53 protein-coding genes (1 of these 53 running past the window's edge) are annotated in these 54,111 nt (G+C 70.1%); 16 read left to right on the top strand and 37 right to left on the bottom strand.

The features are described 5' to 3' along the window. Window positions 1-664, bottom strand: a 664-nt coding sequence (gene tyrS, locus ABFX55_RS16670) for a tyrosine--tRNA ligase (protein WP_346121961.1), incomplete at its 3' end; no start/stop codon positions are given. A 116-nt stretch (window positions 665-780) separates the two neighbouring features. Here tyrS and ABFX55_RS16665 point away from each other — a divergent pair. From ABFX55_RS16665 to ABFX55_RS16655, 3 genes are read left to right on the top strand one after another with little or no spacing between them, the layout of a single operon-like run. Next, window positions 781-1,296, top strand: coding sequence for a hypothetical protein (locus ABFX55_RS16665; protein WP_346119245.1), 516 nt, complete (start codon window positions 781-783; stop codon window positions 1,294-1,296). Then, a complete protein-coding gene (locus ABFX55_RS16660; protein ID WP_346119247.1) occupies window positions 1,251-1,439 on the top strand; it encodes a hypothetical protein in 189 nt (62 codons plus the stop codon). Before ABFX55_RS16665 ends, ABFX55_RS16660 begins: the two co-directional genes overlap by 46 nt. 10 nt (window positions 1,440-1,449) lie before the next feature. Continuing rightward, a complete protein-coding gene (locus tag ABFX55_RS16655) occupies window positions 1,450-1,854 on the top strand; it encodes a PH domain-containing protein (protein ID WP_346121960.1) in 405 nt (134 codons plus the stop codon). Between the two features lie 11 nt (window positions 1,855-1,865). On the opposite strand, the gene ABFX55_RS16650 is transcribed toward ABFX55_RS16655, so the two are convergent. The 9 genes from ABFX55_RS16650 to argC all read right to left on the bottom strand — a co-directional run bounded on the left by ABFX55_RS16650 (window position 1,866) and on the right by argC (window position 10,886). Further along, window positions 1,866-2,453, bottom strand: a complete 588-nt coding sequence (locus ABFX55_RS16650) for a DNA-3-methyladenine glycosylase (protein WP_346121958.1) — start codon at window positions 2,451-2,453, stop codon at window positions 1,866-1,868. Further along, complete coding sequence (argH, locus tag ABFX55_RS16645) at window positions 2,435-3,889, bottom strand: argininosuccinate lyase (protein WP_346121956.1); 1,455 nt, start codon at window positions 3,887-3,889, stop codon at window positions 2,435-2,437. The genes ABFX55_RS16650 and argH overlap by 19 nt, the downstream gene beginning before the upstream one ends. Further along, on the bottom strand, window positions 3,882-5,081 hold the full coding sequence (locus ABFX55_RS16640) for an argininosuccinate synthase (RefSeq protein ID WP_346121954.1): 1,200 nt from the start codon (window positions 5,079-5,081) through the stop codon (window positions 3,882-3,884). The genes argH and ABFX55_RS16640 overlap by 8 nt, the downstream gene beginning before the upstream one ends. 2 nt (window positions 5,082-5,083) lie before the next feature. Next, a complete protein-coding gene (locus ABFX55_RS16635) occupies window positions 5,084-5,593 on the bottom strand; it encodes an arginine repressor (RefSeq protein ID WP_346122019.1) in 510 nt (169 codons plus the stop codon). After that, on the bottom strand, window positions 5,590-6,534 hold the full coding sequence (gene argF, locus ABFX55_RS16630) for an ornithine carbamoyltransferase (RefSeq protein ID WP_346121952.1): 945 nt from the start codon (window positions 6,532-6,534) through the stop codon (window positions 5,590-5,592). The genes ABFX55_RS16635 and argF overlap by 4 nt, the downstream gene beginning before the upstream one ends. Continuing rightward, complete coding sequence (locus tag ABFX55_RS16625; RefSeq protein WP_346121950.1) at window positions 6,531-7,697, bottom strand: acetylornithine transaminase; 1,167 nt, start codon at window positions 7,695-7,697, stop codon at window positions 6,531-6,533. Before ABFX55_RS16625 ends, argF begins: the two co-directional genes overlap by 4 nt. A 63-nt stretch (window positions 7,698-7,760) precedes the next feature. Next, a complete protein-coding gene (gene argB, locus ABFX55_RS16620; RefSeq protein WP_346121948.1) occupies window positions 7,761-8,639 on the bottom strand; it encodes an acetylglutamate kinase in 879 nt (292 codons plus the stop codon). After that, window positions 8,636-9,790 carry a bifunctional glutamate N-acetyltransferase/amino-acid acetyltransferase ArgJ gene (argJ, locus tag ABFX55_RS16615; protein WP_346121946.1) on the bottom strand — a complete coding sequence of 385 codons (1,155 nt, stop codon included), beginning with the start codon at window positions 9,788-9,790 and terminating at the stop codon, window positions 8,636-8,638. The genes argB and argJ overlap by 4 nt, the downstream gene beginning before the upstream one ends. Before the next feature lie 67 nt (window positions 9,791-9,857). Beyond that, entirely contained in the window at window positions 9,858-10,886 is a 1,029-nt protein-coding gene (argC, locus tag ABFX55_RS16610) for an N-acetyl-gamma-glutamyl-phosphate reductase (RefSeq protein ID WP_346122017.1), read from the bottom strand. A 213-nt stretch (window positions 10,887-11,099) separates the two neighbouring features. Here argC and ABFX55_RS16605 point away from each other — a divergent pair, with 213 nt between their 5' ends. The 4 genes from ABFX55_RS16605 (at window position 11,100) to ABFX55_RS16590 (ending at window position 15,292) form a co-directional block, all read left to right on the top strand. Continuing rightward, window positions 11,100-12,752 carry a class I adenylate-forming enzyme family protein gene (locus ABFX55_RS16605; RefSeq protein ID WP_346121944.1) on the top strand — a complete coding sequence of 551 codons (1,653 nt, stop codon included), beginning with the start codon at window positions 11,100-11,102 and terminating at the stop codon, window positions 12,750-12,752. 270 nt (window positions 12,753-13,022) lie between these two features. Continuing rightward, the gene (locus tag ABFX55_RS16600) at window positions 13,023-13,424 is read left to right on the top strand and encodes a hypothetical protein (RefSeq protein WP_346121942.1); all 402 of its coding nucleotides are present in this window, start codon (window positions 13,023-13,025) and stop codon (window positions 13,422-13,424) included. Window positions 13,425-13,464: 40 nt separating this feature from the next. Beyond that, window positions 13,465-13,815, top strand: coding sequence for a nuclear transport factor 2 family protein (locus ABFX55_RS16595; protein ID WP_346121941.1), 351 nt, complete (start codon window positions 13,465-13,467; stop codon window positions 13,813-13,815). Between the two features lie 181 nt (window positions 13,816-13,996). After that, on the top strand, window positions 13,997-15,292 hold the full coding sequence (locus ABFX55_RS16590; RefSeq protein ID WP_346121940.1) for an MFS transporter: 1,296 nt from the start codon (window positions 13,997-13,999) through the stop codon (window positions 15,290-15,292). Window positions 15,293-15,294: 2 nt separating this feature from the next. Here the strand turns inward: ABFX55_RS16590 and ABFX55_RS16585 are convergent, their stop codons facing one another. Both ABFX55_RS16585 and ABFX55_RS16580 read right to left on the bottom strand, forming a co-directional pair. Further along, on the bottom strand, window positions 15,295-16,041 hold the full coding sequence (locus ABFX55_RS16585; protein WP_346121938.1) for a metallophosphoesterase family protein: 747 nt from the start codon (window positions 16,039-16,041) through the stop codon (window positions 15,295-15,297). A gap of 61 nt (window positions 16,042-16,102) precedes the next feature. Beyond that, on the bottom strand, window positions 16,103-16,336 hold the full coding sequence (locus tag ABFX55_RS16580) for a hypothetical protein (RefSeq protein WP_346121936.1): 234 nt from the start codon (window positions 16,334-16,336) through the stop codon (window positions 16,103-16,105). A gap of 75 nt (window positions 16,337-16,411) precedes the next feature. Here ABFX55_RS16580 and ABFX55_RS16575 point away from each other — a divergent pair, with 75 nt between their 5' ends. Next, on the top strand, window positions 16,412-17,017 hold the full coding sequence (locus ABFX55_RS16575) for a Uma2 family endonuclease (RefSeq protein WP_346121934.1): 606 nt from the start codon (window positions 16,412-16,414) through the stop codon (window positions 17,015-17,017). Window positions 17,018-17,069: 52 nt separating this feature from the next. On the opposite strand, the gene ABFX55_RS16570 is transcribed toward ABFX55_RS16575, so the two are convergent. The 7 genes from ABFX55_RS16570 to infC all read right to left on the bottom strand — a co-directional run bounded on the left by ABFX55_RS16570 (window position 17,070) and on the right by infC (window position 24,624). After that, window positions 17,070-19,625 (bottom strand): phenylalanine--tRNA ligase subunit beta, encoded by a 2,556-nt coding sequence (locus ABFX55_RS16570; protein WP_346121932.1) that lies wholly within the window; start codon window positions 19,623-19,625, stop codon window positions 17,070-17,072. Beyond that, entirely contained in the window at window positions 19,625-20,665 is a 1,041-nt protein-coding gene (pheS, locus tag ABFX55_RS16565; RefSeq protein WP_346122015.1) for a phenylalanine--tRNA ligase subunit alpha, read from the bottom strand. Before pheS ends, ABFX55_RS16570 begins: the two co-directional genes overlap by 1 nt. Before the next feature lie 187 nt (window positions 20,666-20,852). Beyond that, on the bottom strand, window positions 20,853-21,935 hold the full coding sequence (locus ABFX55_RS16560) for a sensor histidine kinase (RefSeq protein ID WP_346121930.1): 1,083 nt from the start codon (window positions 21,933-21,935) through the stop codon (window positions 20,853-20,855). A gap of 291 nt (window positions 21,936-22,226) precedes the next feature. Next, complete coding sequence (locus ABFX55_RS16555; RefSeq protein WP_346121928.1) at window positions 22,227-23,030, bottom strand: TrmH family RNA methyltransferase; 804 nt, start codon at window positions 23,028-23,030, stop codon at window positions 22,227-22,229. A 193-nt stretch (window positions 23,031-23,223) separates the two neighbouring features. Continuing rightward, on the bottom strand, window positions 23,224-23,607 hold the full coding sequence (gene rplT / locus ABFX55_RS16550) for a 50S ribosomal protein L20 (protein ID WP_183662138.1): 384 nt from the start codon (window positions 23,605-23,607) through the stop codon (window positions 23,224-23,226). Window positions 23,608-23,631: 24 nt separating this feature from the next. Next, the gene (rpmI, locus tag ABFX55_RS16545; RefSeq protein ID WP_346121927.1) at window positions 23,632-23,826 is read right to left on the bottom strand and encodes a 50S ribosomal protein L35; all 195 of its coding nucleotides are present in this window, start codon (window positions 23,824-23,826) and stop codon (window positions 23,632-23,634) included. A 120-nt stretch (window positions 23,827-23,946) separates the two neighbouring features. After that, window positions 23,947-24,624 (bottom strand): translation initiation factor IF-3, encoded by a 678-nt coding sequence (infC, locus tag ABFX55_RS16540; protein WP_246453727.1) that lies wholly within the window; start codon window positions 24,622-24,624, stop codon window positions 23,947-23,949. Between the two features lie 128 nt (window positions 24,625-24,752). Here infC and ABFX55_RS16535 point away from each other — a divergent pair, with 128 nt between their 5' ends. Beyond that, the gene (locus tag ABFX55_RS16535) at window positions 24,753-25,136 is read left to right on the top strand and encodes a PIN domain-containing protein (RefSeq protein ID WP_346121925.1); all 384 of its coding nucleotides are present in this window, start codon (window positions 24,753-24,755) and stop codon (window positions 25,134-25,136) included. Here the strand turns inward: ABFX55_RS16535 and ABFX55_RS16530 are convergent. The 10 genes from ABFX55_RS16530 to ABFX55_RS16485 all read right to left on the bottom strand — a co-directional run bounded on the left by ABFX55_RS16530 (window position 25,111) and on the right by ABFX55_RS16485 (window position 35,380). Then, window positions 25,111-25,941 (bottom strand): shikimate dehydrogenase, encoded by an 831-nt coding sequence (locus ABFX55_RS16530; protein WP_346121923.1) that lies wholly within the window; start codon window positions 25,939-25,941, stop codon window positions 25,111-25,113. The genes ABFX55_RS16535 and ABFX55_RS16530 overlap by 26 nt on opposite strands. 714 nt (window positions 25,942-26,655) lie before the next feature. Beyond that, window positions 26,656-27,807, bottom strand: a complete 1,152-nt coding sequence (gene mltG / locus ABFX55_RS16525; RefSeq protein WP_346121921.1) for an endolytic transglycosylase MltG — start codon at window positions 27,805-27,807, stop codon at window positions 26,656-26,658. Between the two features lie 214 nt (window positions 27,808-28,021). Next, complete coding sequence (mltG, locus tag ABFX55_RS16520) at window positions 28,022-29,383, bottom strand: endolytic transglycosylase MltG (protein WP_346121919.1); 1,362 nt, start codon at window positions 29,381-29,383, stop codon at window positions 28,022-28,024. Then, window positions 29,380-29,862 (bottom strand): Holliday junction resolvase RuvX, encoded by a 483-nt coding sequence (gene ruvX / locus ABFX55_RS16515; protein WP_346121917.1) that lies wholly within the window; start codon window positions 29,860-29,862, stop codon window positions 29,380-29,382. Before ruvX ends, mltG (ABFX55_RS16520) begins: the two co-directional genes overlap by 4 nt. A 1-nt stretch (window position 29,863) precedes the next feature. Next, window positions 29,864-32,536: an alanine--tRNA ligase gene (gene alaS / locus ABFX55_RS16510; protein ID WP_346121915.1), complete on the bottom strand. Its 2,673-nt coding sequence runs from the start codon at window positions 32,534-32,536 to the stop codon at window positions 29,864-29,866. 20 nt (window positions 32,537-32,556) lie between these two features. Further along, entirely contained in the window at window positions 32,557-32,787 is a 231-nt protein-coding gene (locus tag ABFX55_RS16505) for a hypothetical protein (RefSeq protein ID WP_183662145.1), read from the bottom strand. Beyond that, complete coding sequence (locus ABFX55_RS16500) at window positions 32,784-33,158, bottom strand: DUF948 domain-containing protein (protein ID WP_183662147.1); 375 nt, start codon at window positions 33,156-33,158, stop codon at window positions 32,784-32,786. The genes ABFX55_RS16505 and ABFX55_RS16500 overlap by 4 nt, the downstream gene beginning before the upstream one ends. A 72-nt stretch (window positions 33,159-33,230) precedes the next feature. Beyond that, window positions 33,231-33,611: a VOC family protein gene (locus tag ABFX55_RS16495; RefSeq protein WP_346122013.1), complete on the bottom strand. Its 381-nt coding sequence runs from the start codon at window positions 33,609-33,611 to the stop codon at window positions 33,231-33,233. Beyond that, complete coding sequence (locus tag ABFX55_RS16490) at window positions 33,611-34,915, bottom strand: replication-associated recombination protein A (RefSeq protein ID WP_446686029.1); 1,305 nt, start codon at window positions 34,913-34,915, stop codon at window positions 33,611-33,613. The genes ABFX55_RS16495 and ABFX55_RS16490 overlap by 1 nt, the downstream gene beginning before the upstream one ends. Before the next feature lie 9 nt (window positions 34,916-34,924). Then, window positions 34,925-35,380, bottom strand: a complete 456-nt coding sequence (locus ABFX55_RS16485) for a DUF2231 domain-containing protein (protein WP_346121913.1) — start codon at window positions 35,378-35,380, stop codon at window positions 34,925-34,927. Window positions 35,381-35,571: 191 nt separating this feature from the next. Here ABFX55_RS16485 and ABFX55_RS16480 point away from each other — a divergent pair, with 191 nt between their 5' ends. Genes ABFX55_RS16480 through ABFX55_RS16470 form a run of 3 tightly spaced genes read left to right on the top strand, consistent with a single transcriptional unit; the run spans window position 35,572 to window position 38,920 of the window. After that, window positions 35,572-36,468, top strand: coding sequence for a peptidylprolyl isomerase (locus ABFX55_RS16480; protein ID WP_346121911.1), 897 nt, complete (start codon window positions 35,572-35,574; stop codon window positions 36,466-36,468). A 54-nt stretch (window positions 36,469-36,522) separates the two neighbouring features. After that, entirely contained in the window at window positions 36,523-37,716 is a 1,194-nt protein-coding gene (locus tag ABFX55_RS16475; protein ID WP_346121909.1) for a cytochrome P450 family protein, read from the top strand. Between the two features lie 10 nt (window positions 37,717-37,726). Then, window positions 37,727-38,920 carry a cytochrome P450 family protein gene (locus ABFX55_RS16470; protein ID WP_346121907.1) on the top strand — a complete coding sequence of 398 codons (1,194 nt, stop codon included), beginning with the start codon at window positions 37,727-37,729 and terminating at the stop codon, window positions 38,918-38,920. Between the two features lie 148 nt (window positions 38,921-39,068). On the opposite strand, the gene aspS is transcribed toward ABFX55_RS16470, so the two are convergent. Genes aspS through ABFX55_RS16455 form a run of 3 tightly spaced genes read right to left on the bottom strand, consistent with a single transcriptional unit; the run spans window position 39,069 to window position 42,741 of the window. Continuing rightward, the gene (gene aspS, locus ABFX55_RS16465) at window positions 39,069-40,805 is read right to left on the bottom strand and encodes an aspartate--tRNA ligase (RefSeq protein WP_346121905.1); all 1,737 of its coding nucleotides are present in this window, start codon (window positions 40,803-40,805) and stop codon (window positions 39,069-39,071) included. Next, a complete protein-coding gene (hisS, locus tag ABFX55_RS16460) occupies window positions 40,802-42,061 on the bottom strand; it encodes a histidine--tRNA ligase (RefSeq protein WP_346121903.1) in 1,260 nt (419 codons plus the stop codon). The genes aspS and hisS overlap by 4 nt, the downstream gene beginning before the upstream one ends. Further along, window positions 42,061-42,741, bottom strand: a complete 681-nt coding sequence (locus tag ABFX55_RS16455) for an MBL fold metallo-hydrolase (RefSeq protein ID WP_183662157.1) — start codon at window positions 42,739-42,741, stop codon at window positions 42,061-42,063. Before ABFX55_RS16455 ends, hisS begins: the two co-directional genes overlap by 1 nt. Before the next feature lie 139 nt (window positions 42,742-42,880). On the opposite strand from ABFX55_RS16455, the gene ABFX55_RS16450 reads away from it, so the two are divergent. The 4 genes from ABFX55_RS16450 to ABFX55_RS16435 all read left to right on the top strand — a co-directional run bounded on the left by ABFX55_RS16450 (window position 42,881) and on the right by ABFX55_RS16435 (window position 47,367). After that, entirely contained in the window at window positions 42,881-43,729 is an 849-nt protein-coding gene (locus ABFX55_RS16450; RefSeq protein WP_346121901.1) for a peptidylprolyl isomerase, read from the top strand. A 38-nt stretch (window positions 43,730-43,767) separates the two neighbouring features. Continuing rightward, the gene (locus tag ABFX55_RS16445; protein WP_346121899.1) at window positions 43,768-45,018 is read left to right on the top strand and encodes a DUF349 domain-containing protein; all 1,251 of its coding nucleotides are present in this window, start codon (window positions 43,768-43,770) and stop codon (window positions 45,016-45,018) included. 448 nt (window positions 45,019-45,466) lie between these two features. Next, a complete protein-coding gene (locus ABFX55_RS16440; RefSeq protein ID WP_346121897.1) occupies window positions 45,467-46,294 on the top strand; it encodes a TOMM precursor leader peptide-binding protein in 828 nt (275 codons plus the stop codon). Next, a complete protein-coding gene (locus ABFX55_RS16435; protein WP_346121895.1) occupies window positions 46,291-47,367 on the top strand; it encodes a PqqD family protein in 1,077 nt (358 codons plus the stop codon). The genes ABFX55_RS16440 and ABFX55_RS16435 overlap by 4 nt, the downstream gene beginning before the upstream one ends. A 49-nt stretch (window positions 47,368-47,416) precedes the next feature. Here the strand turns inward: ABFX55_RS16435 and ABFX55_RS16430 are convergent, their stop codons facing one another. The 5 genes from ABFX55_RS16430 to yajC form a co-directional block, all read right to left on the bottom strand. Further along, a complete protein-coding gene (locus tag ABFX55_RS16430) occupies window positions 47,417-49,615 on the bottom strand; it encodes a RelA/SpoT family protein (protein WP_183662165.1) in 2,199 nt (732 codons plus the stop codon). A 178-nt stretch (window positions 49,616-49,793) separates the two neighbouring features. Beyond that, complete coding sequence (locus ABFX55_RS16425) at window positions 49,794-50,315, bottom strand: adenine phosphoribosyltransferase (RefSeq protein WP_183662167.1); 522 nt, start codon at window positions 50,313-50,315, stop codon at window positions 49,794-49,796. Between the two features lie 870 nt (window positions 50,316-51,185). After that, window positions 51,186-52,190, bottom strand: coding sequence for a protein translocase subunit SecF (gene secF, locus ABFX55_RS16420; protein ID WP_346121893.1), 1,005 nt, complete (start codon window positions 52,188-52,190; stop codon window positions 51,186-51,188). Window position 52,191: 1 nt separating this feature from the next. Continuing rightward, on the bottom strand, window positions 52,192-54,003 hold the full coding sequence (secD, locus tag ABFX55_RS16415; RefSeq protein WP_346121891.1) for a protein translocase subunit SecD: 1,812 nt from the start codon (window positions 54,001-54,003) through the stop codon (window positions 52,192-52,194). A 42-nt stretch (window positions 54,004-54,045) separates the two neighbouring features. After that, window positions 54,046-54,111, bottom strand: the end of a protein-coding gene (gene yajC / locus ABFX55_RS16410; RefSeq protein WP_346121889.1) for a preprotein translocase subunit YajC. 300 nt of this gene lie beyond the right edge of the window; the window shows 66 of its 366 coding nt (coding positions 301-366); the start codon falls outside the window, past its right edge; it ends in the stop codon at window positions 54,046-54,048.

The raw sequence follows: 54,111 nt of genomic DNA, 5'->3' as shown, positions 1-54,111 counted from the left end.
GAGCGTGAGCGCGTGGACGTGGCCGCCCCTCGACGCGGCGGACCAGGTCGACGCCCGCGGTGATGTTGCCCCACTGGTCGCTGCCGCCGATCTGCAGCGAGCAGCCGTGCCTGCGGTACAGCTCGAGGTAGTCGTTGGCCTGCAGGATCTGGTAGCTGAACTCGGTGTAGCTGAGCCCCTCGCCCGCGAGCCTGGCCGCGACGGACTCGCGGGCCAGCATGCGGTTGACGGGGAAGTGCTTGCCGATGTCGCGCAGGAAGTCGATCGCGGACAGCTCGGCGGTCCAGTCGAGGTTGCTGACCATGAGCGCGGCGTTGGGCTGCGCCTCGAAGTCGAGGAATCGTCCGACCTGGCCGCGCAGCCGCTCCACCCATCCGGCGACGACGTCACCCGCGTTGAGTGAACGCTCGGTGTTGCGCCCGCTGGGGTCGCCGATCAGCCCGGTGGCGCCCCCGACCAGCCCGATCGGCCGGTGACCCGCCAGCTGGATGCGGCGTAGCGTCAGCAGCGGCACGAAGTGTCCGACGTGCAGCGAGGGAGCGGTGGGGTCGAAGCCGGCATAGACCGAGATCGGTCCCTTGGCCATGGACGCGCGAAGGGCGTCGAGGTCGGTGGACTGCGCGATCAGACCTCGCCATGCGAGGTCGTCGATGATGTCGGTCACGATTCCGGCTTTCCGAACGAGTGGACATGGACTGGCTACAGAGTGCCCGATCTCGGCACCTGTCGCCACTTGAAAACCCTCCTGCGTGATCATGGCAGACGTTAGGATCCCCTGCCGTGGCCGATTCCTCCGGATCCAACCGTGGCACGATCATCGCGGCCGTCATCGGCGCGGTCGCGACTCTCGCGGCTGCCGGGATCGGCATCCTGGCGACCCAGAGAGCCGCGGGAGACGCCGCGGCCAAGGCGGGCCCCACGGCGACCGTCACGATGACCGTCACCGCGACCGCCACCGTCACCGCCAACAGCGCCGTGACCGCGAACAGCACCGCCCCCGCCGACGACACCGCCACCCCGCCGGGCGAGACGGGCCGGACCACGGGCATGGGTGAACGCTGGCGAGGGGTCTACGCGCTCAAGGACGACGTCTCACTCGAGTTCGACCACGAGAGCGGTGCCAGGACCTCGACCGACGACACGGAGGGCGACGTCCACGGCTGGTTCGCGGCGGAGTCCGCCAAGATCTACGCGCACGACGGCGTCAAGGTGGCCGCCTGGGAGGAGGAGCGCGCACCCACGGCGGAGGAGTGCGCGGCGCGCACCGCGAGCGCCGGAGCCGCCGACCAGGACTAGCGGCGGGCCCCAAGAAGACGGCCGAGGGCGTCTGCGTCCTCAGCTCCGAGGGCAACCTGGCCTGGCTGGAGCTGAAGACGGTCAAGAGCGAGCTCGGCTGGCCGAAGTCGGTGTCGGGGAGCGCGGTCGTCTGGGGGCGGTAGCCTCGCAGCCATGTGGAGGGTTCGCCGCGAGCTGGTCGCAATCAAGATCCTGGCCGCCGTGGCCTGTGCCGCCCTCGGCGGCTACTGGTACCTCTCCGGCGACGTGCGCGGCGTGATCCTGGCCGTCCCCGCCACCCTGCTGGTCGGCGCCATGGCGCTCAGAGACCTCCTGGTCCCCGTGCGGCTGGCCACCGACGAGTCCGGCATCACCGTCGCGCACGGCTACGCGGGCTCCCGCCACGTCCCCTGGGACCAGATCGAGGACATCAAGGTCGACGTGCGAACCCGCTACGGCAGGCGCAGCGAGATGCTGGAGATTGACACCGGCGACAACCTGCACCTGTTCAGCCGTTCCGACCTCGGGGTCTCGCCCACCGAGGTCGCCGCGGAGCTGCGACGGCTCAGGGCGGCGTAGCCGGGAGCCGTTCAGCCACGCCGCCTGGGCACGTGCGGCCGGTACGGCGAGACCGTCGGATCCCCCTCGATCCAGAACCGCCAGGGGGTGTCGGCCCCTGTGGAGATCCCGGTCCTCGGTCCCGCGAGCACCGAGGCGGGCGGGGACCCGTCGAGCACCTTGCCGATCATGTCCAGGCCGTTGTCCTCGCGCCCCCAGCCGAGCGCCACGGCCAGCCTGGCGGGGCCTCTGGCCAGGTCGCGGTCGCGGGCCCCGTTGCGCCGTGCCCTGGCCACGTCGAGGCCCGACACGATCTCGCCCGCGCGCAGCAGGATGGCCGAGCCGTGCCCCTCGGGCAGGCAGACGAGGTTGGCGCAGTAGTGCATGCCGTAGGTGAAGTAGACGTACAGATGCCCCGGCGGGCCGAACATCACCGAGTTGCGCGGGGTCTGTCCTCGGTAGGTGTGAGAGGCGGGGTCCTCCCCCGGCAGGCCGTACGCCTCGACCTCGGTCAGCCTGACGCCGACCTCGCCGTGCACGAGGACGCGCCCGAGCAGTTCGGGCGCGACCTCGTGAGCTGGCCTGTCGAAGAAGTCCCTGCTCAGGAGCCCGAGGCCCATGCCGCCTGGGCGTCGACAGCCTCGCGAAGCGCCGCGATCTGGTCGCGGACCCTGTCGGGCGCGGTGCCGCCGTGCGCCTTGCGCGCGGCCAGCGCGCCCGGCACGTTGAGCACGTCGCGCACGTCGGGGGTCAGGTGCGGGGAGACCTTCGCCAGGTCCTCGTCGCTGACCTCGCCCAGGTCGACGTCGTTGACCTGGCAGTAGACGACCAGGTGGCCGACGGCCTCGTGCGCGTCGCGGAAGGCCACGCCCTTGCGCACGAGCAGCTCGGCCAGGTCGGTGGCCAGCGCGAAGCCGTCGGAGGCGGTCGCCGACATGCGCGCGGTGTTGACGCGCATCGTGGAGACCAGCCCCGCGACCGCGGGGAGCACCAGCAGCAGGGTGTCGACGGTGTCGAAGACCGGCTCCTTGTCCTCCTGCAGGTCGCGGTTGTAGGTCAGGGGCAGGCCCTTCAGCACGGTCAGCATCGACATGAGGTTGCCGATGAGCCGGCCCGACTTGCCGCGCGCCAGCTCGGCGACGTCGGGGTTCTTCTTCTGCGGCATGATCGACGAGCCCGTGGAGTAGGCGTCGTCCATCTCGATCCAGCGGAACTCCTGCGAGGCCCACAGGACGATCTCCTCGCCCAGCCTCGACAGGTGGACGCCGATCATCGCCGCGTCGAAGAGGAACTCGGCGGCGAAGTCGCGGTCGGCGACGGCGTCCATCGAGTTCGGCGCCGCCGCGGAGAAGCCGAGCTCCTCGGCGACCACGACGGGGTCGAGCGGCAGCGACGAGCCGGCCAGCGCGCCGGAGCCGAGCGGCGAGATCGCGGCCCGCTTGTCCCAGTCGATCAGCCTGTCGATGTCGCGGGCGAAGGCGTGCACGTGCGCGAGCAGTTGGTGGCCGAACGAGACCGGCTGCGCGTGCTGCAGGTGCGTCATGCCGGGCGCGGCCGTGTCGGCGTGCGTGGCGGCCTGCGCCATGAGCGCCGTCTCCAGCTCCACCAGCCTGGAGATGATCGTGCGCACGTGGTCGCGCAGGTACAGGCGCAGGTCGGTGGCGATCTGGTCGTTGCGGCTGCGCCCCGCGCGCAGTTTGCCGCCAAGCGAGCCGAGCCGCTCGAGCAGCCCGCGCTCCAGCGCGGTGTGCACGTCCTCGTCGGCGACCGTCGGCCTGAACTCGCCCGTCTTGCAGGCGGTCTCCAGGTCGTCGAGCGCGCCGATCATGCGCTCGAGCTCCTCGTCCGTCAGCAGCCCCGCCCTGTTGAGCACGCGGGCGTGCGCCCGCGAAGCCATCAGGTCGTACGGCACCAGCCGCCAGTCGAAGTGCACGCTCACCGACAGCCGAGCCAGCGCGTCGGCGGGGCCCGACTCGAAACGCCCGCCCCACAGCCTCATCGGCTTGCCACCATCACTCACCGTAGTCTCCTCCTCGTCACCCGCGATCCTAGCCATGCCTGGCGTCACGGGCTGCCGCGATCTTGGAGGGGAGGCTCCACAGCTGGACGAAGCCCTTGGCCAGGGACTGGTCGAAGGTGTCGCCCGTGTCGTAGGTGGCCAGCGAGAAGTCGTACAGCGACTCCTCCGAGCGCCTGCCGGTGACGACGGCGCGGCCGCCGTGCAGGGTCATCCTGATGTCGCCGGAGACGTACTTCTGGGCGTCGGCGATGAAGGTGTCGAGGGCGTCCTTCAGCGGCGAGAACCACAGGCCGTCGTAGACCAGCTCGCTCCAGCGCTGGTCGACGCCGCGCTTGAACCTGGCCAGGTCTCGCTCCACGGTGACGTTCTCGAGCTCCATGTGCGCGGTGATCAGCGCGATCGCGCCCGGCGCCTCGTAGACCTCGCGCGACTTGATGCCGACGAGCCTGTCCTCGACCATGTCGATCCTGCCGACGCCCTGGGCGCCGGCGCGCCTGTTCAGCTCGTCGATGATCTGGAACGGGGTCAGCGCCCTGCCGTCGAGGGCGACGGGCACGCCCTCCTTGAAGGTGATGACGACCTCGTCGGCGTCGCGCGGCTGGGCCGGGTCGGAAGTGTAGGCGAAGATGTCCTCGGTCGGGCCGTTCCAGATGTCCTCGAGGAAGCCGGTCTCGATGGCCCTGCCCCACAGGTTCTGGTCGATCGAGTACGGGTTCTTCTTGGTGGTCTCGATCGGCAGGCCCTTGTCCTCGGCGAAGGCGATGGCCTTGTCGCGGGTCCAGGCGTAGTCGCGGGCGGGGGCGACGACCTTGAGCTCGGGCGCGAGCGCGGCGAGGCCCGCCTCGAAGCGCACCTGGTCGTTGCCCTTGCCGGTGCAGCCGTGCGAGACCGTGGTGCCGCCGAACTGCTTGGCCGCGGCGACCAGGTGCTTGACGATCAGCGGGCGCGACAGCGACGACAGCAGCGGGTAGCGGTCCATGTAGAGCGCGTTGGCCTGCAGGGCGGGCACGCAGAAGTCGGCGGCGAACTCCTCCTTGGCGTCCACGACGACCGACTCGACCGCGCCGCAGTCGATGGCGCGCTTCTGGATGACGTCCATGTCCTCGCCACCCTGGCCGAGGTCGACGGCGACGGCGATGACCTCGGCGTCCATCTGCTCGGCGAGGAAGGGGATGGCGACAGAGGTGTCGAGGCCCCCGGAGAACGCTAGTACAACTCTCTCGGACATGATCATGATCCTTTACGATTTGCGATGTTCAGCAGGCTGTCCACGACCGAGGGGCCACCCTGGGGGTCGCGACTGATGACGAGAATGGTGTCGTCCCCCGCCACGGTGCCGAGGATGGACTCCCAGTCGGCGTGGTCGATGGCGGAGGCGAGGAACTGCGCGGCGCCCGGCGGCGTCCTGACGATCACCAGGTTGGCCGAGGCCTCGGCCGAGACCAGGAGCTCCTCTGCGATCCTGTGGAGCCTGGCCGCGGGCGACTCCCCCGTGCCCAAGCGGGCCAGCGGGATGCGTCCGCCGCCCTCGCCGGGCAGCGCGTAGACCAGCGAGCCGTCCTCGGCCCGCAGCTTGAGCGCCCCGAGTTCGTCCAGATCGCGCGAGAGCGTGGCCTGGGTGACCTCGACGCCGCTCTCGGCCAGGAGCTTGGCCAGCTCGGGCTGGGAGCGCACGGCCTGCCGCTGGAGCAGGTCGGTGATCTTCGCCTGCCTGGCGACCTTGGTCATCGGGATGCTCATCGTGACCACAGCCACTGCAGCAGCGCCTTCTGGGCGTGACGGCGGTTCTCCGACTGGTCCCACACGAGGCTGTCCGGCCCGTCGAGCACCTCGGCGGTGATCTCGTAGCCGCGGTAGGCGGGCAGGCAGTGCAGCACGATCGCCTCGCGGTCGGCGCGGGCCATGAGCGCGGCGTTCACCTGGTACGGCATGAGCGCGGCCACGCGCTCCTCCTTGCCCTCCTGGCCCATCGACACCCACGTGTCGGTGGCGATCACGTGCGCGCCTTCGGCGGCGGCCGCAGCCTCCTCCAGCACGCTCACGCTGCCGCCCGTGCCCTTCGCGACCTCCGCGGCCCTGGCGAGGATGCCGGGGTCGGGCCGGTAGCCGGCGGGCGCGGCGACGCGGACGTGCATGCCGGCGGTCGCGCCACCGAGCAGGTAGGAGTGGGCCATGTTGTTGGCGCCGTCGCCCAGGTAGGTGAGCGTGAGCCCGGCGGTCCTGCCGAAGCTCTCCCTGACGGTCTGCAGGTCGGCGAGGATCTGGCAGGGGTGGTACTCGTCGGTCAGCGCGTTGATGACGGGGACGCCCGCGACGGAGGCCATGGCCTCGATGCGCTCCTGTCCTCCGGTCCTCCACACGATGGCGTCGACGTGGCGTTCCAGCACTCTGGCGGTGTCCTCGATCGGCTCGCCCCTGCCCATCTGGGAGGTGCCGCCGTCGATGATCAGCGGGACGCCGCCCAGCTCGGCGATGCCGACGGCGAAGGAGACGCGGGTCCTGGTGGACGGCTTGTCGAAGAGCACAGCGATGGTCTTGTTCCCCTCGAAGGGGCGGTAGCCGTACGGGTCCTTCTTCATGGCGTCGGCCAGGTCGAGCACCTCGGCCTGCTCGGCGGGCGAGAGGTCGTCGTCCTTGAGGAAGTGTCTGATGTGCGCCGAGTCCGCGCGGTGCCTGGTCACTTGGCCGCCTCCGTCAGGATCGAGGGGAGGGCGTCGACGAGGGCCTGGATCTCCTCGGCGGTCACCACGAGTGGGGGCGCGAGCCGTACGGCGTCGGGCTGCAGGGCGTTGACCAGGAAGCCGGCGTCCTGCGCGGCCTGCTGCACCTTGCCGGAGACCGGCTCCTCGAGCACGAGGGCCAGCCACAGGCCGCGGCCGCGCACGCCCTTGAGCAGCGGGTGCTTCACCGCCTCCAGCCCTGCGCGCAGCAGGTCGCCCTTGACGGCGGCCTCGGCGGGGTCCACGTTGGCCAGGACGGCGAGCGCGGCGGCGCACGAGACCGGGTTGCCGCCGAAGGTCGAGCCGTGGTCGCCCTTGTCGAAGAGCGTGGCCGCGGGGCCGAAGCCGACGCAGGCGCCGATCGGCAGGCCGCCGCCCAGGCCCTTGGCCAGGGTCAGGACGTCGGGGACGACGCCCTCGGCCTGGTGGGCGAACCAGTGGCCGGTCCTGCCGATGGCCGACTGGATCTCGTCGGCGACCAGCAGCGCGCCAGCGGCGGTGCAGATCTCGCGGGCGGCGCCGAAGTAGCCCTCGGGCGGCGGCACGACGCCCGCCTCGCCCTGTGTGGGCTCGAGGAAGACCGCGATGCAGTCCTCGGTGACGGCCTGCTTGAGCGCGTCGGCGTCGCCGTAGGGGACGAAGCGAACCTCGACGGGGAAGGGGCCGAACTGCTCGCGGATCGCCTTCTTGCCGGTGAGGGAGAGCGCGCCCATCGTGCGGCCGTGGAAGCCGTTCTCCGCGGCGACGAAGTAGGAGCGGCCCGTGGCCTTGCCGTACTTGAGCGCCAGCTTGTAGGCGCACTCGTTGGCCTCGGTGCCGGAGTTGGCGAAGAAGACCTTCGCCGGCTGCTTCAACAGCTCGAGCAGCTTCTCCGCCAGCAGCACCTCGGGCTCGTGCAGGTAGAGGTTGCTGGTGTGGGCGAGGGTGGCGACCTGCCGGGAGACGGCCTCGACCAGCGCGGGGTGGCCGTGTCCGAGGGAGTCGACGGCGATGCCGCCGACGAAGTCGAGGTACTGCCTGCCCTCCACGTCCCACACCGTGCTGCCCTTGCCTCTGGCCAGAGCCAGCGGCGGTACGCCGTAGTTCGGCATGAAGGCGTGTTCGAACCTCTTGTAAAGGTTCATGCGTCCGACTCCGTCGGCCGCATGAACCTGAGGTTGCTGTGTTTCCTGATGAGCTCGCTGCGCTCACTCATTGGGCATCACCATGGTTCCGATTCCGTGGTCGGTGAAGATCTCGAGCAGCAGGGAGTGGGGCACGCGTCCGTCCAGGACGTGGGCCTGGGGCACGCCGCCCTGCACGGCGGTCAGGCAGGCCTCCATCTTGGGCACCATGCCGCTGGACAGCGTGGGCAGCATCTCGGCCAGCTCCGCCGCCTTGAGCTGGTCGATCACGTCGGTGTCGGCGGGCCAGCTGGCGTACAGGCCCTCGACGTCGGTGAGCACGATCAGCTTCTGCGCCCGCAGCGCGACGGCCAGCGCGGCCGCGGCGGTGTCGGCGTTGACGTTGTAGACCTGGCCGTCCACGCCGCGGGCGACGCTGGAGACGACCGGGATGCGACCGTCGTCGAGCAGGGCCTGCACGGCGCCGGGCTCGACCTTGACGATCTCGCCCACCTGGCCGATGTCGACGGGCTCGCCGTCCACGATCGCGGGCTTGCGCTCGGCGGTGAACAGGTGCGCGTCCTCGCCCGACATGCCGACCGCGAACGGGCCGTGGTGGTTGATCAGGCCGACGACGTCGCGGTTGACCTGGCCGACCAGCACCATGCGCACGACCTGCATCGCCTCGGGGGTGGTGACCCGCAGGCCGGCGGTGAAGGTGGACTCGATGCCGAGCCTGTCGAGGTGCGCGCTGATCTGCGGCCCTCCGCCGTGCACCACGACCGGCCGCAGACCCGCGTAACGCAGGAAGACGATGTCCTCGGCGAAGCCCTCCTTGAGCGACTCCTCCGTCATGGCGTTGCCGCCGTACTTGATGACGACGGTCGCGCCGCTGAACCTGGCCAGCCAGGGCAGGGCCTCGATCAGCGTGCTCGCCTTGGCGAGCGCTCCGTTGGCCCTCATGAGGAGTACGCCGAGTTCTCGTGCACGTACGCCGCGGTCAGGTCCGTGGTGTGGATGGTGGCCGAGTGAGGTCCCGCCGACAGGTCGACGGTGATCGTCACGTCGCGCGGGCGCATGTCCACCTTGCTGCGGTCGTCGCCGACGGCGCCGCCCCTGCAGATCCAGATGCCGTTGATGGCGACGTTGATCCGGTCGGGCTCGAAGACCGCGTCGGTGGTGCCGACCGCCGCCAGGACGCGGCCCCAGTTGGGGTCCTCGCCGTGGATGGCGCACTTGAGCAGGTTGGACCTGGAGACCGTGCGGCCCACCTTGACGGCGTCGTCCTCGCTGGCCGCTCCGACGACCTCGATGGCGATCGCCTTGGAGGCGCCTTCGGCGTCGACGAGCAGCTGCCTGGCCAGGTCGGCGCAGACCTCGGTGATCTTCTTCTCGAACTCGGCGAGGTCGGGCGTGACGCCTGAGGCTCCGCTGGCCAGCAGCAGCACGGTGTCGTTCGTCGACATGCAGCCGTCGGCGTCGAGCCTGTCGAAGGTCTTGGCCGTGGCCCTGCGCAGCACCGCGTCGAGCTGCTCGGAGGTGACCTCGGCGTCGGTGGTGATGACGCAGAGCATGGTGGCCAGCGCAGGGGCGAGCATGCCCGCGCCCTTGGCCATCCCGCCGACCATGTATCCGCCCTCGCCGCGCCTGAAGGAGATCTTCGAGACGGTGTCGGTGGTGCGGATGGCGTCGGCCGCGGCCAGGCCGCCGTCGCGGGAGAGCTGCGTGGCCGCGCTGTCGACGCCCGCCAGCAGCGCCTCCATCGGCAGCCGCTCGCCGATCAGGCCGGTGGAGCAGACGGCGATCTCGCCGGCGGAGTCGGTCAGGACCTCGGCGACCTTCTCGGCCGTGGCGTGGGTGTCCTGGAAGCCTTCGGGACCCGTGCAGGCGTTGGCGCCGCCCGAGTTGAGGACGACCGCTCGGACTCGGCCTCCCGCCAGGACCTGCTGCGACCAGAGGACGGGGGCGGCCTTCACGCGGTTGGCGGTGAAGACGCCCGCGGCGGCGCGGCGCGGTCCTTCGTTGACGACGAGGGCGAGGTCGCGGTTTCCGCCGGCCTTGATGCCTGCGGCGATGCCCGCGGCCTTGAAGCCGAGGGGGGCGGTCACACTCATGCGTCCTCCTTCGCCGGCCGCATGCGTGTGCACAGGCCGTGTTCGCTGGTTCTCTGGCCGCGCTCGATCACGGGGCGACTCCGTTCAGGGGAAGGCCGAGCCCTTCGGGCAGGCCGAGTGCGAGGTTGACGCTCTGGATCGCGCCCCCCGCGGTGCCCTTGGTGAGGTTGTCGACGGCGATGACGGCGACCACGCGGCCGGCGCGCTCGTCGAGCGTCACCTGCAGGGCCGCGGTGTTGGCGCCGTAGGTCATCGCGGTGGCGGGCCACATGCCCTCGGGCAGCAGCGTGACGAAAGGCTCGTCCTTCAGCGCGCTCTCGTAGGCGTCGCGCAGGGCTGCGGCGGTCAGGCCGGGGGTGGCGGGGGCCGTACAGGTGGCCAGGATGCCGCGGCTCATCGGCGCCAGCATGGGGGTGAAGGCGACGGTGACGGGGACGCCCGCGACGGCGGAGAGGTTCTGCTCCATCTCAGGCGTGTGCCGGTGGACGCCGCCCACGCCGTAGGCGCTGACCGAGCCCATGACCTCGCTGCCGAGCAGGTTCGGCTTGAGCGCCTTGCCCGCGCCGCTGGTGCCCGTCGCCGCCACGACCACCACGTCGGGCTCGGCGAGCCCCTCCGCGAAGGCGGGGAAGAGCGCGAGGGTGACGGCCGTCGGGTAGCAGCCGGGTACGGCGATGCGCCGCGCGGCCTTGAGGACGTCGCGCTGACCCGGCAGCTCGGGCAGGCCGTACGGCCAGGTGCCCGCGTGGGCTCCGCCGTAGAACTCGGCCCAGGCGGCAGGGTCGGCGAGCCGGTGGTCGGCGCCGCAGTCGACGATCACGGTGTCGCTCTCGTCCAGCTGGGCGGCGATCGCGGCGGACTGACCGTGCGGGAGGGCGAGGAAGACCACGTCGTGCCCTGCGAGCACCTCGGGGGTGGTCTCCTGGATGATCCGGGCTGCCAGCTGGGGCAGGTGCGGCTGGTGCGCGCCGAGCGGGCTGCCCGCGCTCGAAGCGGCGGTCAGCGCGCCTATCTCCAGTTCGGGGTGCATGAGCAGCAGACGGGCGAGCTCACCTCCGGCGTAGCCGCTGGCCCCGGCGATCGCCACACGCTGCATAGTCATTCATCCTTACTCATGAATTTGCTTAGAGAGATTATGCATCCGGGTCGATGAGCATGCAAGCCAGGCGGGCCGTGACGCCCGCATTCTGAGATCGGACAAACCGCCCATTCGCCTGCATGAACACTCAGTCGCGAGATCTAGCGCGACGTACCTACCGGTCGGTACTGTGAAATATCCGGTTAACAGAGCACGCGGGAGTTCTTGCCCATGAGCATCACGCACGCCCAGGTCCAGGCCCAGCTCACCGCAGAGGGCCAGCTGTTCGAAACCGAGGAGCTGGAGTCGGGGATCCGTACCTGGAAGCACGCGCCGGGGCACTTCCGCACCCTGCTGGAGAACAGCCGGTGGCAGGGGGAGAAGGACTTCCTCATCTACGAGGACGAGCGGATCTCCTACGAGCGGCACTACCGCCTGGCGGCGACGCTGGCCAACCGTCTGGTCGAGGAGTACGGCGTGGTCAAGGGCGACCGCGTGGCCATCGCGATGCGCAACTACCCCGAATGGGTCGTCTCCTTCTCCGCCGTCCTGGCGGCCGGGGCGATCGCCGTACCGCTGAACGCCTGGTGGACCGCGCAGGAGCTGGCCTACGGAGTCTCCGACTCCGGCGCCAAGGTGCTGATCGCCGACGGCGAGCGGGCCGAGCGCCTGGCGGGCACGGGCGTGCCGCTGATCGTGACAAGGGGGACGCCCCAGGAGGGCGCGCGCGCCTTCGAGGAGGTACTGGGCGAGGTCAGGGCGGACGTCACCCTCCCCGCCGTGGAACTGTCTCCTGAGGACCCCGCGACGATCTTCTACACCTCGGGCACCACGGGCCTGCCGAAGGGCGCGCTCGGCAGCCATCGCAACCTCGGCCAGGCGCCGATGACCGTCGCCTACTCCCTCATCCGCGCGGTCGTCATGGCCGGCAAGGACCCTTCGGGCACGACGGGCGAGCGGCGGGTCACGCTGCTGACGGTGCCGCTCTTCCATGTCACGGGCTGCTTCGCGGTGATGACAGGCACCATGTTCACCGGCGGCGCGCTGGCGCTGATGTACAAGTGGGACCCGCTGCTCGCGCTCCAGCTCATCGAGCGCGAGAAGATCACCGGGATGACGGGGGTGCCCACCAACGCCTGGCAGCTGCTCTCCCACCCCGACGTGGACAAGTACGACCTGTCCTCCCTGACCGGCATCTCCTACGGCGGCGCCCCCGCTCCCCCCAAGCTGATGGAACGCATCACCAACGAGCTGCCCGGCCGCGCGCCAAGCAACGGCTACGGCATGACGGAGACCACCGCCCTCGCCATCAACAACTCCGGAGCCGACTACGCCCGCAAGCCCGACAGCATCGGCCTGCCGTCCGCCGTCGTCGACGTGCGCATCTCCGACCCCTCGGGCGCGCCGCTGCCCGCCGGCGAGGTCGGCGAGCTCTGCCTGCGCGGGCCCAACGTCATCCTGGGCTACTGGAACAAGCCGTCGGCCACCGCCGAGACGTTCGTCGACGGGTGGCTGCACACCGGCGACCTGGCCAGGGTGGACGAGGAGGGCTTCGTCTACATCGTCGACAGGGCGAAGGACATGGTGATCCGCGGCGGCGAGAACGTGTACTGCGCCGAGGTGGAGGCGGCGCTGTTCGAGCACCCGTCCGTGGACGACGCCGCGGTGATCGGGGTCCCGCACGACGAGCTGGGCGAGGAGGTCGGCGCGGTCATCCGCCTGTCGGCGCCCGCCACCCCCGAGGAGCTGACGGCCTTCCTCAAGGAGCGCATCGCCGGGTTCAAGGTGCCCGCGCACTTCTGGTTCAGGGACGCGGAGCTGCCCCGCAACCCCGGCGGCAAGATCCTCAAGACCCGGCTCCGCCAGGAGGTCCTGGCTCTTTGACCGCCTGCGCCTGGCGGTAGGCGGCGGTCCACTCCGCGCGGGTGAAGACCGCCGCCAGGTGGTGCGGCGACAGGACCCCGACGGGGTCCGCCCGCCCTCCGCCGGCCCCTGGCGCGACGTGAAGGCGCGCGGCCGCATCATTTTCCGCCGCCTTCCGCCCAGGTCAGCGGTGTACGGCCGCGCGCGCTTACCTCCGGCGTAATCGCGCGCTTGATGTCGCGGATGACACGGTTGCTCCATCGGAACGAAACACCCTCCGAAGGAGCCGAGATGACCTTCCTCACCGTTACCGCCGACCGGACCAAGTTCCTGCGCCTCGCCCTGGTCGCCGACGCCGTCGTCACCGGCGGCAACGGGCTGATCTACCTGCTCGCCGCGGGCCCCGTGGGCGACCTGCTCGGCCCCGACACCGGACTGCTGCGCGGCATCGGCGTCTTCCTCCTCGTGTACGGCGCGGCCGTCGGCTTCCTGGGCACCAGGGCCGACATCAGCAGAGGCGCCACCAAGGCCGTCATCGCCCTGAACATCATCTGGACCCTCGGCAGCGTCGCCGCCGTCGCGACCGGCCTGCTGGAGTTCACCACGGTCGGCGCGGTGTGGGCGATCGCCCAGGCCCTGGTCGTGGCCGCCTTCGCCGAGCTGCAGATCATGGGCCTCCGCAGGACCCGCTGACCCTCTCAACCCCCGATATCCCTGGAAAGGACGAAACATCATGACGCTGATCGAGCGCTACGTGGCCGCCTGGAACGAGACCGACGCCGACGCCCGAGCCAAGGCCGTCGCCGAGCTGTGGACCGAGGACGCGACCTACACCGACCCGCTGGCCGACGTGGCGGGACACGAGGGGATCGCCGCGGTGATCGCCGGAGCGCAGGGCATGTTCCCCGGCCTGGTCTTCAGCGCCGGCGAGGTCTACGACGCCCACCGGGACCTCGCCCGCTTCACCTGGCACCTGGGGCCCGAGGGCGGCGAGCCGGTAGTGATCGGGTTCGACGTGGTGAAGCTCGCCGAGGACGGCCGGATCCGCCAGGTGTTCGGCTTCCTGGACAAAGTGCCCAGCTGACGCACAGTCCGCATATGCCCCCGCCGATGCCCTTGGCGGGGGCATCGCCATGTCACGACCCGAACGCGACGCCGGCAGGGCGGACGCCGGGCGTGAGCGAGGCCCCGTCGTGCCGGTGCGCACGCTCTCGTCCCGAAAACCGTTTGCCCCCGCCGAACTCGGCGCTCGACAATCTGAACCCGTGCCCGATTCACTCCGCCGCCTGCTCGCCCACCTCAAGATGGACCTGGGCCCGCTGCGCGACTCACGCGACTACCGGCTCCTGATGGCCTCAGGCGTCATCACGATGTTCGGCACCTTCATCACGATGGTGGCCGTGCCGTACCAGATGAAGCAGCTGACCGGCTCCTACGTCGCGGTGGGTCTGGTGAGCCTGGCGGAGTTCGTGCCGATGGTGATCTGCGGGCTGTGGGGCGGCGCCATCGCCGACGCGCTCGACCGGCGCAAGGTCATCCTGCTCAGCGAGGTCGGGCTGCTGGTCACCTCGGCGATGCTCACGTTCAACGCCATGCTGCCAGAGCCGCAGATCTGGGTGCTCTACGTGGTCGGCGCGCTGTCCACCGGCCTTGCCAGCCTGCAGCGCCCGAGCATGGAGGCGCTGATCCCGCAGGTCGTCAGGCACGACCAGCTCGGCGCGGCGGCCGTGCTCGCCAGCCTGCGCTGGAACATCGGCGCCATCACCGCCCCCGCGCTCGGCGGCCTGCTGGTGACCACGTTCAGCGTGGCCACAGCCTACGCGGTCGACACCGTCAGCTTCGTGCTCTCGCTGGTGCTGCTGTGGCGCATCAGGGCCGTGCCGCCGAAGGAGGACGCCGCCCCCGCCTCGATCAGGTCGATGGTCGAGGGCCTGCGCTACGCCGCGAGCAGGCGCGACCTGATGGGCACCTACCTGGTGGACATCGCCGCGATGGTCTTCGCCATGTCCACGGCGCTCTACCCGTTCCTCGCCGACCAGTTCGGCACGCCGCAGGCCGTGGGCCTGCTGTACTCGGCGGGCGCGGTCGGCTCGCTGATCGCCTCCCTCACAGGGGCGTGGACGGCGCGCGTGCAACGGCAGGGCATCGGGGTGATCGTCGCCGCGGCGCTGTGGGGCATCTCGGTCGCGCTGGCCGCGGTGATGCCCAGCATCTGGGCGATCTTCCTCTGCCTGGCGCTGGCGGGCGCGGCCGACATGGTCAGCGGCATCTTCAGGATGACCATGTGGAACCAGACCATCCCCGAGGAACTGCGCGGCCGGCTGGCCGGCATCGAACTGCTGTCGTACGCCAGCGGCCCGATGCTCGGCAACGCGCGGGCAGGGCTCATGGGCGACCTCGGCGGCACCCGGTTCTCGCTGGGCGTGGGCGGTCTGCTGTGCGTCGGGTCGGTGGGGCTGCTGGCGTGGCTGCTGCCGTCCTTCCGCGCCTACGACGCCAGGACCAGCGAGCACGCCCTGGCCGAGAAGGCCCGCAGGCAGGCCGCGCACACCGAGGGCTGACCTCAGCGCGCCCTTCCCTCGGCCCCGCCGAAGGCCCGCAGCGCCTCGACGTCGGAGTGGGTGCCCGTCACATACTCGGACACCCACTCCTCCACCTCGGCGAACCCGCTCTCCTCGACGATGCGCTCGGCCGCGGCGTGGGCGTCGAACGGGGTGCGGCGCAACGTCACCGCGCCGCTGCCCGCCTCCAGCAGCGCCCAGTGGGCGCCCGCCGTGCCGTACGGCATGCCGACCGAACCCGGGTTGACCACCAGCCTGCGGTCCACGAGCCTGACGAACGGCATGTGCGTGTTGCCCAGCACCACCGTGTCGGCCTCGATCCCCTCGAGCACCTCAGCCCACCGCTCGATCGCGCTGTCGACGAGGATCATCTCGTCGTCGCGCCTCGGCGTGGCGTGCGTGAACAGGGTGCGGCCCAGCGCCCCGAGGTCGAGGGCGCACGACATCGGCAGCCCCGCCAGCAGCTCGACCTGGTCACCGCGCAGCTGCTCCCCCGCCCACTGCGAGATCCGGTAGGCGCTGTCCCTGCCCTGAGCCACCTCCACCAGCTCACGATCGGCGTTGCCGTTGACCCACAGCGCCCGCTCCCCCAGCGACACCAGCAGGTCGAGCGTCTCGACCGGCTGGGGGCCGGCCGCCATGTCGCCGGTGAGGACGACGAGGTCGGCGCAGGCCACCTCAGGCTCGGCGAGCACGGCTTCCAGCGCGGGAAGCACCCCGTGGATGTCAGAGAGAACGGCGACGCGCATGCCCTTCACGCTGCCCGATCGGCAGGGCCGCGCTCAAGGTCGTTTCACCTGTGGCGCAATCTCACCCGCTCTCGCGCCAGCCCTCCCGCTCTTCCACCAGTGCGTCGATCTTGGCCAGGTGCCCCTCCGCCAGCCCCTCGACCACGACGAGCCACTGCGCGTCCTCGGCGTCGTCCTCGCCCGCGAGCGTCTCCCTGACGACGACGGGCATGCCGAGCAAGGGGAACCATTCCGCCAGCGTCTCGGCCACCTCTTCGGCGTCGTCCCGCTCGGCGAACACCAGCAACTGCCTCATGGACGAAAAGCCTAGGGCGCGCGCCCGCATCCCCGTTCACCGGGCGGGAAGGACGTAGATTGCTACCGTAGACGCATGACGGCCGAAGCGGTGATTCAGGAGATGACGACTCCCTCGCTCCCCGACTGGGTCTTCCCGCCGCCGGAGGGCTTCGTCGCGGAGGACCTCGATCACATTCCGGATCTGCCTGCGCACACTGAGCTCATTGACGGAAGCTTGGTGTTCGTGAGCCCGCAGCGCGACTTCCATTCGTCGATCATGTACGTCCTGCAGAAGGGATTGCTGCAGTGCGTTCCTCCCGGGCATCGCGTCCGCAGAGAAATGAGCATCAGGCTGGGGCCCAGGCAGCGCCCTGAGCCGGACATGATGGTCCTGGGGCCGGATGTCACGGTGAGCAGGGACACGACTCACTTCTCTCCCGAGGACGTCCTCCTGGTGGTGGAGGTCGTGTCGCCCGATTCCGAAGAACGGGACCGCAAGCGCAAGCCGCAGCTCTACGCCGAGGCCTGCATCCCGCACTTCTGGCGGATCGAGAGCACCGATGACAGCACCGTCGTCTACGTCTACGAGCTCGACCCCGCCACCCGCGGCTACGCGCTGTCGGGCATCCACCACGACCGGCTGAAGCTCACCGTGCCGTTCGACGTCGACCTCGACCTCAGCGAGATCGACCAACTCTGACCCACGAGAAAGGGCCCGGGCGCACGACGCGCGCCCGGGCCCTTTCGCTCGGTCAGGCTCCGCGCAGCTGGGCGCCCACGCGGTCGGCGGCCATCGCCACGGCCGCGTCACGGGCGGCGGTCGTCTCCTCCACCGTCAGCGTGCGGTCGGCAGCGCGGAAGCGCAGCGTGTAGGCCAGGGACTTGTTGCCCTCGCCCACCTGCGCCCCCGTGTAGACGTCGAACAGCCGCACCGACTCCAGCAGCTCGCCCGCGCCGTCACGCAGCGCCGCGGCCACGTCGGCCACAGGTGTCCAGTCGGGCACGATGAGCGCGACGTCCTGGGTGGCGATCGGGTAGGAGGAGACGGCAGGCGCCTCGACGGGGCCGGGCATGGCCTTCTCCAGGCGGGTGAGCTCCAGCTCCATCGCGCAGGTGCGCGGCGGCAGGCCGTAGGCCTCGATCACCCTCGGGTGCAGCTCCCCGCCGTGGCCGACGAGCACGTCGCCCACGTAGAAGGCGGCGCACCTGCCGGGGTGCCACGGCTCGTGCTGGTCGGCGACGACCGTCAGCTCGACGTTGGCCTCGCCCGCCACCAGCCTGGCCGCCTGGACGGCGTCGGCCCACGTGGCCTGACGGCCCCTGCCCCACCAGCCGGAGCGCTCGAACTCACCGGCAAGCACGACGGCGACCCGCTGCGGCTGCCTGGGCAGCGCCGACTCGATCGAGCCGAGCTCGTCGTCGCTCGGCCTGCCGTCGACGCCGAGCACCGGCGCCTTGGCGGGCGCGCCCTCGACCGGCCGGTAGACCAGGCCCGTCTCGAACAGCGCCGCGTCGCCGAAGCCACGACCCACGTTGCGCACCAGGATCTTGAGCAGGCCCGGCAGCAGCGTGGTCCGCATGAGCGGCTCGTCTTCCGACAGCGGATTGGCCAGCCGCACGGCCCTGCGGCGGTCGTCGCCCTCGGGCAGCTGCAGGTGGTCGAGGTCGCGCTCGCCGACGAACGGGTAGGCGAGCACCTCGACGTAGCCGGCGGCGGCCAGCGAGCGGCCGACCCGCCTGTGCAGCCGCTGCGCCTCCGTCAGGCCGGCGCCTGCGGGGGCCTTGGGCAGGATCGAGGGCAGGTTCTCGTAGCCCTCGAGCCTGATGACCTCTTCGGCCAGGTCGTTGGGGTCGGTGATGTCGGGACGCCACGAAGGCGGCGTCACCGTGATCATGTCGTCGCCCGTCACGGCCAGCAGCCCGTCGGTGTCGCCGCCCGACACGACGCCGGTGGCGTCGACGCCGCCGCGCTGCGGCGCGGGGCTCGAGCCCGGCTCCACGACGCAGCCGACCTGCTCCAGTCGGGTGACGACCGTCTCATGAGAGTAGGGCACACCGGCCACCGCGCCGGGGTGGGAGGTCGGGATCGCGATGCGGACGGGCGAGACCTCGGTCTCGGCGTGGGTGACGCCCGGCACCTCGCTGGCCCCGCCGAGCGAGGTCAGCAGCTGCACCGCCCGCCACGAGGCCACCAGCGGCAGCTCACGGTCGACGCCGCGCTCGAACCGCTTGGACGCCTCCGACACCAGGTTGTGCCTGCGCGACATGCGGGCCGTGCCGGTGGCGGAGAAGTGCGCCGCCTCGATCACGATGTCGGTGGAGTCGCCGGAGATCTCGGTGTGCAGGCCGCCCATCGTGCCCGCCATCGAGATCGCGCCCGAACCGTCGGTGATGAGGATGTCGTCGGTGCTGAGCTTGCGCACGACGTGGTCGAGCGTCTCCAGCGTCTCGCCCTGGTGCGCCCGCCGTACGACGATCTCGCCGGTCAGCTTCGCCCTGTCGAAGGCGTGCAGGGGCTGGCCGAGCTCCAGCATCACGTAGTTGGTGACGTCGACGGCCAGCGAGACCGGGCGCATGCCCGCCCTGGACAGCCTGGTGCGCATCCACAGCGGGCTGGGCGCCGAGGGGTCGAAGCCGCGCACCTCGCGCAGCACGAACCTGTCGCACGCGGTCGGGTCGCCGATCGAGGCCGGGTAGGCGGGCTCGGTGGCGGCCGGCAGCTCGACGGCGGCGGGGTCGCGGAAGGCGACGCCGAAGGCGGTGGCCGCCTCGCGCGCCACACCCCTGATCGACAGGGCGTAGCCGATGTCGGGGGTGATCTCCAGCTCGATCACGTCGTCGCGCAGGCCGAGCAGCTCGACCACGTCGGCGCCGATCGGGGTGTCGGCGGGCAGGACCATGATGCCGTTGTGGTCGTCGCCGAGGCCGAGCTCGCGCTCGGAGCAGATCATGCCCTCGGACAGGCGGCCGTAGGTCTTGCGCGCGCCGACCTCGAAGCCGCCGGGCAGCACGCCGCCCGGCAGCACGACGGGCACGCGGTCGCCCGCGACGAAGTTGCTCGCGCCACAGACGATCTGGCGGGGCTCGGCCTCGCCGACCTCGACCATGCAGTGGCGGATCGGCTTCTTGAAACCGGTCAGCTCCTCGACCGAGAGCACCTCGCCGACGACGACGTTCTTCACGTCGTGGCCGTGGGAGGTGATGCTCTCGAGCTTGAGGCCTGCGGCGGTGAGCTTGTCCGCCACCTCGTGCGCGGTGACGGCGGGGAGGTCGACGTGCTCCCGCAGCCAGGAAAGCGGGACCTTCATCAGATCTCCATTCCGAACGGGAGGGTGAAGCGGACGTCGCCCTCGACCATGTCACGCATGTCTTCGGCGTTGTGGCGGAACATCAGCGTCCGCTCGATGCCCATGCCGAAGGCGAAGCCGGAGTACTTGCGCGGGTCGACGCCGCAGGCGACGAGCACGCGCGGGTTGACCATGCCGCAGCCGCCCCACTCGATCCAGCCCTCGGACTTGCAGGTGCGGCACGGCGGGTTGCCCGGCACGGCCGACTGGCCCCTGCACACGAAGCACTTCAGGTCCATCTCGGCCGAAGGCTCGGTGAAGGGGAAGTAGTTGGGCCTGAACCTGGTCGTGATGCCCTCGCCGAACATGATCTCGGCGAACCTGTCGAGCGTGCCCTTGAGGTGGGCCATCGTCAGGCCCTCGTCGATCGCCAGCCCCTCGACCTGGTGGAAGACCGGGGTGTGGGTGGCGTCGAGCTCGTCGGTGCGGAACACCTTGCCTGGCGAGACCACGTAGACGGGGACGCCTCTCTGCAGCAGCGCCCTGATCTGCACGGGCGAGGTCTGGGTGCGCAGCACCTTGCCGGAGTCGGTGGTCTCCACGAAGAAGGTGTCGTGGTCGGAGCGGGCGGGGTGGTCGGCTGCGATGTTGAGCGCGTCGAAGTTGAACCACTCGCCTTCGAGCTCGGGACCCTCCGCGACCTCGTAGCCCATCGCGACGAAGGTGTCGGCGATGCGCTCCTGCATGGTGGTCAGCGGGTGGCGGGCGCCCCTGGGGACGCGGTCCCACGGCAGCGTGACGTCGACGGTCTCCTCGACCAGGACGCGGGCGTCGCGCTCGGCCTCCAGCTCGGCCTGGCGCATGGCGAGCGCCTCGTTGATCGCCTTGCGGGCGCCGCCGATGCGCTTGCCCGCCTCGGCGCGGGCCGCGGGCGGCAGGGCGCCGATCTCGCGGTTGGCCAGCGCGATCGGCGAGCGGTCTCCGGCGTGCGCGAGGCGGACCTGCTTGAGTGCGTCGAGATCGCCTGCCGCCTTGATCGCGGCGACGGCGTCGGCCTCCATGCGCGCCAGCTCGTCGGCGTGCAGTGGGGTGACCTCGACGGGGTCGTAGTCAGACAAGAGAGAGCTCCGTATCCAGGGCTTGAGCGGACCCGAGTCTAGTCGGATCGCCAGGACGGGTCGTGCGGCGACGGCCGGTCTGTGGAAAAGCGGCGGTCTGCCGTACCTGCTGGGGAAAGCCCGCAGATCCCTACGCGAAGTCGGGGGTGCCTGCGGGCATGGTAAATCGGAACTCCGCCCCGCCCTCGGGCGCCCGCTGCACGGTGATCGTGCCGCCATGGGCCTCGACCAGGCCCTTGACGATGAACAGGCCGAGACCCGTGCCGCCGCGCCTGCGGCTGTTGCCGCGCCAGAACTGCCTGAAGACGCGCGGGGCCAGCTCGGGCGTGATGCCCTCTCCCTGGTCTCGCACGGACACGGCAACTCCCCAGCCGACGGATTCGATCTCGATCGTGACGGTGCCCCTTCCGTGGCGCACCGCGTTCTCCACCAGGTTACCGAGAATCTGGTCGATCTTGTCCGAGTCGAGCCACATTTCTGGCAGCCCGTCGGCGACGTTCAGCCTGAAGCGGTCTTCGGGCTCGCCCGCCGCGACCCTGCCCGCGATGATCCTGCGCGCGCGGGCGGCCACGTCGACCACCTGCCGATGGACCTCCAGCCGCCCCGACTCGATGCGCGAGACGTCGAGCAGCTCGGTGATCAGCCTGGTCACCCTGTCGGCATCGTTGTTGACCGTCTCGAGCATCACGAGCTTCTGCTCTTCGGTGAAGCGGGTCCACTTGGCCAGCAGGGTGGCGGTGAAGCCCTTCACGCTGGTCAGCGGCGAGCGCAGCTCATGGGCGACCGTGGAGACCAGGTCGGCCCTGCTGCGCTCCAGCCTGGCCCTCGCCCCTCCGTCGCGCAGTGTGATCGTCACCCGCTCGACGTCGCCGCCCCGCTCGGGCGTGCGCACCAGCCTGGCGGTGACATGCAGTTCCTGCCCGCCCGGCAGGTGCAGCGGCCGCTCGGGCACCCTCGTCCTGGTGCGGAGGCCGCCGTGGGGGTCGAGGCACTTCCACCACTCGCGCCCGTCGTGGTCGCGAAAAGGGAAGATTTCGTTGACGTCACCGCCGACGGCCCGCTCGCGGGTGACGCCCGTGAGCCTCGTCGCGGCCCGGTTGACGGCCAGGATCGTGCCGAATCCATCGGTCACGATGAGCCCGTCGGGAAGCTCGTCGATCGGCACCGTGCACGAGGGATCGGCTCCACGCCAACCGGTGTCTTCGCCGTGCACGAACCTCGCCTCCTTGACCTACAAGGCCGACAATAGCGGGTTTCGCGCACCCGAGGGGACCCGCGGCGCCCGCCCGTGGGCGGCTCGATCGGGCGTGCGTCGCCCGCCCCTTCTCGTACGGCCCGCCCACCGGCGCCCACCCGATGCGCGGGCGAAGGCCCGTCCAGGGAGACGGCACGCGAGCTCACCGGCGCGCCACCGCCACGAGCGCGCCCCGAAGAACGCGCGCCGCCCCTGACCGGTCACGTGGACGGCCGGCCCGCCATGGGCCAGGCCGATGCCGCGGGACGGTCAGCCCGCGCGCTGGGCCCTGGCCGAGGCGTACAGGCACACGGCCGCGGCGGTGGCCAGGTTGAGGCTCTCGGCCTGGCCGTAGATGGGGACCCGCACCACGTCGTCGGCCAGCGCCAGCACCTCCTCGGGAAGCCCCCACGCCTCGTTGCCGAACACCCAGGCCGTCGGCCCCGACAGCTCGACGTCGTCGAGCGTGTGCTTGCCCGACCCGTCGGCCGCCAGCACGCGCAGCCCGCTGTCCTTCAGCCGCTGGACGGCCTGGGCCACCGGCGAGCCGATCACCACCGGCAGGTGGAACAGGCTGCCCGCGCTCGCCCTGACGCACTTGCCGTTGTAGGGGTCGACGGAGGCGTCGGTGAAGACCACAGAGTCGGCGCCCGCCGCGTCGGCGGTGCGCATGACGGTGCCGGCGTTGCCCGGGTCGCGCACGTGCGCGAGCACCGCCACCAGCCGGGCGCGCTCGGTCACGGCCTCCTCCAGCGGCGTGTGGACCAGGCCGCAGACGGCCACCAGCCCCTGCGGGGTGACCGTCTGGGACAGCTCGGCCATCACCTCGCCGCTGGCGCGGTGGACGGGCAGGCCCTTCAACGTGGCCTCGGTGATGAGGTCGCCGTGGCGCAGCTCGGCCTCGGCGGTGGTGAACAGCTCCACCACGACGCCGTCGAGCTTCAGCGCCTCACGGACGGCCTGCGGGCCCTCGGCGAGGAACTTGCGGTCCTGCTCCCTGAAGGCGCGCTTGGTGAGCCGCCGCGCCGCTTTCACCCGCGGCGCCTTCACATTGGTCAGCTCGGATCCGGCCATGCCCTCTGTCCCCCACTCCTCGAACGCTCATGCCCCGCACAAGCCATTGTCCAGCCCGCAGACCCCGTCCCTGGCCGTCGGCGACCACACGCCGGCTGGGACGGGGTGAGGTGACGGAGGGGATGATCGGGTGCGCACAAAGCAAACGGGCCCACCGACATGTCGGTGGGCCCTGAAAACCGTGTGGGAACGGTCAGCCCGCAGCCGGGGCGTTCACGTTCGCCGGCAGAGCCTTCTTGGCGGCCTCGACCAGCGTCGCGAAGGTCTGGCTGTCGTTGACCGCGAGGTCAGCGAGGATCTTGCGGTCGACCTCGATGTTGGCCAGACGCAGACCCTGGATCAGGCGGTTGTAGGTCATGCCGTTCTGACGAGCCGCAGCGTTGATCCGCTGGATCCACAGGCGACGGAAAGCGCCCTTGCGGTCCTTGCGGTCACGGTAGGCGTAGGTCATCGAGTGGAGCATCTGCTCCTTGGCCTTGCGGTACAGCCTCGACCGCTGGCCACGGTAACCCTTCGCCCGCTCGAGGACGACCCTGCGCTTCTTCTTGGCGTTGAGCGCCCGCTTCACGCGTGCCATGTTGTATCTCCCCGGGGACTTGCGCTACTTAGCGAGCAGCTTCTTGATCTTCTTGGTGTCGGCGTCGGACATCACCACGTCCGGCGCGAGCCGGCGGGTGCGGGTGGACGGCTTGTGCTCAAGCAGGTGCTTGCGGTTCGCCCGGCGACGAACGATCTTGCCGGTGCCGGTGACCCGGAACCGCTTCTTCGCACCGCTGTGCGACTTCATCTTCGGCATCAGCCGTCTCTCCTCAATTCGTCCGTGCCGACATCCCGGGCCGGTGCGGGCCGGCCCGGTTGCGGCTTGTTCCTCTGGCGCGCTGGCTGGGTTGCCTGTAAGGCTAACCCCAACTGCGGGTCACTCTTCCGGTTCGGAGAGCTCCTCGTCGCCGCGCTGTGCCTTTGCCGCGGCCTTTTCGGCCTTGGCCTCGGCCTTCTTCTTGTGCGGACCGATCACCATGATCATGTTACGACCGTCCTGCTTCGGCTGGGACTCGACGAAGCCGAGCTCCGTCACGTCCTCTGCCAGCCGCTGGAGGAGCCGGAAACCCAGCTCGGGACGCGACTGCTCACGTCCGCGGAACATGATCGTGACTTTGACCTTGTCCCCGGCCTTGAGGAACCGCACCACGTGACCCTTCTTGGTCTCGTAGTCGTGCGGGTCGATCTTCGGTCGGAGCTTGATCTCCTTGATGATCGTGTGCGCCTGATTCTTGCGCGCCTCGCGCGCCTTCATCGCGGACTCGTACTTGAACTTGCCGTAGTCCATGAGCTTGCACACGGGCGGACGAGCCGTGGCCGCGACCTCGACCAGGTCGAGGTCGGCCTCCTGAGCGAGCTTCAGTGCATCGTGAATCGACACGATGCCGACCTGCTCACCGTTCGGGCCGACGAGGCGAACCTCGGGCACACGGATGCGCTCGTTGATGCGGGGCTCAGTGCTGATGGGGCCTCCTAGGTATGCGATCCCTACGCGCTCGATCGTGCCGGGCATCGGCGCGCGTCTAAACGCGAAAATGCCCCGCACGTCGCGCATGCGGGGCCACTGAGCTTGGCGGCTCGAATGGCCGTAAGCTCCCCGGAGTAGTCCGGCGTGATCCTTAACCCGGCCACCTCGCGGTGACACAGGTGGGAGGGGGACCTCCGCTTGCGCGTCCAGCAGGCATGCCGGACCGATCAGAGAGCTACATTACCACAACCACGCGCGTGCGCCGAATCATCCCGCCTCTCCATTCTCCCCCAGCGCCGGCATCGAGAGAGCTACCATCTAGACAGATTAGATCGCGGCGACGCGATCCCGCGCAGGCCGCGGCCTTCGAGTCCTGGCTTTCGCGGCTGCAGAACGAGTTCGGGTTGCGGATCGCCCCCGTCACCGCCGAAGTGGCCGAGGAGTGGGGAAGGTTCAACGCCGTGCGGACCGTGCCGGTGATCGACGGTCTCGTCGGTGCCACGGCGCGCGCCCACGGCTGGACGCTCGCCACTCGCAACACCAAGGACTTCGCCGGGCTGGACCTTGAGGTCGTCAACCCGTTCGAGTGGCCCGTCTGAGGATCTCGGCCTCGCCCGCCGCGCGCATCGCCTCGACCGGCACGTCCGGGCGACCTGTCATCAGCTCCACCTGCCTGACGGCCTGGTGCAGCAGCATCGCGAAGCCGCCGACCACCTTCCCGCCTCCCGCCTCCACCGAGGCCGCCAGGCGGGTCGGCCAGGGGGCGTAGACGACGTCGAACAGCGCGGGCACGCGCGCGAGCTGACCGGCGAAGGAGTCGGCCGCGCCGCCCGGCAGCGTGGAGACCACCAGATCAACGTCCAGCAGCGCCTCGAGCTTGTCGAACGACGCCACCGCGAGGGCCACCCCCAGCCGTTCGGCCACCTCGATCGTCTCCCCCGCCCTCGCGGGGTCGCGCGCCACCAGCGTCGCGGTCCGCAGGCCCAGGTTGCGCAGGGCCGCCAGCGCCGAGGCGGCGGTCGCGCCCGCGCCAAGCACCAGCGCCGAGCCAGGCGCGGGGACCCCGGCCTCGCCCAGCGCTCGCTCGATTCCGTAGACGTCGGTGTTGTCGCCGTGCCTCACGCCGTCGGTGAACACCACCGTGTTGGCCCCGCCCACCTCGACGGCCAGGTCGGAGACCGAGTCGAGCAGCGGGAGCACGGCTCGTTTGAGCGGCATCGTCAGCGAGAGCCCCGCCCAGTCGGCCGAGTCGAGCAGGGCAGGCAGCCTCGCCTCGTCGCACTCGTGCGCCTCGTAGGTCCAGCCGGTCAGGCCCATGGCCTGGTAGGCCGCCCTGTGCAAGTAGGGCGAGAGCGAGTGCGCGATCGGCGACCCCAGCACCGCCGCCCGTCCCGTCGTCCGCACGCCCGCTCCTCCCCCACGCCGACCAATCCCCAGGACTCTACCGCCCCCACCCGATCCCGCCCGAACAACCGTCGCCGGCCGCTTCTGTGTCACAACCCCAGCCCCTGTACGGCAGGCCCCCTGACGCCACCGTGGTCACGGGGCCGGGCTCCCTCCAGGGATACGCCTCACCGAGCGCACGTGGCCGGCCGCCGTCACGGACACCCGAAGGCCGCCTCACCCGCGGCCCCTGCGGGCGAGGTGAAGGCGAACCAGGAAGGAGGTCGGGGCGAAGGGCGCGATCGGCGGACGAGGCGTGGAGGCCGAGGGTGACACGCGGCCGCCCTCACGGGCTGGGCGGCCGCTCCGCGTGGACCTCTTCACGGGCGACGTGACGGTGGGTCACCGTCGCGCCCGAGGAGCGTCGGCCGGGCAGACGGTCAGCGGTGACCACCGGGGAGCATGACGGGGCCTTGCCGTACAGCCGAGGAGGACGCCCGCGCGCGAACCGGCGGCTTCGTGAGGGAACGCCCGCGCGCGAACCGGCGGCTTCGTGAGGGAACGCCCGCGCGCGAACCGGCGGCTTCGTGAGGGAACGCCCCCGGGCGAACCGGCGGCTTCGTGAGGAACGCTCGCGCGCGGGCCTGCGGCTGTGTGAGGGAACGCTCTTGGGCGGGCCCGGGGCTGCCGCGACGAAAGGCTCGCGGGCGAGACTCGGCTCGCCCGCGGGGGCGGCTACTTGTTGCGCTCGTACTCGGCCTTGAGCTTCCAGAACTCGTCTTCACGCGCCGTGAACTTCGTGACCTTGTTCTTGGGGTCCGTCGTCACGAAGTACAGATAGCCGCTTTCGCTCGGGTTGAGAGCGGCCTCGATCGCGTGCTCCCCAGGGTTGCCGATCGGCCCTGGCGGCAGGCCCTGGTACATGTACGTGTTGTACTTCGACGTGCTCTTCAGGTCGGCGTTGCTCGCCTCGATGGCGTACTTCTTGAGCCCGTACATGACGGTGCTGTCCATCCGCAGATTCATCGGCGGCTTGAGAGCGAGCCGGTTGTAGATCACTTCCGCGATCTTGGGCATGTCCTCGCGGGTGCCCGCCTCGGCCTGCACGATGCTCGCGATCGTCATGATTTCCGCGGGCGTGTGGCCGAGCTGCTTGGCCGCCTCTTCCAGGTTCGTCTTGCCCGCAGCCTGGGTGTAGCGGTCGACCATCTGCGTGAGGATCTGGGTCGCCGAGGCGTTCGGCTCGAACTGGTAGGTCGCGGGGAAGGCGTAGCCCTCGAGCCCTCTGGCGTAGCGAGGAAGGCCGATGGCCTCCTTGTCCTTGGCCGCCTCGAAGAACTCCTCCGCCGGCTTCTTGGTCTGCTTGGCCAGGATGGCGATGACCGAGCTGAGCCGCTCGCCCTCCTTGATCAGGACGGTGTTCTGCAGCTTCTTGCCCGACACCAGCAGATCGACGGCCGTGGCGGCCGACATGCCCTTCTTGAGGGTGTACTGGCCTGGCTGCAGCGCCGAGCTCTTGCCCGCGCTGGCGATCGCGTTGGTGAACGCGCGCTCGCTGGCCACGACGCCCTGGGCCTGCAGCGTCTTGGCGACGTCGGAGGCGCTCTGGCCGTCCTTGACCTCGATCACCACTTGACCGGTGCCGGGGCCCTTGAAGTCGTCGGGCACCAGGGCGTCGCTGAGCCACAGGTAGCCGTAGTAGCCGCCACCGCCGATGATGCCGACCAGGACGATCATCGCGAGCAGGGGGGCGAGGAATCCACCTCGGTTGCGGCGCCTGCGCCGGCGGCGCCCGCGGGGCGACTTGGCGGAATCACGAGAGCGGCCCCGGGTCCGACCTTCGTCGTCCTCGGCGCCGAGCAGGAAGTCCATGTCGAGATCGTTCATAGGTGCGCTGGCCAATCTCCCGGTAGGAACGGCCTGGCGTCAAGGGGTTGTGCCAAACCGGTGGGGGTTACCGAGCCGAACGGGGGGATCCGCCAGCCTTGGGGCGATGACCAGCGGAGATCACGGTGCGTAGCCATGCTAGGGGATACGGGAAGCGCGAGCGCCCCCGGCCTGGGCCGGGGTCTCGGCGGGACGGGGGGTGTCCCTATGAGCATCAATGCGTCCCGAGGTAATCGTTCAACTCTTCCCGGTATCTCACGAACTCACTCTCTTTGTCGGTGAATTTCGTGATTCTATGCTCCGGGTCCGTCGTAACAAACCAGTACCAGTCACCTTCCGCCGGGTGCAACGCCGCCATCAGCGCCTTCTCTCCCGGATTGGCGATGGGTCCTGGAGGCAGGCCCTTGTGCCGATAGGTGTTGTACGGCGAGCGGACCCTGGTGTCCTTCAGCGACACCTTCAGCGTCCTCCTGCCCAGTGCGTACGTCACGGTGGCGTCGAGCTGGAGCGGGGTTCCGCCCTTGAGCCTGTTGTAGATCACCCTAGCGATCTTCGGATAGTCGGTGTCCCTTCCGCCCTCCGCCTGCACGAGGCTCGCCACCGTGACGGCCTCCAGCGGCGTGAGGTGGACCTCGGCGGCGCGCGCCTCGAGCCCGATCGCCTGGGCCGCCTCCTTGAACCTGCTCACCATCCGCCTGAGCAGGTCGGCCCCCGTCGTGCCAGGGTCGACCTCGTACGTCGCCGGGTAGAGGAAGCCCTCGAGCCCTCGGGCGTAACCCGGCAGGCCGAGTGCGGAGGGCTTGGCGGCCTGGAGGTCCCTGAGCGGGATCCCCGCCTGCCTGGCCAGGTGCGGGAGCGCCTCGGCCACCCGCATGCCCTCCGGGAGCGTGACCCGCCTGACCACCCGCGAGTGGGGGGACAGAAGCAGGTCGAGCGCCGCGCCCGCGGCCATCCCCTTGCGCAGCCGGTAGTGGCCGGGGTGCAGGCCGCCCGCCTTGGAACGTTCCTGCGCGACGTTCACGAACGACCTCGCGCTCGCGACGACGCCCGCGTCGGCCAGGACCGCGCCGACGTCTCCCGCGCTGGCGCCCGGCATGATGCGCACCGTCACCGCGCCCGCTCCCGCGCCTTCGAAGTCGTCGGGGCTGAGGTACGGCTTGAGCAGCACGAATCCGGCCACGCCGAGGGCGAGCATGCCGGCTGCTGCGCCACCGGCCAGCAACCCGGCCTTGCGCAACGACCTGCCTCTACGCCCGCCTTCGTCCTCGGACGACACCTGGCTCTGGCCGGCCACCGCCTCGCTCTCTCCGGGCGCCTCCTGCTCCTCCTCGACGGCCGGCCTGTCGAAGGGGATGACATCGGCCGAACCATCCGCCTCGCCGTCGTCCTGGGAGGCCGCCTCGTTCGCGGTCGAGGGGTCGTGCGAAGAGCCCTCGTGCTCGGGTGAAGAGGCGGGCGGGGCCTCCGGGTTCTCCGGGCCTTCGTCCGGCGGGAAGGCGGCATGCGGTGCGGAGCCGCCGTCAGGTGGGGTGGCGGCGGCTTCACGGGGATCGTTGTCGGGGGGCGGGCCGCTCACAGGGCGGACCCGTCGTCCGCCGCGGAGGGCGGATCGACAGGTCTGCCGGGTGGCCTGCTGGTGGCGCGTTCGGAGTCGAGCGCGTCCTGCAGCAGCACTACGGCCGCCGCCTGGTCCACGACCGAGCGCTGCTTCTTGGCCTTCACCCCGCTGGCCCGCAGCCCCTGCTGCGCCGCCACCGTGGTCAGCCGCTCGTCGAACAACCGCACAGGCACCCCGCCCAGCCGTACGGCCAGCAGGGAAGCGAAGGAGCGGGCCAGCGCGGCCGCCTGTCCCTCACGTCCCGACAGCGAGGTGGGCAGCCCGACGATCACCTCGATCGCCTCGTGCTCGGCCACCAGGACGGCGATGCGGTCGAGGTCGCCTGGCCCGCGTCTGACGGTCTCCACCGGCGTGGCCAGCATCCCCGAAGGGTCGCTGCGGGCCACGCCGATGCGGACCGACCCGACGTCGACGCCGAGTCTCGCGCCGAACCTCATGTCAGGCGAGCTGCCCCGCGATGGTCTCAGCGACCATGCGCAACGCCTCGTCGATCGCCTCAGGACGGGTGCCTCCGCCCTGCGCGACATCGTCCTTGCCGCCACCGCCACCCCCAAGAGCCTTGGCGGCGACGCCGACCAGTCGTCCGGCCTTGAGCCCTCGCTCGCGTCCCGCCTCGTTGACCGCGGCAACCACCACAGGGCGGTCGGAGGGGACGCCGGCGAGCACGACGACCGCCGGACGGTCGCCAGGGAACCTGCCGCGCACGTCAAGCGCGAGCTTACGCAGATCGTCCGGACCTGTTCCATCAGGCGCGCGGTGGGTGACGACGGAGACTCCGTGCAGGTCATGGGCCTGCGCGGCCAGCTCGCCCGCGATCTGGAGCACCTGGGCCGAGCGCAGCTTCTCGAGGTCCTTCTCCGCGGTGCGGAGCCTGGTGACGATGCCCTCGATGCGCTCGGGCAGTTCCTCGCGGCGCACCTTGAGCTGCTCGGTCACCTGGGCGACCAGCAGCGACTCGCGGGCCAGGAAGCGGAAGGCGTCGATGCCGACCAGCGCCTCGACGCGGCGCACGCCCGCGCCGACCGACTGCTCGCCGAGCACCTTGACCAGGCCGAGCTGGCCCGAGGAGTGGACGTGGGTGCCGCCGCACAGCTCGCGGGAGTAGTCGCCGATCTCCACGACGCGGACCTCGTCGCCGTACTTCTCGCCGAACATGGCCAGCGCCCCCATCGCCCTGGCCTCGGCCTGGGAGGTGTAGAAGGCGTTGACCTTGAGGTCGTTGATGAGGACCGCGTTGACCTCGTCCTCGACGTCGCGCAGCACGCTGGGCGGCACGGCGCCCGCGGCGGTGAAGTCGAAGCGGAAGCGGCCGGGAGAGTTCTCCGAGCCCGCCTGGGCGGCCGTCTCGCCGAGCGCGTTCTTGAAGCCGCGGTGCACGAGGTGCGTGGCGCTGTGGCTGCGTGAGATCGCCTTGCGGCGCTCGACGTCGACCTCGGCCTGCACCTCGTCGCCGACGCGGATCTCGCCGACGCGGACCTTGCCCCTGTGGACGACCAGGCCCTTGATGGGCGACTGGACGTCGAGGACGTCGACCTCCGCGCCCGAGGTGCGCAGCACGCCATGGTCGGCGAGCTGGCCGCCGCCCTCGGCGTAGAAGGGCGTGCGGCCCAGCACGATCTCGACCGTGGTGCCCGCGCCCGCCACCGGCACCGAGGCGCCGTCGACGAGAATGCCGACCACGCTGGACTCGGCGCTGGTCTGGTCGTAGCCGAGGAACTCGACCTTGCCCGCGTTCTCGAGCAGCTGGCCGAAGACGGAGATGTCGGCGTTGCCGGTCTTCTTGGCCGCGGCGTCCGCCTTGGCCATCTCGCGCTGCTCCTTCATCAGGCGCCTGAAGCCCTCTTCGTCGACCTTGAGCCCCTGCTCGGAGGCCATCTCCAGGGTGAGGTCGATCGGGAAGCCGTAGGTGTCGTGCAGCTTGAACGCCTGGTCGCCGGAGAGCGTGGTGCCCGACTTGCGCTTGGTCTCCTCGACGGCGACGTCGAAGATCGCCGTGCCGGTGCGCAGCGTGCCGAGGAAGGAGGCCTCCTCGGCGTCGATGACGGCGTGGATCTGCGGCGCGTCGACCTTGAGCTCGGGGTAGGTCTCGCCCATCGCGTTGATGGTGACCTCGGTGAGCTCGTGCATGTAGCGCTCGTCGCCCGAGCCGAGCAGGCGCAGGTTGCGGATGGAGCGGCGCAGGATGCGGCGCAGGACGTAGCCGCGGCCCTCGTTGCCGGGCATGACGCCGTCGGCGACCAGCATGGTGCCGGTGCGGACGTGGTCGGCGATGACGCGCAGGCTGACGTCGGCGCGCGGGTCGCGGCCGTAGCGGGTCTTGGTGAGCTCGGCGGCGCTGTCGAGGATCTTGTAGGTGGTGTCGATCTCGTAGAGGTTGTCGACGCCCTGCAGGATCGTCGCCATGCGCTCGAGGCCCATGCCGGTGTCGATGTTCTTGGCCGGCAGCTCGCCCGCGACGTCGAAGTCGACCTTGCTGCGTACCGCGCTGAGCTGGTACTGCATGAAGACGTTGTTCCAGACCTCGAGGTAGCGGTCCTCGTCGGCCACCGGGCCGCCGTCCCTGCCGTACTCGGGGCCGCGGTCGTAGTAGATCTCCGAGCAGGGGCCGCCGGGACCCGGCACGCCCATGTGCCAGTAGTTGTCCTCGAGGCCGCGGCGCTGGATGCGCTCCATCGGCACGCCGACCTTGTTGTGCCAGATGTCGATCGCCTCGTCGTCGTCGAGGTAGACCGTCACCCACAGCTTCTCCTCGGGGAAGGCGAAGCCGCCGTCGGACTCCGACCTCGTCAGGAGCTCCCAGGCGAAGGGGATCGCCTGCTCCTTGAAGTAGTCGCCGAAGGAGAAGTTGCCGAGCATCTGGAAGAAGGTGGCGTGACGGGTGGTCTTGCCCACCTCCTCGATGTCGGGGGTGCGCACGCACTTCTGGACACTGGCCAGCCGGGCCGCCGGAGGCTTGCGCTGCCCCAGGAAGTACGGCTTGAAGGGCACCATGCCCGCGGGCACCAGGAGCAGCGTCGGATCCTCAGCGATCAGGCTGGCCGAGGGCACGACCTTGTGCCCACGCTCCTCGAAGAAGCGCAGGAAGCGGCGGGCGATCTCTGCCGACTCCATAACAGCGGCCATCCTTTGCTTTAGTGGGTGTTGTCAGGGTTGTCGAGCCCGAAGCGGGAGCGCAACTCCATTTCGCGGTCGGCGGCCTCGCCGAGCGCGTCCGAGGTAAAGTCTCTCACCTGCAGCAGCATGCCGTTCGCGCTGTCGGCCGCCCTGCGGGCGACATGGTCGGGCTTGAGCGCCTGCAGCTTGCGCATCACCCAGACGGCGCCGAACGCGCCGAGCGCCATGTAGAACAGCCGCCTGATCATCGCCGCCGCCCGCCGCGCGGGTGCCTGCGGGCCTCGATGGCCCTGCGTACGCCGTGGCTCAGGGCGGAGACCCTGATCAGCGGCCCGGTGAAGATGGTCTGGGTGACCGCGCTCAGCTTGGCGGCGTGGCCACTGACCTGCTTGACGTCTCTGGTGATGGCCTCGACGGTGACGAGCTGCCTGTTGGCCTCGTTGACCGTCATGCTCATGTCCTCCAGCAGCGGCACGACCCTGTCGTTCAGGTCGGAGACCAGCTTGGTGGTCTCTCTGAGCAGCCGGGCGAGCTTGACGAGCACCATGGCGAGAAAGCAGACGAGGATCGCCCAGCCCATGGCGACGATCAGCCCGGCCAGTTCTCCTGCGGTCAGCATCAGCGGATCCGTCCCCGTTGGCGTTCTGGAATGGAGAAGACCCTATCGCGTCCTGGCGCGGCCTTCCCCGCACTAGGCCCGGACGCCGCCGACCAGTTCGACCTCGAAGCCCTGCTCGTTCTCGAGGTAGGCGGCGTAGTGGGCGGGACCGCCCGCGTGGGGATGGCGGTCGGCGAACATCAGCCGCCAGCCGTGCGCCCCCGCCTCCTCGACCATCGCGTCGACGTCGTCGGCGTGGAAGGCCAGATGGTTGAGGCCGGGACGCATGCGGTCGTACGGCACGCGCAGCGCCGCGGGCGACTCCTCGATCACGATGTAGGTCTGCCCGCACCGCCACGAGCGGCCGTGCTCCCACTCCTGGAACGGCGTGTAGCCCAGCCTGCCGAACAGCCAGGTGAAGCTGGGCAGCGCCTTCTCCAGCGACTCCACCCACAGCTCGACGTGGTGCAGCATCACGCCAGGCCCCGCAGGAAGTCGCGGATCCTGGACCACCGCTCGAACAGGCCCGCCTCGGCTCCGTGCCTGGTGGGCTCGTAGTAGCGGCGCTCGCGCGTCTCCTCAGGCGCGTAGTCCTGGCGGACCAGGCCGTGCTCGAAGTCGTGGGGGTACTTGTAGCCCTTGCCGTGGCCGAGCTTGGCGGCGCCTGGATAGTGGGCGTCGCGCAGATGGCCTGGCACCTGGCCGATGAGGCCGCGCCGCACGTCGTCGGAGGCCGCGCCGATGGCCTTCACCACCGCGTTGGACTTGGGCGCCAGCGCGCAGTGGATGACAGCGTGGGCCAGGTTGATGCCCGCCTCCGGCAGCCCGATGAGCTGCACGGCCTGCGCGGCGGCCACCGCGGTCTGCAGGCAGGTGTTGTCGGCCATGCCGACGTCCTCGGAGGCGAAGATGACGAGCCTGCGGGCGATGAACCTCGGGTCCTCCCCCGCCTCGATCATGCGGGCGAGGTAGTGGAGCGCGGCGTCGGCGTCGGAGCCCCTCATCGACTTGATGAAGGCGCTGATGACGTCGTAGTGCTGGTCGCCCTGCCTGTCGTAGCGCACGGCCGCCTTGTCGACGGCCTTCTCGACGACCTCGACGGTGATGTCGTCGGCCAGCAGGGCCGCGGCCTCGAGGTAGGTGAGGGAGCGGCGCGCGTCGCCGCCCGCCAACCGTACGAGGTGTTCGAGGGCCTCGGGCGCGAGCGTGTTGCGGCCTGCCAGGCCGCGCTCGTCGGTGACGGCCCGCTGCAGGACCGCGCGGATGTCGTCGTCGGACAGCGACTCCAGCGTCAGCAGGAGCGAGCGTGAGAGCAGCGGCGAGATGACGGAGAAGAAGGGGTTCTCGGTGGTGGCGCCGATGAAGGTGACCCACCTGTTCTCGACGGCGGGCAGCAGGGCGTCCTGCTGGGCCTTGTTGAAGCGGTGCACCTCGTCGACGAACAGGACGGTCTGCCTGCCTGTCATGCCGAGCTCGCGGCGGGCGGTGTCGATGGCCGCCCGCACGTCCTTCACACCCGCCGACACCGCGGAGATCTCGACGAAGCGGCGTTTGGTGACGCCTGCCACGACGTAGGCGAGCGTCGTCTTGCCGGTGCCGGGGGGACCCCACAGGAACAGCGACATCGGCGCCTCGCTCTCGACGAGCCTGCGCAGCGGCGTGCCCTGGCCGAGGAGGTGACGCTGACCGAACACCTCGTCGAGGGTGCGCGGGCGCATCCGCACCGCCAGGGGCTGTGGGGTGGCCTCCTCAGCGGCAGAATCGAACAGACTCTCCACAAATGGAGCCTACAGGCCCCACACCGCCCTGGCGCCCGAATCCCCTGCTCGGAACACGTAGTAGCCCGCCACCACGGCCAGCGCCACGCTCACCGCCGACAGCGCCCACGCGGGCACCCGCAGCTTGGCCCGCCACAGGTAGACCATCGACAGGGAGGCGGCGCCGAGCCCGATCGTGCTGAGGAGCAGCGGCGTGGCGAAGCTCTCGTGACTGGCGATGCTCTCGCCGAGCTGCCCCTCCACCTCCGCGAAACGCGCCTGCTTCAGCGCCGCGCCGCTCTGCCGCGCGGCGAAGACCGCCGCGGGCGCGGCAAGCGAGAGCAGCACCACCGCCCACGCCAGGTACGGCTGGAAGCGGGGCACGAGGGCGTAGGCGATGGAGGCGGCGACAAGCAGCGGCGTGAGCACCACGGCGAAGTGGATGATCAGCGGATGCGCGGGCAGGCCCATGATTTCGTCGAACACGTCAGTAACTCCGTTCTCGTATCGACAACGGATCTCATCACGCCGGGGTTCGCCGAGACGCGTTTCTCATTTACTTCTCAGGACCTCCACCTCAGAGGCCCCTTGCGCCACTTACGTCCAGCACATTCCCAACCCCGGTAGCATGCGCGGAGCAGTTTGGTCATGTGTCGGCAAACGTGGAGGAAATACCGGTGAGCGGCGAAGACCGCCAGAGCCAGTTGGCTCGGGAGCACAAGGAGCGGCAGGCGCAGCGTGCGGCCGAGCAGGCCGCGAAGGCCAAGCGGAACACCTTCATCGGCGCGGGCGTGGCGGTGGCGCTCGTGGCGGGTGGCATCATCGCGGCCACCACGATGCTCGGCAAGAGCGACGCGACCCCCGTCGCGGCGGACACGCCCTCCGCCTCGCCCTCGGCGAGCACCTCCGTGCCCGCGGTTCCCTCGGCCGCGCCCTCGGTCTCGGCGGGCCCGGTCTCCTGCACCTACAAGAAGGAGACCGACCCGACCGTTCCCTTCAAGTACGTCGGGCTGCCGGGCAAGAAGCCGAACAAGAAGCTCAAGCAGATGACCATCGTGACCAACCGCGGCAACATCGTCATCGACCTGATGACCGAACAGGCGCCGTGCGCGGTCAACGCCATGAACTTCCTCGCCAAGAAGAACTTCTTCGACAACACCAAGTGCCAGCGCCTAGTCACGCCCGACGTGTCCGGCGTGCACCTGCTGCAGTGCGGTGACCCGCTGGCCAAGGCCGACGGCCTCAACCCGACCGACGGCCAGGGGACGGCCGGCTTCACCTACGGCGACGAGAACGTCGGCATCCCGCTCAGCAAGGGCGTGGTGTTCATCTCCCAGCCGTCGGGCGCGGTCGGGCAGAACAGCAGCCAGTTCGCCATCTCGCTGTCCGACGACAACACCCAGGTGCCCGCCGAGTACAGCGTGCTCGGCGTCATCAGCGAGGGCATGGACATGATGCTGGGCCTCGCCGCGGGCGAGAAGGACCTGATCGTCAACCCCAACGACGTCACGGGCGACGGCGGCACGACCGTGCCGAAGCAGCCCGTCGTCATCAAGGACGTCCAGCTGTCGTAGTGATTCAGCTCACACCCCCGCCTGCGCCACTCGCCGCGGGGGCACGCTGGAGCTGTGAGCGACAAGCTGCCGTTTGAGTTCTTCCTCTCCCCGGAGTTCGGCGCCGACCCCTACGCGGTCTACGCCGGGCTCCGGGCCGAAGGACCCGTCCACGCCATCGACTTCCCCCCTGGAGCGTCCGCGTTCGTGGTCGTCGACTACGAGCACGCCAGGCCCGCGCTGAACGATCCGCGCCTGTCCAAGAACCTCGCCAGCGGACCCGAGTGGTTCCGCGACGCCATCTCGCAGCAGAACCCGGTGCTCGGCGACAACATGCTGATGTCGGATCCTCCCGACCACACCCGGCTGCGGCGGGTGGTCTCGAAGGCGTTCACGCCGCGCAGGATCGAGCTGCTGCGCCCGCGCGTCCAGGCGATCACCGACGAGCTGATCGACGCCTTCGAGGGCGACACCGTCGAGCTGATCGACGCGTTCGCCTTCCCGCTGCCGATCATCGTGATCTGCGAGCTGCTGGGCGTGCCCGACCGTGACAGGGCCGATTTCCGCAGGTGGTCGGGGGCGCTGGTCACGCCGGCCGTCAACGAGGAGCTGGCGAGGAGCCGCGACGAGGCCAGCGACGCGCTGCGCGCCTACTTCACCCGTCTGATCGCCGAACGGCGCGCCGCTCCCACCGACGACCTGGTGAGCGTGCTGGTGACCAGCGACGAGCTGAGCGAGCGGGAGGTGCTCTCCACCCTGGCGCTGCTGCTGATCGCCGGCCACGAGACCACCGTCAACCTCATCGGCAACGGCATGCTGGCCCTGCTGCGCAACCCCGACCAGCTCGACCTGCTGCGCGCCAAGCCCGAGCTGCTGCCCAACGCGATCGAGGAGTTCCTGCGCTACGACGCGCCCGTCGAGCGGGCGACCTTCCGCATCGCGCTCGAGGACATGGAGATCGCCGGCACCCCCATCCCGAAGGGCAGCTTCGTGCACGTCTCCATCGGCGCGGCGGGCCGTGATCCGAAGGCCTTCGACCGGGCCGAGAGCCTCGACGTCGGCCGCGAGGACAACAGGCACGTCGGCTTCGGCCACGGCCTCCACTTCTGCCTCGGCGCGCCGCTCGCGCGCATGGAGGGACAGATCGCGTTCGGCTCGCTGCTCGCCCGGCTCGGCGACATCAGGCTGGCCTGCCCCGAGGAGCAGCTCAGGTGGCGCTTCAGCGGCTCCATCCTGAGATCGCTCGCTGCCCTTCCGATAACGATCTAGGGTGGCTGCCGTGCCGGAGAAACTACCGTTCGAGTTCCTTTTCACCCCCGAGTTCAGCAGGGACCCCTACGCCGTCTACGCCTCGCTTCGCGGACAGGGTCCGATCTTCCCGATCGACTTCCCTCCCGGCTTCGACGCGTACCTGATCATCGATCACGAGCACGGCAGGGCGGCGCTGAACGACCCCCGCCTGTCGAAGGACATGCAACGTTTCGGCGACTACTTCAAGGCGGTCGCCACCGAGGACGACATCCTCTTCGACTCCAACATGCTCTCGGTCGACCCGCCCGACCACACGCGGCTGCGGCGGATCGTCTCCAAGGCCTTCACCCCGCGCAGGGTCGAGGAGCTGCGCCCTCGGGTGCAGGCGATCACCGACGAGCTGATCGACGGCTTCGAGGGCGGCGCCGCCGAGCTGATCGACGAGTTCGCCTTCCCCCTGCCGATCATCGTGATCTGCGAGCTGCTGGGCATTCCCTCGCAGGACCGCGACCAGTTCCGTGAGTGGTCGTCACTGCTGGTCAACCCCACCTTCGTGCCGGAGGAGGTCGAGCGGCGCAGGGCGGCGGCGCGCGCCACGACGGCCTACTTCCGTCGCATGTGCGAGGAGCGCAGGCAGGAGCCGCGCGACGACCTGATCAGCGCGCTGGTGGCGATGGAGGAGCTGACGGAGAAGGAGCTCATCTCCACGCTCAGCCTGCTGCTGATCGCCGGTCACGAGACGACCGTCAACCTGATCGGCAACGGGGTGCTGGCGCTCCTGCGCAACCCCGACCAGCTCGACCTGCTGCGCGCCAAGCCCGAGCTGCTGCCCAACGCGGTCGAGGAGTTCCTGCGCTACGACGGCCCCGTCGAGCGCTCCACCCCGCGCTTCGCCTCGGAGGACCTGGAGATCGCCGGCACCCGCATCCCGCGTGGGGCCATGGTGCACGTCTCGATCGGCGCGGTGGGGCGCGACCCCGAGGTCTTCGCCGAGCCGGACAGGCTCGACATCACCCGCACCGACAACAGGCACGTCGCCTTCGGGCACGGCATCCACTTCTGCCTGGGCGCGCCTCTGGCCCGGCTGGAGGGGCAGATCGCCATCGGCACCCTCCTGGAGCGGCTGCCGCAGCTGGCGCTGGGGTGCGCGGAGGAGGAGCTGAGCCGACGGCTGACCGGCTCGGTGGTGCGCGGCCTGTCCCAGCTGCCGGTCCGTTTCTGAACCCAACCCGCACCGGGCTGCTGGTGTGCCAGGGGGGCTCGGAGACTTCGGGCGAGCCCCCTCAGGCGTTCCCCAGGGCCCACCCTACGACTGCGGTGAGGCCCCTTGGGGACGTGGCCGCAGTCGTAGGGTGGGCGTCTCGGGTGGTCTACGCCTCGGCCTTGGGCTTGGCGTCGACCCCCGCCTCCTTGCGCTGGTCGACCGTGATGGGCGTGGGAGCGCCCGTCAGCGGGTCGAAGCCGGAGGCGGTCTTCGGGAAGGCGATCACGTCGCGGATGGACTCACCGCCGGCCAGCAGCATGCAGATCCTGTCCCAGCCGTAGGCGATGCCTCCGTGCGGGGGCGGGCCGTACTTGAACGCCTCGAGCAGGAAGCCGAACTTCGACTCGGCCTCCTCCTTGGAGATGCCGAGCACGTCGAAGACGCGCTGCTGCATCTCGGCGCGGTGGATACGGATCGAGCCTCCGCCGATCTCCATGCCGTTGCAGACCATGTCGTAGGCGTAGGCCAGCGCCTCGCCCGGGTGGTCCTGGAAGTTGTCGGCCCACTCGGGCTTGGGCCCGGTGAAGGGGTGGTGGACGGCAGTCCAGCCGCCCTCGCCGTCCTCCTCGAACATGGGGGCGTCGACGACCCACAGGAACGACCACTGCGACTCGTCGATGAGGCCGCAGCGGCGGCCGATCTCCAGGCGGGCCGCACCGAGCAGGTCGCGCGAGGCGTTGCGGGCGCCTGCGGCGAAGAAGATGGCGTCGCCCGGCTTGGCCTCGACGAAACCGGCCAGGCCCTCGCTCTCCTGGGCGGAGAGGTTCTTGGCGACGGGACCGCCGAGCGTGCCGTCCTGCTGAACCAGGACGTAGGCCAGGCCGCGGGCGCCGCGGGACTTGGCCCAGTCCTGCCAGCCGTCGAGCTCCTTGCGGGTCTGCGAGGCGCCGCCCGGCATGACGACCGCGCCGACGTAGTCGGCCTGGAAGACGCGGAAGGTGGTGTCCTTGAAGAACTCGGTGACGTCGACGAGCTCCTGGCCGAAGCGCAGGTCGGGCTTGTCGGAGCCGTAGCGGGCCATCGCGTCGGCGTAGGTCATGCGCGGCAGCGGCGTGGGGATCTCGTAGCCGAGGATCTCCTTCCAGATCCTGCCGATCAGCGCCTCGCCGATGCCGATCACGTCCTCCTGGTCGACGAAGGACATCTCGACGTCGATCTGGGTGAACTCGGGCTGGCGGTCGGCGCGCAGGTCCTCGTCGCGGTAGCACTTGGCCAGCTGGTAGTAGCGCTCGAGACCGCCGACCTGGAGCAGCTGCTTGAACAGCTGGGGCGACTGCGGGAGGGCGTACCAGTTGCCGGGCTGCAGCCGTACGGGCACCAGGAAGTCGCGCGCGCCCTCGGGGGTGGAGCGGGTGAGCGTCGGCGTCTCGACGTAGACGAAGCCGTGCTCGTTCATCACCTCGTTGGCCAGGTAGGTGGCCTTGGAGCGGATGCGCATGGCGTTGGCCACCGACGCGCGGCGGATGTCGAGGTAGCGGTAGCGCAGCCGCGCCTCCTCCGACACCTCGGTGTTGCCCTCGATCGGGAACGGCAGCGGGGCCGCCTCGCTCAGCACCTCGACCGTGGTGGCGACGACCTCGATCTCGCCGGTGGGCAGCTCGGGGTTGGCGTTGCCCTCGGGGCGGATCCTGACCTCGCCGACCACCTTCACGCAGTACTCGCCGCGCAGGCCGTGCGCGTCGTCCTCCTCGCGGAAGACCACCTGCGCCGAGCCCGAGGCGTCGCGCAGGTCGATGAAGACGACCCCGCCGTGGTCACGGCGGCGGGCCACCCAGCCCGCGAGCGTCACCTGCTGCCCGGCGTGCTCCTTTCGGAGCTCACCGGCCTTGTGCGTGCGAATCACTGCAGCTTTCCCTTCAAAACGTCGGAGACCTGGGCCAGCGGCACCTCGGTCTGCTCTGCGGTGGTCAGGTCCTTCACTTGTACGGCCTGCGCGGCGAGGTCGCGCTCGCCCAGGATCAGCGCGAACCTGGCGCCCGAGCGGTCGGCGCCCTTCATCGCGCCCTTGAGCCCCTTGCCGCCGAAGGCCATGTCGACGGAGAGCCCCGCTGTGCGCAGCTCCTCGACGAGCAGGAACATCCGGCGGCGCGCCTCCTCGCCCAGCGGGACACCGTACACCTGGACGCGGGCGGCCGGAGCCTCGTCGAGCAGACCCTCGGCCTCCATGGCCAGGTAGGTGCGGTCGACGCCGAGGGCCCATCCGACGCTGGGCAGCGCGGGGCCGCCGAGCATCTCGCTGAGCCCGTCGTAGCGGCCCCCTCCGCCGACGGCCGACTGCGAGCCGAGCCCGCCGTGGACGAACTCGAAGGTGGTACGGGTGTAGTAGTCGAGCCCGCGCACCAGCTTCGGCTCGTCGGTGAACGGCACGCCGAGGGCGGTCAGCAGGGTGCGGACCTCCTCGTGGTAGGCCTTGCAGGCCGCGCAGAGGTGGTCGGCGACCAGGGGCGCGCCCTCGAGCTGCTCCTGCACCTCGGGGCGCTTGTCGTCGAGCACGCGAAGCGGGTTGATCTCGATGCGCGCGCGGGTGGCCTCGTCGAGGTCGAGGCCGCGCAGGAAGTCCTGCAGCGCGGCCCGGTAGACGGGGCGGCACACCTGGTCGCCGAGGGAGTTGAGCAGCAGCTTGACACCCTTCAGCCCGAGGCTCGCGAAGCCGCGCCATGCCAGCACGACCAGCTCGGCGTCGAGCGCGGGGTCCTCGGCTCCGAGCGCCTCGGCGCCGACCTGCCAGAAGTGGCGGTAGCGGCCCTTCTGCGCGCGCTCGTAGCGGTACTGGCTGCCGGAGTACCAGAGCTTCACCGGCAGCTGGCCGTTGTGCAGGTTGTGCTGCAGGACGGCCCGCACGACCGAGGCGGTGCCCTCAGGACGCAGGGTCAGCGAGCGTCCGCCCTTGTCGTCGAAGGTGTACATCTCCTTCGACACGACGTCGGTCGACTCGCCGACTCCGCGCTTGAACAGCTCGGTGTCCTCGAAGGTGGGCGTCTCGACGTAGCCGTAGCCCGCCTGCCGTACGGGGGCGGCAAGAGCCTCGCGGACCGCGAGGACGCGCTCGGAGGCGGGCGGCAACAGGTCGTAGGTGCCCTTGGGCGATTGGAAAGTCATCAGATCCCTCGTGTGGGACCGGCGTGCGGCGCGGCTTCTTTGAGATAAGGGTTGGTGGCGCGCTCGCGGCCGATCGTGGTCTGCGGTCCGTGGCCCGGCAGGACGACCGTCGAGTCCGGCAACGGCAGGCACGTGGCCGCCAGGCTGCGCAGGATCGTCGGGTAGTCGCCGCCCGGCAGGTCAGAGCGGCCGATGGAGCCGGCGAACAGCAGGTCGCCCGAGAACATGATCTCCTCTGGAGGCAGCCTGAAACTCACCGACCCCCTGGTATGGCCGGGGGTGTGGTCGACCACGAACTCCATGCCCGCCAGGTCGACGACCGCGCCGTCGGACAGCTCGCGCACGTCGTCGGGCTCGCTCAGCGTGATGCCGCCGAAAAGCTGGCTCGAGGTGGGCGACCATCCGGCGGAGGGATCGCTCAGCAGGTGGCGGTCCTCGGGATGGATCCACGCGGGAACCTCGCGCGCGCCGCACACGGGAGCCACCGACCAGACGTGGTCGAGGTGGCCGTGGGTGAGAAGGACCGCCACGGGCTTCAGCCTGTGCTCGCGCAGCAGGTCGTCGATGCCCTCGACCGCGTCCTGGCCGGGGTCGACGATCACGCACTCCTCGCCGGCGGCGGGCGCCACGAGGTAGCAGTTGGTCTGGAACGCCCCTGCGGGGAAGCCTGCGATGAGCATTGCCTCGGCTGAGTCTCGTCAAGAAAGCGGATGAGAATGTAACCGAAGCGTACCGGTGCTGGCCGCTGGGCTGCGAACCATTACCGGTTGGCCGATACGATTCGCCCACCTCAGTTGATTCGATAGGGGAGGCAAAGCGGTGTCCACGGGCAAGGACCGCCAGCGGCAGCTGGCACGTGAGCACTTCGAGCGGCAGATGCAGCGTCGCGCCGAGCGTGAGGCGAAGGCGAAGCGCACCGCCGTCATCGGATCGTCCGTGGGCGTTCTCGTGGTCGTGGGCGGTGTCATCGCCGCGACCACTCTGCTGGGCGGCAATGACGGCTCCTCGGCCTCCGAGTCGCCGTCGGCCGCTCCCTCCACCTCCGCCGCGGCGGGGCCCAAGCCGTTCGACCCCGCGACGGGCGAGTGCGGCTACCTGCCCGACACCAGCGGCGCGGTCAAGGACGTCGGGCTCCCGCCGGCCAAGGCCGAGGCCAAGGACGCGGTCATGACGTTCAAGACCAGCCAGGGCGACATCGTCGTCGAGCTCAACGGGGCCAAGGCCCCCTGCACGGTCAACTCGCTCAAGCATCTGGCGGCCAAGAAGTACTACAACGGCAGCAAGTGCCACCGCCTGGGCAGCGCGCAGTTCCCCATGCTGCAGTGCGGCGACCCGACCGCCAAGGCGAACGGCAAGTCCCAGTCCGACGGCCAGGGCGGCCCCGGCTACCGGCTCGCCGAGGAGAACCTCGAGGGCGCGGCCTACAAGCGCGGCGTCATGGCGATGGCCAAGACGAGCGAGCCCGGCACCACCGGCAGCCAGTTCTTCCTGGTGTACGGCGACATCGGGCTGACCCCCGATTACACGCCTGTCGGTACCATCACGAAGGGTCTCGACATTCTCGACAAGGTCAACAAGGCGGGTGTTATCGCTCCTGGTCCTGACGGCACCGGCGCACCCAAGGAGACGGTCGAAATCAAAGACGTGACAATCTCTGCCAAGAGCTGACGTAATACAACTGGGGGCAGTAGTCCCCGAAGGGTCTGATGAGAGTGCGGGAGGACACGGTGAGCACCGACCCGTGGGGCCGGGTAGACGACGACGGCACCGTCTACGTGCGTACGGCCGAGGGAGAGCGGGCCGTCGGGTCCTGGCAGGCCGGTGAGCCCGAAGAGGCGCTGGCCTACTTCCACCGCAAGTTCGACGAGCTGGCGGGCCAGGTCCAGCTGCTCGAGCAGCGCGTCAAGGGCACCGACCTGGCGCCCGCCCAGGCCGAGGCCACCATCGTCAAGCTGCGCGAGGCCGTGGCCGACGCGCACGCCGTCGGCGACCTGGGCGCGCTGGTCCAGCGGCTCGACGCGCTGACCGAGCTGGTCGCCAAGCGCCGTGAGGAGGTCAAGGCCGCCCGCGACGTGGCCAGGGCCGAGGCCAAGGGCATCAAGGAGCGCATCGTCGCCGAGGCCGAGCGCATCGCCGAGGAGACCACGCACTGGAAGTCCGGCGGCGAGCGCCTTCGCCAGCTGGTCGAGGAGTGGAAGACGGCCGAGCGCATCGATCGCGTCACCGAGGCCGCGCTGTGGAAGCGGCTGTCGGCCGCCCGTACCGCCTTCGCCAAGCGGCGCAAGGCCTACTTCGCCGGGCTCGACGAGCAGCGCGAGGGCATCCGCTCCCAGAAGGAGCGCATCGTCGTCGAGGCCGAGGCGCTGGCCGACTCCACCGACTGGGGGCAGACGGCCGCGATCTACCGCGAGCTCATGCAGCAGTGGAAGTCGGCGGGCAGGGCCTCGCGCGAGGTCGAGGACGAGCTGTGGGGTCGCTTCAAGGCCGCCCAGGACCAGTTCTTCCAGGCCCGTTCGGCGGTCTTCGCCGAGCGTGACGCCTCGCTGGCGGCCAACGCGGAGGCCAAGGAGGTGCTGCTGGCCGAGGCGGAGAAGATCCTTCCTGTCACCGACGCCAGGGCCGCGCGCGCCGCGCTGCGCTCCATGCTGGAGCGCTGGGAGGCCGTCGGCCCCGTGCCGCGCGAGCAGCGCGACCGCCTGGAGGGCGGCCTGCGCCGCATCGACGACGCGGTGCGCAAGGCCGAGGAGGCGGAGTGGAAGCGCTCCAACCCCGAGGCCAGGGCTCGCGCCCAGAGCACCGTCGACCAGCTGCGCTCCTCGATCGAGCAGCTGGAGAAGAAGCTCGGCAAGGCCCAGGCCGCGGGGCGGGCCAAGGACGTCAAGGACGCCGAGGAGGCGCTGGCGGCCCGTCGTTCGTGGCTGGAGGAGGCCGAGCGCACGCTCGCCGAGTTCAGCTGAGGGTGCGGGAGGCCCGGTCACACACGGTCATTGGGCCTCCCCCCTCCTCCCCTTTCTCTTTACGATCACAAGGCTCGTGATGATCGACGAAAGGGGTCAAGATGACGATCGAGATCAAGCCGGTCGAAGAGGTAGAGACCACGGGTAACAGCAACAGCTGCTGAACCGTTTCGTGGGGTCTCGGCAGGGACCCCACGCCACCTCTCCCGGAGTCAGGCCCATGCCTTCTCGGATTCAGGTGAATCCGGTCTTTCCCCTGTTCATCGACGACTCCCGCGAGCGGGTTCGGCTCGGCGACTTTCCGCCGACCGGCCGGGTGCTCGAATCGGCAGAAAAGCCTTTACGCGCGCTTTTCCGGCTCTGCGCGCGAAAACCACGATCGAAACCAGAGCTTTACCGCCTCCTTGACGGAGTAACTCCCGACGAGATAGACGCGGCCGTCGAACAATTGCTGGCCGCCAGAATTCTCGTCACACAGGAGGAGCTGTCGGCGCTGACCGCCGACGAGCGGCACTCCAGGCAGACGCTGTTCCTGTCGATGTTCCACGCCGCCGACCGGGCCCTCGCCGCCCAGCGCGACCTGGCGCTGCGCCGGGTCACGGTGCTCGGAGCCGGCGCCATCGGCGGCGCGGTCGCCCTCCAGCTCGCCACGGCGGGCGTGCGGCGGCTGACGCTCGTCGACGACGACAGGGTCGAGCTGTCCAACCTGCACCGCCAGCACCTCTACACCACCTCCGACCTGGGCGGCTCCAAGGTCGCCTCGGCCGCCGCCAGGCTGCGCGCCCACGTCCCCTCCGCCGAGGTCGTCGAGATCGAGCGCAGGATCGCCGGCCCCTGCGACGTGCCGCTGGCGGAGGCCGACTTCGTGGTCAACACCGTCGACACGCCGCAGCCGCACATCCGCCGCTGGGTCAACGCCGCCTGCGTGGCGGCGGGCGTGCCGTTCGTGACCGGCGGATTCAACCAGCACGTCGGCCTGGTCGGCCCGCTGGTGGTGCCGGGCGTCACCGGCTGCCTGGCCTGCCAGGAGCGCACGCTCGCCCGGCGGTACGGCACGACGGAGCTGCCGAGCGCGGACAACGCGGGCCGTACGATCCCCGCCTTCGGGCCGCTGTGCGCCGCCGTGTCCGGGCTCATGGCGGGCGAGATCATCCGCTACCTGACCGGCACGGGCGCGCCCGCCATCGAGGGCAGGACCGTCCACCTCGACCTGCTCGACCTGACGACCAAGGGCCACGCCTTCGAGCGCCTGCCGGCCTGCGAGGTCTGCGGGTGAGGCCGGACCTCACCTTCCTCAGCGTCGTCGAGGACGGCCCTGACGACTACGTGGTCGGCAACGGGGTCGCGTTCGTCAACGTCCCCGGCATCGCGGCGACCGTCCTGGCGCTGCTCGACGGCTCCAGGACGGTGGAGGAGGTCAGGAAGGAGGTCCTGGAGCGGCACGGCGCCGACGTGGACGTGGCGGCCTTCGTCGCGGGCCTGGACGGCGTGGGCCTGCTGCGCGAGCCCGACCTGCCGCCGAACCTCTGGGACAGGATCAGGCCCTGGCAGGTGCGCTGGCTGTTCTCCCCCGTCGCCAACGCGGTCGTCGCCCTGCTGACGCTCTGCGCGGTCGCGGCCGTCATCGCGCGGCCGGGGATCGTCACCGGCATGTCGGGACTGGTCTGGGCGGACAGCCTGGCCTTCACGCTGTCGTTCGCGGTCGGCTCGTGGGCGCTGGTCTTCGTCCACGAGCTGAGCCACATCCTCGCCGCCCGCTCCCTGGGCGTGCGGGCCGAGCTGTCGCTCGGCACCCGCCTGCAGTTCCTGGTCGTGCAGACGAAGGTCACCGGCGTCTGGCGGCTGCCGCGCCGCCGCCGCTACCGCGCCCACCTGGCGGGGATGCGCACCGACCTGTTCCTGGTCGCCGTCAGCGCCTGCGCGCTGTACGTGGCCGAGCACGGCCTGGCCCGCCTGGTGCTGGCCATCTGCGCCTCCCAGATCGTCTGGCAGTTCCTGTTCTTCATGCGCACCGACGTCTACTACGCCTTGGCGAACGCCTGCGGCAACAAGAACCTCATGGCCGACGCCCAGGCCTACCTGCGCGAACGCAAGAGCGGACGTGGCAGGGACAAGCCGGTCGGCGTGCGGGTCTACGCGTGGTTCCTGGTGGCGGGCAGGGTGCTCGGGCTGGCGTTCCTTGTCGGCTACACCATCCCGATCACGGTGGCGGTCTGCCGCCAGGCCGTCGCCGAGTCGCAGCCCGCCACGCTCGTGGTCGTCGCCTTCGGCTGGGCGCTCTACCTGTGGGTCTTCGCCCGTCGGAGGCTCACGGCGCTTCGGTCCGCGCCAGGCTCACGATCTTCCTAGTACGTACCGGTAACGATGCGGGGAAGGTACGGGACCCGGGTGCCATGGGTCAGCCGCCGGCGGCTCCGCTGACGCGGTAGACGTCGTAGACGCCCTGGATGCTGCGCACGGCCTTCAGCACGTGGCCCAGGTGCTTGGGATCGCCCATCTCGAAGGTGAACTTGCTGACCGCCACCCGGTCGCGCGAGGTGGTCACCGACGCCGACAGGATGTTGACGTGCTGGTCCGACAGCGTGCGCGTGACGTCCGACAGCAGCCTCGGCCGGTCGAGCGCCTCCACCTGGATCGCCACGAGGAACACGGAGTCCTCGTTGGGAGCCCACGTCACCTCGACCAGGCGGTCGGGCTGCTCCTTCAGCTGCTGCACGTTCGAGCAGTCGGAGCGGTGCACGGAGACGCCGTGGCCGCGCGTGACGAAGCCGACGATGTCGTCGCCCGGCACGGGCGTGCAACATCGCGAGAGCCGTACCCACACGTCGGAGTCGCCCGCCACCACGACGCCCGCCCCGCCACCGCTCTTGGGACGGCGGCTGAGCCTGGTGGGCATCGAGGTCTCGGCGATGTCCTCCTCGGCGCTGTCGACGCCGCCGATGGAGGCCACGAGCTTCTGCACGACCGACTGGGCGGCGATGTGCCCCTCGCCGACCGCCGCGTAGAGGGCCGAGACGTCGGGGTAGCGCAGGTCGCGGGCGAGCGCCAGCAGCGACTCACCGGACATCAGGCGCTGCAGCGGCAGGCCCTGCTTGCGCATGGCCCTGCCGATGGCCTCCTTGCCCGCCTCGATCGCGGTCTCGCGCCGCTCCTTGGAGAACCACTGCCTGATCTTGTTCCGGGCGCGGCCCGACTTGACGAACTTCAGCCAGTCGCGCGAGGGACCGGCGTCGGGCGACTTGGAGGTGAAGATCTCGACGGTGTCGCCGTTGCCCAGCCGCGACTCCAGCGGCACCAGCCGTCCGTTGACCCGCGCGCCGATGCAGCGGTGACCGACCTCGGTGTGGACGGCGTAGGCGAAGTCGACGGGCGTCGCGCCCTCGGGCAGCGCCACCACCTGGCCGCGCGGGGTGAAGACGTACACCTCCGACACCGACAGGTCGAAGCGCAGCGACTCGAGGAACTCGCCAGGGTCGGAGGTCTCCTTCTGCCAGTCGAGCAGCTGGCGCAGCCACGCCATGTCGCCGCCCGGCTGCTTGACCTTGCCCGAGGGGCCAGGCGTGCCGGCCTCCTCCTTGTACTTCCAGTGCGCGGCGACGCCGTACTCGGCCCTGTGGTGCATCGCGTGCGTGCGGATCTGCAGCTCGACCGGCTTGCCCTCAGGACCGATCACCGTGGTGTGCAGCGACTGGTACATGTTGAACTTGGGCATCGCGATGTAGTCCTTGAACCGGCCGGGCACCGGGTTCCACCTGGCGTGGATCGTTCCGAGCGCCGCATAGCAGTCGCGGACGGAGTCGACCAGGACCCTGATGCCCACCAGGTCGTAGATGTCGTCGAAGGCCACGTCGCGGGCGATCATCTTCTGGTAGACCGAGTAGTAGTGCTTCGGCCTGCCCTTGACCACCGCGCGGATCTTCGCGTCGCGCAGGTCGGCCGAGACCTTCTCGATGACCTCCTGCAGGAACAGGTCTCGACGAGGGGCCCGCTCGGAGACCATGCGGGCGATCTCGTCGTAGCGCTTGGGGTAGAGCATCGCGAACGCGAGGTCCTCGAGCTCCCACTTGATCGTGTTCATGCCCAGGCGGTGGGCCAGCGGCGCGAAGATCTCCAGCGTCTCGCGGGACTTCTGCTGCCGCTTGTGCTCGGGCAGGTAACGCATCGTGCGCATGTTGTGGAGGCGGTCGGCCAGCTTGATGACCAGCACCCTGATGTCGCGCGACATCGCCACGACCATCTTCCGCACGGTCTCCGCCTGCGCGGCGTCGCCGAACTTGACCTTGTCCAGCTTGGTGACGCCGTCGACCAGCAGCGCGATCTTGTCACCGAAGTCGGCGCGCAGTTCGTCGAGGCTGTAGGCGGTGTCCTCGACGGTGTCGTGCAGCAGCGCGGCGCACAGCGTCTCGTCGTCGGTGCCCAGCTCGGCCAGGATCGTCGCGACGGCCAGCGGATGCGTGATGTAGGGATCGCCGCTCTTCCGCTTCTGGTCGCGGTGATGGTAGGCGGCCACGTCGTAGGCACGCTCGATCACGCGCAAGTCAGCCTTGGGATGGGTGGCCCGGACCGTCCTGAAAAGCGGCTCCAGCACCGGATTCATGGCCCCACCCCCAAACCGTCGACGACGCACCGCTGGAACGCCGGAACCCCCATCGGAATTTCCGGCTTCGGTTACGTCGGGCACGACCACTTCACGGGGCACACAGACTCCTCGCGTCCGAGTCCAGATCCCCTCAGTGTATCCAGGTGGGAAACCCGCGCGTCGGCCGGTGCGCCAATCACACGATCACGAGCGAGTGGAGATCGACTCCCGTGAGCCGCTCCCTGCCCTTCAGGAAGGCCAGCTCCATGAGGACGGCCAGGCCGACGACCTCCGCTCCCGCCCTCTTTACCAGCTCCACAGCGGCCTCAGCCGTACCGCCTGTGGCCAGCACGTCGTCGACGATCAGCACGCGGTCGCCGGGACTGAAGGCGTCCCTGTGGACCTCGATGTCGGCCGTGCCGTACTCCAGCTCGTAGGAGGTCTCGAGGGTCGCGGAGGGCAGCTTGCCCTTCTTGCGCACCGGCACGAACCCCGCCTGGGCCCGGTAGGCGGCGGGGGCGGCGAGGATGAAGCCGCGCGCCTCGATGCCCACGATCTTGTCGACGCCCGGGTAGAGGCCGGCCAGCTCGTCGATCACGGCGGCGAAGGCCTTGGCGTCGGCAAGGAGCGGGGTGATGTCCTTGAACACGACGCCCGGCTTGGGGTAGTCGTTGACGTCCCTGATCCTGTCGAGGATCAGCTGGCTCAGCTCGCTCACGTCGTGTTGTCTCCCTTGTCCGCGGGTGGCCCGCTCTACCGACGACCCACCCTCCCACAATCACGCGCCGGCGACGACATCGGCCTCGCGGCCGCCCCTGAGTCGCCCCCTCCCCTGCCCCAGAGCCCTCACCAGCCTTCTGCGGGCACTCACGCCCCTCGTCGTGTCCGCTGTGCTCTCCGATGTCGCGCAGCCGCGCCCCTGCGCGAGCGGACCGCCCCCGGACGCGGGCTCATGGTCTCCTGCGGCCACAACCCTGGCCGCTCCCACGGACGGGCGCCCGCAATCCCGGGACGCGAGCCTGTCCGCTCCCCCATGGCGCGAGGTCGCCGTCCCCGGGACACGAGCGGCCTCCCCCCGACGCGGGCTCACGGCCTCCTTGGGGACACGGGCCAGCCTCTCCCCCGGGGTGCGAGGTCGCCGTCTCCAAGACGCGAGCGGGCCGCTCCCCCCGAAGGGGTGAGGGCGGGGCCTCGGGATGCGCGCCGGTGTCTCCTGGCCCCGGGCTTCGGGGACGCCGGACAGGCTCCTCCCGGGACCACAGGGTTCGGGGACCCCACCGCTCCTCGGGCCACGGCCTTCGAGGACGCGAGCCGGGCCGCTCCCCCGGAACGCGAGGGTGCCTCTGGCCGTCGGGATACTCCGGCGGGCGGAGGCGGATTCTCTCGGATGGCGGGCTGGGTGCGGGGAAGCGGTCGCCTTTCGCCGGGGGCACATGGTGCCGCGTCGAGGGCGGGCAGGCGCGGCCCACGGCGCGCCTTCGGCAGGAGGCGGGTGGAGTGACCGGTCCGAGGAGCGGTGCTCGAGGGCGGGAACGTCGACGCCTCCGCACCCCCTGAAGCGGGGTGCGGAGGCGTCGGCGAGGTGGAGCTAGTTCTTCGCGACCGCGGCCCGCTTGGAGCCGCTCTTGCCGCCGCCCGTCGAGGCGAGCCTGCGGGCGATCGCCTGGTACTTCGGCTCGCGCTCCTTCAGCGTCACCAGCAGCGGCGTGGCCACGCACAGCGAGGAGTACGTGCCGACCAGCATGCCGACGAACAGCGCCAGTGACAGGTCCTTCAGCGTGCCCGCGCCCAGCACCGTCGTGCCGATGAACAGGATCGCGGCCACCGGGAGGATGGCGACGAGCGAGGTGTTCAGCGACCTGATCAGCGTGTGGTTGAGCGCGTCGTTGGCGGCCATCGTGTACGTCTTCTTGGAGGTCGTGCCGAGCTTGGCGGTGACCTCCTTGATCATGTCGAAGACGACGACTGCGTCGTACAGCGAGTAGCCGAGGATCGTGAGGAAGCCCAGCAGCGTCGCGGGGGTGACCTCGAAGCCCGACCAGGCGTAGATGCCGGCCGTGATCACCAGGTCGTGGATCAGCGCGACGATCGCCGCCAGCGCCATCTTCGGCTCGAAGGCCATGCTCAGATACAGAATGATCGCGAGCATGAACACGCCGAGGCCGATCCAGGCCTTGTTGGCGACCTCACCACCCCACGAGGCCCCGATCGAGGTGATCGAGATCTGCTTGGAGTCGACGCCGAGCTCCGTGGCGACCGACTGCTGCACCTTGGTGAGGTTGGCCTCGTTAAGAGTTTCGGTGGTGACCCGCCAGCCGCTGCCGGCCTGCTGGACGATCGGCTGGTGCACGCCCGCGTCGGTCATGGTCTCGCGGACCTGCTCGATGGTGGCCTTCGGCGCGGCGAAGGCGAACACCGAGCCGCCCTTGAACTCCACGCCCAGGTTCAGCGGGCTGCCGTTGGTGGCGGCGCTGAACACCAGACCGGCGATGGAGAAGAGGAGCAGGAAGGCCGAAAGGCTGTACCACAGCTTCCGGCGGCCGACGAAGTCGACGTCGATCTCGCCACGGTAGAGGCGACGCCCGAGTCCCATGTCAGGCCTCCTGCGGGGTGGTCGTACGGACAGTGTCCGGCCCCATGCGCTCGGCGTCGAGACCGGAGAGCTTGTGACCCTTGGCGAAGAACTTCATCCTCGCCAGCAGCGCGATGAACGGCTTGGTGAACATGAACACCACCAGCACGTCGATCAGCGTGGTGAGGCCCATCGCGAAGGCGAAGCCCGCCACACCGCCGACCGCGAGGAAGTAGAGCACGATGGCGGCGATGAACATGACCGCGTCGGCGATCAGGATCGTCCGCCTGGCTCGCACCCAGGCGACCTCGACGGCGGCGCGCAGGGTGCGCCTGCCCTCCTTCATCTCGTCTCTGATGCGTTCGAAGTAGACGATGAAGGAGTCGGCCGTGATGCCGATCGACACCACCAGGCCGATGATGTGCGGCAGCGAGAGGCCGAAGCCCGCGTACGTGCCCAGCAGCACGACCGCCTCGTAGGTGATGATCGAGGCCACCACCAGGCTCAGCACCGCGACGAGACCGAGACCGCGGTAGTAGAGCAGGGAGTACAGGACCACCAGGCCGAGGCCGATGGCGCCGGAGATGAGACCGCCCATGAGCTGGTCGTTGCCCAGCGTCGAGGAGATCGTGTCGATGGAGCTGCGCACGAACTTCAGCGGGAGCGCGCCGTACTTCAGCTGGTCGGCCAGCTTGGTGGCGCTCTCCTGGGTGAAGCTGCCGCTGATCTCGGCGCGACCGCCGGGGATCGGCTCGTTGATGTTCGGCGCGGTGATGACGACGCCGTCGAGGACGACGGCGACCATGTTGCGCGGAGCCTGCGCCTGGTAGGCCTTGGTGGTCAGGGCCGACCACGCCGAGGCGCCCGCGCTCTTGAAGTTCAGCTGGACGACCCACTGGCCCGTGGTCTGCTGGACACCCGCGCTGGCGGTGTCGATGTCGGCGCCGACGACCTCAGCCTTGTCGAGGATGTACTTGGCGGTGCCGTCCTGGTCGCAGGTGACGTACGGCTTGGACGGGTCGTCCTGGACGCCCTGGCCGCTGTTCTTGGCGCAGTCGAGCTCGTTGAACTGCTTGATCAGCGCCGGGTCGATGCCCGCGAGACTCGGGTCGGCGGCGGGGTCGCCGCTCGGCTGGGCGCTGGGCGTCGCCGAGGGCGTGGCCTTGGGGTCATTGCCCTTCGGGTCGTTCCCCTTGGCGTCGTTGCCCTTGGCGTCGTTGGCCTTGGGGTCGTTCGCCTTCTGCTCCGACTGGCCCCGCGTGGTCGCCGAAGGGGCGGGGTTGGGCGAGGTCAGAGCGGACGACAGGGCCTTGCCCGTCGGGGAGGCGCTCGGCGCGGGGGCCTTGGCCGACGGCTGAACGCTCGGCGCTGCGGAGGGTGAGCCCGACGGCTGTCCGCTCGACCCGGTGGTGGGGGTGGGCGCCTGCGTGGGCATGGTGCTCGGCTGCGGCTGGGCCGCCTCGGCGGCCAGGACCTGACGGAAGCGGAGCTCCGCCGTGGTGCCGACCAGCTTGATGACCTCGTCCTTGCCGGCCCCCGGCACCGAGATGACGATGTTGTCGCCGGACTTGGCGACCTCTGCGTCGGAGATTCCGGTGCCGTTCACCCGCTCACGGATGATGTTGACGGCGAGGTTGAGGCTCTCCTCGGAGGGGGGAGTGCCATTCGGGGTGACCGGCGAGAGGGTCGCCGTCGTACCACCTGCGAGGTCGAGTCCGAGCTTCGGCGTGAACGCCGGCTGCAGGAACATCGCCCCGCCCATGGCGAGAATGAGCGCCAGGAGCACCAGGAGCGTGCGCCCCGGCTTGCTCTGGCCGCTGGTCGGTCGGGCCACTGGTCGTCGTTTCTTTCAGGTAGGGGTCGGTCGCAAGACTAGTCAGGACTTGTTGGTGTTGGTGCCCTGATCGCCGTTGCGGTCCACCGTCTCGTCGGCTTCGTCGTT

Origin of the sequence: Nonomuraea roseola, assembly GCF_039535395.1 — a bacterium.
In the GTDB taxonomy this organism is placed as follows: domain Bacteria; phylum Actinomycetota; class Actinomycetes; order Streptosporangiales; family Streptosporangiaceae; genus Nonomuraea; species Nonomuraea roseola.
The sequence above is the reverse complement of the archived record's forward strand: the minus strand, read 5'-3'. Positions and strand labels throughout refer to the sequence as shown.

What these genes read in the sequence shown, in the direction of transcription:
- ABFX55_RS16640 (WP_346121954.1), bottom strand. Translation starts at nt 5,081, where the DNA reads ATGTCCGAGAGAGTTGTACTAGCGTTCTCCGGGGGCCTCGACACCTCT.
- ABFX55_RS16580 (WP_346121936.1), bottom strand. Translation starts at nt 16,336, where the DNA reads ATGAGGCAGTTGCTGGTGTTCGCCGAGCGGGACGACGCCGAAGAGGTG.
- ABFX55_RS16575 (WP_346121934.1), top strand. Translation starts at nt 16,412, where the DNA reads ATGACGGCCGAAGCGGTGATTCAGGAGATGACGACTCCCTCGCTCCCC.
- ABFX55_RS16585 (WP_346121938.1), bottom strand. Translation starts at nt 16,041, where the DNA reads ATGCGCGTCGCCGTTCTCTCTGACATCCACGGGGTGCTTCCCGCGCTG.
- ABFX55_RS16655 (WP_346121960.1), top strand. Translation starts at nt 1,450, where the DNA reads ATGTGGAGGGTTCGCCGCGAGCTGGTCGCAATCAAGATCCTGGCCGCC.
- secF (WP_346121893.1), bottom strand. Translation starts at nt 52,190, where the DNA reads ATGGGACTCGGGCGTCGCCTCTACCGTGGCGAGATCGACGTCGACTTC.
- ABFX55_RS16605 (WP_346121944.1), top strand. Translation starts at nt 11,100, where the DNA reads ATGAGCATCACGCACGCCCAGGTCCAGGCCCAGCTCACCGCAGAGGGC.
- ABFX55_RS16595 (WP_346121941.1), top strand. Translation starts at nt 13,465, where the DNA reads ATGACGCTGATCGAGCGCTACGTGGCCGCCTGGAACGAGACCGACGCC.
- ABFX55_RS16535 (WP_346121925.1), top strand. Translation starts at nt 24,753, where the DNA reads ATGCCGGACCGATCAGAGAGCTACATTACCACAACCACGCGCGTGCGC.
- infC (WP_246453727.1), bottom strand. Translation starts at nt 24,624, where the DNA reads ATGCGCGACGTGCGGGGCATTTTCGCGTTTAGACGCGCGCCGATGCCC.
- ABFX55_RS16445 (WP_346121899.1), top strand. Translation starts at nt 43,768, where the DNA reads ATGAGAGTGCGGGAGGACACGGTGAGCACCGACCCGTGGGGCCGGGTA.
- mltG (WP_346121921.1), bottom strand. Translation starts at nt 27,807, where the DNA reads ATGAACGATCTCGACATGGACTTCCTGCTCGGCGCCGAGGACGACGAA.
- argJ (WP_346121946.1), bottom strand. Translation starts at nt 9,790, where the DNA reads ATGAGTGTGACCGCCCCCCTCGGCTTCAAGGCCGCGGGCATCGCCGCA.
- ABFX55_RS16625 (WP_346121950.1), bottom strand. Translation starts at nt 7,697, where the DNA reads ATGAACCTTTACAAGAGGTTCGAACACGCCTTCATGCCGAACTACGGC.
- rplT (WP_183662138.1), bottom strand. Translation starts at nt 23,607, where the DNA reads ATGGCACGCGTGAAGCGGGCGCTCAACGCCAAGAAGAAGCGCAGGGTC.
- ABFX55_RS16495 (WP_346122013.1), bottom strand. Translation starts at nt 33,611, where the DNA reads ATGCTGCACCACGTCGAGCTGTGGGTGGAGTCGCTGGAGAAGGCGCTG.
- argH (WP_346121956.1), bottom strand. Translation starts at nt 3,889, where the DNA reads ATGGCTAGGATCGCGGGTGACGAGGAGGAGACTACGGTGAGTGATGGT.
- alaS (WP_346121915.1), bottom strand. Translation starts at nt 32,536, where the DNA reads ATGGAGTCGGCAGAGATCGCCCGCCGCTTCCTGCGCTTCTTCGAGGAG.
- ABFX55_RS16650 (WP_346121958.1), bottom strand. Translation starts at nt 2,453, where the DNA reads ATGGGCCTCGGGCTCCTGAGCAGGGACTTCTTCGACAGGCCAGCTCAC.
- argC (WP_346122017.1), bottom strand. Translation starts at nt 10,886, where the DNA reads ATGCAGCGTGTGGCGATCGCCGGGGCCAGCGGCTACGCCGGAGGTGAG.
- hisS (WP_346121903.1), bottom strand. Translation starts at nt 42,061, where the DNA reads ATGACTTTCCAATCGCCCAAGGGCACCTACGACCTGTTGCCGCCCGCC.
- ABFX55_RS16505 (WP_183662145.1), bottom strand. Translation starts at nt 32,787, where the DNA reads ATGATCAGGCGGCTGTTCTACATGGCGCTCGGCGCGTTCGGCGCCGTC.
- argB (WP_346121948.1), bottom strand. Translation starts at nt 8,639, where the DNA reads ATGAGGGCCAACGGAGCGCTCGCCAAGGCGAGCACGCTGATCGAGGCC.
- ABFX55_RS16455 (WP_183662157.1), bottom strand. Translation starts at nt 42,741, where the DNA reads ATGCTCATCGCAGGCTTCCCCGCAGGGGCGTTCCAGACCAACTGCTAC.
- ABFX55_RS16430 (WP_183662165.1), bottom strand. Translation starts at nt 49,615, where the DNA reads ATGAATCCGGTGCTGGAGCCGCTTTTCAGGACGGTCCGGGCCACCCAT.
- ruvX (WP_346121917.1), bottom strand. Translation starts at nt 29,862, where the DNA reads ATGAGGTTCGGCGCGAGACTCGGCGTCGACGTCGGGTCGGTCCGCATC.
- ABFX55_RS16555 (WP_346121928.1), bottom strand. Translation starts at nt 23,030, where the DNA reads ATGGCCGGATCCGAGCTGACCAATGTGAAGGCGCCGCGGGTGAAAGCG.
- pheS (WP_346122015.1), bottom strand. Translation starts at nt 20,665, where the DNA reads ATGGAGGCCGACGCCGTCGCCGCGATCAAGGCGGCAGGCGATCTCGAC.
- ABFX55_RS16570 (WP_346121932.1), bottom strand. Translation starts at nt 19,625, where the DNA reads ATGAAGGTCCCGCTTTCCTGGCTGCGGGAGCACGTCGACCTCCCCGCC.
- rpmI (WP_346121927.1), bottom strand. Translation starts at nt 23,826, where the DNA reads ATGCCGAAGATGAAGTCGCACAGCGGTGCGAAGAAGCGGTTCCGGGTC.
- ABFX55_RS16600 (WP_346121942.1), top strand. Translation starts at nt 13,023, where the DNA reads ATGACCTTCCTCACCGTTACCGCCGACCGGACCAAGTTCCTGCGCCTC.
- ABFX55_RS16500 (WP_183662147.1), bottom strand. Translation starts at nt 33,158, where the DNA reads ATGCTGACCGCAGGAGAACTGGCCGGGCTGATCGTCGCCATGGGCTGG.
- ABFX55_RS16635 (WP_346122019.1), bottom strand. Translation starts at nt 5,593, where the DNA reads ATGAGCATCCCGATGACCAAGGTCGCCAGGCAGGCGAAGATCACCGAC.